This window comes from Bradyrhizobium sp. USDA 4011, from assembly GCF_054063415.1.
Genome location: NZ_JBSSGG010000001.1, coordinates 1,700,558 through 1,757,178, shown reverse-complemented (window position 1 = coordinate 1,757,178; position 56,621 = coordinate 1,700,558). Strand labels below are relative to the sequence as shown.

General features: G+C 65.1%; 51 protein-coding genes (2 of these 51 running past the window's edge). 21 read left to right on the top strand and 30 right to left on the bottom strand.

Going from position 1 to position 56,621, the window contains the following annotated elements; translation table 11 throughout:
• Positions 1-1,310: the 5' portion of a selenium-binding protein SBP56-related protein gene (locus ACVW1C_RS08145; protein WP_456757972.1), read on the bottom strand. It extends 91 nt beyond the left edge of the window; 1,310 of the gene's 1,401 nt are visible here — the first part of the coding sequence; its start codon is at positions 1,308-1,310; the stop codon falls past the left edge of the window.
• A gap of 244 nt (positions 1,311-1,554) precedes the next feature.
• The gene (locus tag ACVW1C_RS08140) at positions 1,555-2,751 is read right to left on the bottom strand and encodes an amidohydrolase family protein (RefSeq protein WP_456757971.1); all 1,197 of its coding nucleotides are present in this window, start codon (positions 2,749-2,751) and stop codon (positions 1,555-1,557) included.
• A gap of 172 nt (positions 2,752-2,923) precedes the next feature.
• Here ACVW1C_RS08140 and ACVW1C_RS08135 point away from each other — a divergent pair, with 172 nt between their 5' ends.
• Positions 2,924-3,697: a ferredoxin--NADP reductase gene (locus tag ACVW1C_RS08135; protein WP_456757970.1), complete on the top strand. Its 774-nt coding sequence runs from the start codon at positions 2,924-2,926 to the stop codon at positions 3,695-3,697.
• A 155-nt stretch (positions 3,698-3,852) separates the two neighbouring features.
• Here ACVW1C_RS08135 and soxA read toward each other — a convergent pair whose 3' ends face one another.
• From soxA to ACVW1C_RS08090, 9 genes are all read right to left on the bottom strand, one after another.
• Positions 3,853-4,626, bottom strand: coding sequence for a sulfur oxidation c-type cytochrome SoxA (gene soxA, locus ACVW1C_RS08130; RefSeq protein ID WP_456757969.1), 774 nt, complete (start codon positions 4,624-4,626; stop codon positions 3,853-3,855).
• The gene (gene soxZ / locus ACVW1C_RS08125) at positions 4,623-4,943 is read right to left on the bottom strand and encodes a thiosulfate oxidation carrier complex protein SoxZ (RefSeq protein WP_456757968.1); all 321 of its coding nucleotides are present in this window, start codon (positions 4,941-4,943) and stop codon (positions 4,623-4,625) included. Before soxZ ends, soxA begins: the two co-directional genes overlap by 4 nt.
• The gene (locus ACVW1C_RS08120) at positions 4,943-5,407 is read right to left on the bottom strand and encodes a SoxY-related AACIE arm protein (RefSeq protein ID WP_456757967.1); all 465 of its coding nucleotides are present in this window, start codon (positions 5,405-5,407) and stop codon (positions 4,943-4,945) included. The genes soxZ and ACVW1C_RS08120 overlap by 1 nt, the downstream gene beginning before the upstream one ends.
• Before the next feature lie 8 nt (positions 5,408-5,415).
• Complete coding sequence (soxX, locus tag ACVW1C_RS08115) at positions 5,416-5,844, bottom strand: sulfur oxidation c-type cytochrome SoxX (protein WP_456763019.1); 429 nt, start codon at positions 5,842-5,844, stop codon at positions 5,416-5,418.
• 13 nt (positions 5,845-5,857) lie between these two features.
• The gene (locus ACVW1C_RS08110; protein WP_456757966.1) at positions 5,858-7,129 is read right to left on the bottom strand and encodes an FCSD flavin-binding domain-containing protein; all 1,272 of its coding nucleotides are present in this window, start codon (positions 7,127-7,129) and stop codon (positions 5,858-5,860) included.
• A gap of 53 nt (positions 7,130-7,182) precedes the next feature.
• Positions 7,183-9,381, bottom strand: coding sequence for a molybdopterin cofactor-binding domain-containing protein (locus ACVW1C_RS08105; protein WP_456757965.1), 2,199 nt, complete (start codon positions 9,379-9,381; stop codon positions 7,183-7,185).
• 10 nt (positions 9,382-9,391) lie between these two features.
• The gene (locus ACVW1C_RS08100; RefSeq protein ID WP_456757964.1) at positions 9,392-9,841 is read right to left on the bottom strand and encodes a (2Fe-2S)-binding protein; all 450 of its coding nucleotides are present in this window, start codon (positions 9,839-9,841) and stop codon (positions 9,392-9,394) included.
• A 149-nt stretch (positions 9,842-9,990) separates the two neighbouring features.
• Complete coding sequence (locus tag ACVW1C_RS08095) at positions 9,991-11,391, bottom strand: MFS transporter (protein ID WP_456757963.1); 1,401 nt, start codon at positions 11,389-11,391, stop codon at positions 9,991-9,993.
• A 98-nt stretch (positions 11,392-11,489) separates the two neighbouring features.
• Positions 11,490-12,113: a TetR/AcrR family transcriptional regulator gene (locus ACVW1C_RS08090; RefSeq protein WP_456757962.1), complete on the bottom strand. Its 624-nt coding sequence runs from the start codon at positions 12,111-12,113 to the stop codon at positions 11,490-11,492.
• A 76-nt stretch (positions 12,114-12,189) separates the two neighbouring features.
• On the opposite strand from ACVW1C_RS08090, the gene ACVW1C_RS08085 reads away from it, so the two are divergent.
• Positions 12,190-12,510: a darcynin family protein gene (locus ACVW1C_RS08085; protein ID WP_456757961.1), complete on the top strand. Its 321-nt coding sequence runs from the start codon at positions 12,190-12,192 to the stop codon at positions 12,508-12,510.
• 3 nt (positions 12,511-12,513) lie between these two features.
• Here the strand turns inward: ACVW1C_RS08085 and ACVW1C_RS08080 are convergent, their stop codons facing one another.
• Entirely contained in the window at positions 12,514-13,494 is a 981-nt protein-coding gene (locus tag ACVW1C_RS08080) for a Bug family tripartite tricarboxylate transporter substrate binding protein (protein WP_456757960.1), read from the bottom strand.
• Between the two features lie 96 nt (positions 13,495-13,590).
• Entirely contained in the window at positions 13,591-14,370 is a 780-nt protein-coding gene (locus tag ACVW1C_RS08075; RefSeq protein WP_456757959.1) for an IclR family transcriptional regulator, read from the bottom strand.
• A gap of 112 nt (positions 14,371-14,482) precedes the next feature.
• On the opposite strand from ACVW1C_RS08075, the gene ACVW1C_RS08070 reads away from it, so the two are divergent.
• Genes ACVW1C_RS08070 through ACVW1C_RS08060 form a run of 3 tightly spaced genes read left to right on the top strand, consistent with a single transcriptional unit; the run spans position 14,483 to position 19,591 of the window.
• Positions 14,483-15,727: an acyl-CoA dehydrogenase family protein gene (locus tag ACVW1C_RS08070; protein ID WP_456757958.1), complete on the top strand. Its 1,245-nt coding sequence runs from the start codon at positions 14,483-14,485 to the stop codon at positions 15,725-15,727.
• Positions 15,728-15,776: 49 nt separating this feature from the next.
• On the top strand, positions 15,777-17,597 hold the full coding sequence (locus tag ACVW1C_RS08065; RefSeq protein WP_456757957.1) for a flavin-containing monooxygenase: 1,821 nt from the start codon (positions 15,777-15,779) through the stop codon (positions 17,595-17,597).
• A 50-nt stretch (positions 17,598-17,647) separates the two neighbouring features.
• On the top strand, positions 17,648-19,591 hold the full coding sequence (locus ACVW1C_RS08060; protein ID WP_456757956.1) for an alkyl/aryl-sulfatase: 1,944 nt from the start codon (positions 17,648-17,650) through the stop codon (positions 19,589-19,591).
• A gap of 120 nt (positions 19,592-19,711) precedes the next feature.
• Here ACVW1C_RS08060 and ACVW1C_RS08055 read toward each other — a convergent pair whose 3' ends face one another.
• The 6 genes from ACVW1C_RS08055 to ACVW1C_RS08030 all read right to left on the bottom strand — a co-directional run bounded on the left by ACVW1C_RS08055 (position 19,712) and on the right by ACVW1C_RS08030 (position 23,526).
• A complete protein-coding gene (locus ACVW1C_RS08055) occupies positions 19,712-20,416 on the bottom strand; it encodes an ABC transporter ATP-binding protein (RefSeq protein WP_456757955.1) in 705 nt (234 codons plus the stop codon).
• A 51-nt stretch (positions 20,417-20,467) separates the two neighbouring features.
• Positions 20,468-21,157: an ABC transporter ATP-binding protein gene (locus ACVW1C_RS08050; RefSeq protein WP_456757954.1), complete on the bottom strand. Its 690-nt coding sequence runs from the start codon at positions 21,155-21,157 to the stop codon at positions 20,468-20,470.
• 7 nt (positions 21,158-21,164) lie between these two features.
• Complete coding sequence (locus ACVW1C_RS08045; RefSeq protein ID WP_456757953.1) at positions 21,165-21,668, bottom strand: branched-chain amino acid ABC transporter permease; 504 nt, start codon at positions 21,666-21,668, stop codon at positions 21,165-21,167.
• Positions 21,668-22,123 carry a branched-chain amino acid ABC transporter permease gene (locus tag ACVW1C_RS08040; protein ID WP_456757952.1) on the bottom strand — a complete coding sequence of 152 codons (456 nt, stop codon included), beginning with the start codon at positions 22,121-22,123 and terminating at the stop codon, positions 21,668-21,670. Before ACVW1C_RS08040 ends, ACVW1C_RS08045 begins: the two co-directional genes overlap by 1 nt.
• On the bottom strand, positions 22,123-22,350 hold the full coding sequence (locus tag ACVW1C_RS08035; RefSeq protein ID WP_456757951.1) for a hypothetical protein: 228 nt from the start codon (positions 22,348-22,350) through the stop codon (positions 22,123-22,125). Before ACVW1C_RS08035 ends, ACVW1C_RS08040 begins: the two co-directional genes overlap by 1 nt.
• Before the next feature lie 108 nt (positions 22,351-22,458).
• Entirely contained in the window at positions 22,459-23,526 is a 1,068-nt protein-coding gene (locus ACVW1C_RS08030; protein ID WP_456757950.1) for a glycosyltransferase family 4 protein, read from the bottom strand.
• A gap of 304 nt (positions 23,527-23,830) precedes the next feature.
• Here ACVW1C_RS08030 and ACVW1C_RS08025 point away from each other — a divergent pair, with 304 nt between their 5' ends.
• From ACVW1C_RS08025 to ACVW1C_RS08005, 5 genes are all read left to right on the top strand, one after another.
• The gene (locus ACVW1C_RS08025; protein ID WP_456757949.1) at positions 23,831-25,594 is read left to right on the top strand and encodes an ABC transporter ATP-binding protein; all 1,764 of its coding nucleotides are present in this window, start codon (positions 23,831-23,833) and stop codon (positions 25,592-25,594) included.
• A gap of 96 nt (positions 25,595-25,690) precedes the next feature.
• Positions 25,691-27,892 carry an amylo-alpha-1,6-glucosidase gene (locus tag ACVW1C_RS08020; protein WP_456757948.1) on the top strand — a complete coding sequence of 734 codons (2,202 nt, stop codon included), beginning with the start codon at positions 25,691-25,693 and terminating at the stop codon, positions 27,890-27,892.
• A gap of 43 nt (positions 27,893-27,935) precedes the next feature.
• Complete coding sequence (locus ACVW1C_RS08015; RefSeq protein ID WP_456757947.1) at positions 27,936-28,460, top strand: PRC-barrel domain-containing protein; 525 nt, start codon at positions 27,936-27,938, stop codon at positions 28,458-28,460.
• 97 nt (positions 28,461-28,557) lie between these two features.
• On the top strand, positions 28,558-29,787 hold the full coding sequence (locus ACVW1C_RS08010; protein ID WP_456757946.1) for an MFS transporter: 1,230 nt from the start codon (positions 28,558-28,560) through the stop codon (positions 29,785-29,787).
• Between the two features lie 245 nt (positions 29,788-30,032).
• Positions 30,033-31,577: a L,D-transpeptidase family protein gene (locus tag ACVW1C_RS08005; protein ID WP_456757945.1), complete on the top strand. Its 1,545-nt coding sequence runs from the start codon at positions 30,033-30,035 to the stop codon at positions 31,575-31,577.
• An 82-nt stretch (positions 31,578-31,659) separates the two neighbouring features.
• Here the strand turns inward: ACVW1C_RS08005 and ACVW1C_RS08000 are convergent, their stop codons facing one another.
• Positions 31,660-32,718 carry a class I SAM-dependent methyltransferase gene (locus tag ACVW1C_RS08000; protein ID WP_456757944.1) on the bottom strand — a complete coding sequence of 353 codons (1,059 nt, stop codon included), beginning with the start codon at positions 32,716-32,718 and terminating at the stop codon, positions 31,660-31,662.
• 190 nt (positions 32,719-32,908) lie between these two features.
• Entirely contained in the window at positions 32,909-34,336 is a 1,428-nt protein-coding gene (gene glgA, locus ACVW1C_RS07995; RefSeq protein ID WP_456757943.1) for a glycogen synthase GlgA, read from the bottom strand.
• Between the two features lie 212 nt (positions 34,337-34,548).
• Here glgA and ACVW1C_RS07990 point away from each other — a divergent pair, with 212 nt between their 5' ends.
• The 8 genes from ACVW1C_RS07990 (at position 34,549) to ACVW1C_RS07955 (ending at position 43,605) form a co-directional block, all read left to right on the top strand.
• Positions 34,549-35,724: a CaiB/BaiF CoA transferase family protein gene (locus tag ACVW1C_RS07990; RefSeq protein ID WP_456757942.1), complete on the top strand. Its 1,176-nt coding sequence runs from the start codon at positions 34,549-34,551 to the stop codon at positions 35,722-35,724.
• 184 nt (positions 35,725-35,908) lie between these two features.
• Positions 35,909-37,450: an ABC transporter substrate-binding protein gene (locus ACVW1C_RS07985; protein ID WP_456757941.1), complete on the top strand. Its 1,542-nt coding sequence runs from the start codon at positions 35,909-35,911 to the stop codon at positions 37,448-37,450.
• Between the two features lie 6 nt (positions 37,451-37,456).
• Positions 37,457-38,407, top strand: a complete 951-nt coding sequence (locus tag ACVW1C_RS07980) for an ABC transporter permease (RefSeq protein ID WP_173641546.1) — start codon at positions 37,457-37,459, stop codon at positions 38,405-38,407.
• A complete protein-coding gene (locus ACVW1C_RS07975; protein ID WP_456757940.1) occupies positions 38,394-39,263 on the top strand; it encodes an ABC transporter permease in 870 nt (289 codons plus the stop codon). The genes ACVW1C_RS07980 and ACVW1C_RS07975 overlap by 14 nt, the downstream gene beginning before the upstream one ends.
• A complete protein-coding gene (locus tag ACVW1C_RS07970; RefSeq protein ID WP_456757939.1) occupies positions 39,260-40,246 on the top strand; it encodes an ABC transporter ATP-binding protein in 987 nt (328 codons plus the stop codon). The genes ACVW1C_RS07975 and ACVW1C_RS07970 overlap by 4 nt, the downstream gene beginning before the upstream one ends.
• A complete protein-coding gene (locus ACVW1C_RS07965) occupies positions 40,243-41,211 on the top strand; it encodes an ABC transporter ATP-binding protein (RefSeq protein ID WP_456757938.1) in 969 nt (322 codons plus the stop codon). Before ACVW1C_RS07970 ends, ACVW1C_RS07965 begins: the two co-directional genes overlap by 4 nt.
• A 122-nt stretch (positions 41,212-41,333) precedes the next feature.
• Entirely contained in the window at positions 41,334-42,404 is a 1,071-nt protein-coding gene (locus tag ACVW1C_RS07960) for an alcohol dehydrogenase (protein WP_456757937.1), read from the top strand.
• A gap of 118 nt (positions 42,405-42,522) precedes the next feature.
• Positions 42,523-43,605, top strand: a complete 1,083-nt coding sequence (locus tag ACVW1C_RS07955; protein WP_456757936.1) for an isocitrate/isopropylmalate dehydrogenase family protein — start codon at positions 42,523-42,525, stop codon at positions 43,603-43,605.
• Positions 43,606-43,657: 52 nt separating this feature from the next.
• On the opposite strand, the gene ACVW1C_RS07950 is transcribed toward ACVW1C_RS07955, so the two are convergent.
• The 4 genes from ACVW1C_RS07950 to ACVW1C_RS07935 are packed head-to-tail and all read right to left on the bottom strand — an operon-like array spanning position 43,658 to position 47,925.
• Complete coding sequence (locus tag ACVW1C_RS07950) at positions 43,658-44,905, bottom strand: hypothetical protein (RefSeq protein WP_456757935.1); 1,248 nt, start codon at positions 44,903-44,905, stop codon at positions 43,658-43,660.
• Positions 44,906-44,915: 10 nt separating this feature from the next.
• Positions 44,916-45,233, bottom strand: a complete 318-nt coding sequence (locus ACVW1C_RS07945; RefSeq protein WP_456757934.1) for a hypothetical protein — start codon at positions 45,231-45,233, stop codon at positions 44,916-44,918.
• Entirely contained in the window at positions 45,230-46,837 is a 1,608-nt protein-coding gene (locus tag ACVW1C_RS07940) for an amino acid adenylation domain-containing protein (protein ID WP_456757933.1), read from the bottom strand. The genes ACVW1C_RS07945 and ACVW1C_RS07940 overlap by 4 nt, the downstream gene beginning before the upstream one ends.
• Before the next feature lie 11 nt (positions 46,838-46,848).
• Entirely contained in the window at positions 46,849-47,925 is a 1,077-nt protein-coding gene (locus tag ACVW1C_RS07935) for an LLM class flavin-dependent oxidoreductase (RefSeq protein ID WP_456757932.1), read from the bottom strand.
• A 244-nt stretch (positions 47,926-48,169) separates the two neighbouring features.
• Here ACVW1C_RS07935 and ACVW1C_RS07930 point away from each other — a divergent pair, with 244 nt between their 5' ends.
• Positions 48,170-49,936 carry a carbamoyltransferase family protein gene (locus tag ACVW1C_RS07930; protein WP_456757931.1) on the top strand — a complete coding sequence of 589 codons (1,767 nt, stop codon included), beginning with the start codon at positions 48,170-48,172 and terminating at the stop codon, positions 49,934-49,936.
• A 49-nt stretch (positions 49,937-49,985) separates the two neighbouring features.
• On the opposite strand, the gene ACVW1C_RS07925 is transcribed toward ACVW1C_RS07930, so the two are convergent.
• Both ACVW1C_RS07925 and ACVW1C_RS07920 read right to left on the bottom strand, forming a co-directional pair.
• Entirely contained in the window at positions 49,986-50,297 is a 312-nt protein-coding gene (locus ACVW1C_RS07925) for a hypothetical protein (protein ID WP_456757930.1), read from the bottom strand.
• 451 nt (positions 50,298-50,748) lie between these two features.
• The gene (locus ACVW1C_RS07920; RefSeq protein ID WP_094194089.1) at positions 50,749-51,144 is read right to left on the bottom strand and encodes a helix-turn-helix domain-containing protein; all 396 of its coding nucleotides are present in this window, start codon (positions 51,142-51,144) and stop codon (positions 50,749-50,751) included.
• A 626-nt stretch (positions 51,145-51,770) separates the two neighbouring features.
• On the opposite strand from ACVW1C_RS07920, the gene ACVW1C_RS07915 reads away from it, so the two are divergent.
• A complete protein-coding gene (locus tag ACVW1C_RS07915; RefSeq protein WP_456757929.1) occupies positions 51,771-52,025 on the top strand; it encodes a hypothetical protein in 255 nt (84 codons plus the stop codon).
• A gap of 51 nt (positions 52,026-52,076) precedes the next feature.
• On the opposite strand, the gene ACVW1C_RS07910 is transcribed toward ACVW1C_RS07915, so the two are convergent.
• From ACVW1C_RS07910 to ACVW1C_RS07900, 3 genes are all read right to left on the bottom strand, one after another.
• Positions 52,077-53,396, bottom strand: coding sequence for a dicarboxylate/amino acid:cation symporter (locus tag ACVW1C_RS07910; protein ID WP_456757928.1), 1,320 nt, complete (start codon positions 53,394-53,396; stop codon positions 52,077-52,079).
• Between the two features lie 101 nt (positions 53,397-53,497).
• Complete coding sequence (locus ACVW1C_RS07905; protein ID WP_456763018.1) at positions 53,498-54,955, bottom strand: sensor histidine kinase; 1,458 nt, start codon at positions 54,953-54,955, stop codon at positions 53,498-53,500.
• 234 nt (positions 54,956-55,189) lie between these two features.
• Positions 55,190-56,464 carry a serine hydrolase domain-containing protein gene (locus ACVW1C_RS07900; protein ID WP_456757927.1) on the bottom strand — a complete coding sequence of 425 codons (1,275 nt, stop codon included), beginning with the start codon at positions 56,462-56,464 and terminating at the stop codon, positions 55,190-55,192.
• Between the two features lie 143 nt (positions 56,465-56,607).
• Here ACVW1C_RS07900 and ACVW1C_RS07895 point away from each other — a divergent pair, with 143 nt between their 5' ends.
• A protein-coding gene (locus ACVW1C_RS07895; RefSeq protein ID WP_456757926.1) for an intradiol ring-cleavage dioxygenase crosses the window boundary here: on the top strand, positions 56,608-56,621 show its beginning. Its footprint extends 901 nt past the window's final position; only the first 14 of its 915 coding nucleotides appear in the window; it begins with the start codon at positions 56,608-56,610; its stop codon lies beyond the right edge, outside the window.

The following is a 56,621-nucleotide window of genomic DNA, read 5'->3' as shown; positions in this document are numbered from 1 at the left end:
CAGTAGTCCTTTGCCAGTTCAAGGCCGCCGCCCGGGCCGGCATTCGCCATCACCTCGGCGCCGGGAATGCCCTGCGGATAGAACTGGTCGTCCCAGGTCGAGTACAGCGAATTGGTCCAGTAGACCCGCTTGCCGTCGCGGCTGATCTCGACCATCTGCGGACCGCCGGCAAATGCCTGTCCGTTGGGATGCGGCGCGCGGCGGACGATGCCGCCGATGCGCACCGACCCGGTGAGCTTTGGCTTGCGCGGATCGCTGACATCGTATTGGCGCATCTCGCCGGTGGCCCAGCAGGAGACGTAAAGGAATTTGTCGTCCATCGACAGGTCGATGTCGGTCACCAGCGGCGGCACGGCGCCGAAACCCTGCAGCAGCGGCGGCAACTGCTCCTTCGGTGCGGGCTCGGGCGGGATCGTCGCCGTCTTCTCGATGTGAAACGTGCCGCCCTCGCGCCACCAGGTCCAGATCGAACCCTCGAGGTTGGTGGTATCGACCACGATGCCGACGAAGCCGTATTCGCGGACCGGATCGTGCGCGGGACGCACCTCCAGCGCCATTTGATGGTTGGCGCCGAGATCGATGGTCTGGACATTGCGGCGCGCGCGCAGATCCCAGAAGTGGATGCGATGGCCGTATTTGTTCGAGAGCAGGTCCTCCGGCACGATCCCGTTCTCGAATTGCGGCGGCAGCGCCCATTCGCTGCTCACCATGTAGTCGCGCGGCAGGTTCCACCAGAAGTCATAGTGCTTGGTCTGGGGACCGCGATCGATCTCCCAGCGTCCAAGCACCTCGAAGGTCTCGCAGTCCATGATGAACACGCCGGGCGGTCCATCGGTGCCATCCTTGCCGCCGCCGCCGAGCGTGGAGACGTAGATGCCGTCCGGGCCGCAGTGGATGGTATGCGGCCGCGAATAGCCGGTCTTCCTGAAGACCTCCTCGGGCTCGATGATCTTATGGATCTTGGCCTGCGTCGGATCCGGCTTGGTATCGATGATGTAGATCCGCGACGACCGCATGCCGGGAACGATGAGATAGCGGCGCTCAATGAAGGCATGTCCTGCAAGCGGGGACAGCGCCGACGAACACGCGTTCCAGCCGAAATGGTGAAACTCGTCGCCCTTGTTGGGCATCGTCACGGTGTGGACGATCTTGCTGTAGGTCGGCGAGCCCGGCTTGACGTCGATCACGGCGAGCGCGTCGGGCTTGGAAAAGTCCGGGCTGAGCAGCACGGTGTAGGCGAAGTTCTCCACCGGAGCTTCCATCGCAAGCTTCGGCGAGGCGTGAAACGTCGGATCTGGCCTCATCGTCATCGTGCTGCCTCCTGTTTGCCTGGTGTGGACCAACACGGCACGGCGGCATGCGGCGGGAACTATTCCGGATCGTCGCGTGGCACTTGCGAGCGCCGCCGGCTAGGTTCGCGTGGCGGCACGATACACCTCAATGATGACGGACGAAAGCAACGTTCCGGCGCGGTAAGATGGCGCGTCTTGTACGGATCGCGTCATTCCGGGCGCGACCTAGTCGCGAACCCGGAATGACTGATGTCGAGCTCGATTACTTCGTCACGATCTCCGGCACCTTGCCCGCGGGCGGCGTGTTGCGGCTGCGCTGGGTGCGGACGATGCCATCGATGATGGTCATGCCGATGCCCGGGAGATCGCCGAGCTGAACGCTCTCCAGGATGTTCTTGCCCGGCGAATGCTGCGCCCTGTCCATCAGCACGAAATCGGCGGAACGGCCGACCTCGATCAGGCCGCAGTCCAGCTCGCGCATCCGCGCGGTGTTGCCGGTCGCAAGGCAGAACGCCAGCTCGGCCGGCAACTCGCCGAGCGAGGACAATAGCGAGACCATCCGCAGGATGCCGAGCGGCTGCACGCCGGAGCCGGCCGGCGCGTCGGTGCCGAGGATGACGCGGTGCAGGTCACCCATCTCGCGCGCGGTGCGCAACGTGAATAGCGCCGAACGCTCATTGCCGTTGTGCACCAGCTCGAGCCCGCGCTTGCAGCCCTCGCAGATGCAGCGGATCTGGTCGTCGGGCAGGGCAGTGTGGCCGCCATTGATGTGGCCGACCACGTCGGTGTCGGCTTCCAGCACCACGTCCTTGTCGATCAGGCCGGAGCCGGGGATCGAGGGGCCGCCGGTGTGGATCGTGCTTTGAATGCCGTATTTGCGCGCCCAGCCGACCATCTTGCGCGCGGTCGGGCCGTCCTTGACGCCGCCGAGCCCGACCTCCCCGAGCAGCTTGACACCGGCCGCGGCCATTTCCTTGAAATCGTCCTCCACCATCTCGCATTCGATGACGGGCGCGCCGGCATGCACCTTCACGCCGCCCGGCCGTAGCGTCCAGAACGCGCGCTGCGCGAAGATCGCCATCGCCTTCAACCCGACCACGTCGCGCGGACGGCCGGGCATATGCACTTCGCCGGCGGAGATCATGGTGGTGACGCCGCCGTGCAGATAGCTGTCGATCCAGTTGGTCTGGTTCTGCCGCGGCGTCCAGTCGCCGGCGACGGGATGGACATGGCTGTCGATCAGGCCGGGCGCGACCGTCGTGCCCATGGCATCGACGATCGTGGTGGCGCCTTCGGTGTCGACGTCCTTGAAGCGGCCGACCGCGGTGATCCTGCCGTTCTCGGCGATGATGGTATCGGCATCCAGGATCGGCCTTTCCAGCGCTCCCGACAGCAGTAGCCCGATATTGCGGATCACCAGCTTGCTGGGGCCGGTGGCCTGGGGCGCGTCGTGAGCCATGGGTGTTTTCCTTCTGTTTTCTTTCCGAAATTGCCCGGGAATTTGAGCCCGGCTTGACTTTCGGATCAAGCTGGATTATTCGTTTGTATACGAATGATCGTATACAAACGATCCGGCCGGTCAACGGGGTTCAAGTCCCTTTCCGCCGCAGCACAAATCAGGGATTGGTGCGATGAGCAATTTCAACCAGGAAAGCGTCCTCAGCGTTCACCACTGGACCGACACGCTGTTCTCCTTCAAAACCACGCGCAATCCGTCGTTCCGCTTCCGCAACGGCGAGTTCACGATGATCGGGCTCAAGGACGGCGAGAGGCCGCTGCTGCGGGCCTACAGCGTCGCCAGCGCGAACTACGAGGACACGCTCGAGTTCTTCTCGATCAAGGTTCCGGACGGCCCGCTGACCTCGCGTCTCCAGCACCTCAAGGAAGGCGACGAGATCATCGTCAGCCGCAAGGCCACCGGCACGCTGGTCATCGACAACCTCGAGGACGGCCGCAACCTCTACCTGATCGGCACCGGCACGGGGCTTGCGCCGTTCCTCAGCGTGATCAAGGATCCCGAGACCTATGACCGCTTCGAGAAGGTCGTGCTGCTGCACGGCTGCCGCCGCGTCAAGGAGCTCGCTTATGGCGAGATGATCACCGAGAAGCTGCCGCAGGACGAACTGATCGGCGATCTGGTGCGCGATCAGCTGATCTATTACCCGACCGTGACGCGCGATCCGTTCCGCAACCGCGGCCGCATCACCGACCTCATCATCTCGGGCAAGCTGTTCGCCGACATCGGCCTGCCGGCGCTCGATGCCGCGCATGACCGCGTCATGATCTGCGGCTCACCGGCGCTGGTCGCCGACACCCGCACGCTGCTGGGCGGCCGCGGCTTCGTCGAAGGCAATCACGGTGAGCCCGCCCAGTTCGTGGTGGAGAAGGCGTTCGCCGAGCGCTGATCTTCGCAGTGATCTCTAGCCCCGTCATTGCGAGGACTTTGGGGCAAGATTGCAAAGCAATTTTGCGCTGAAGCGATGAAGCAATCCATCTTCCGGTACAGCCGGGAGCAATGGATTGCTTCGCGTCGCTTGCAATGACGTGGATCGAGCCGAGGCTAGGGCCTGACCGCCGGCGTCTCGACCGGCATGCCGCGCGCCCTTGACATCAGATAGAGCTCGAGCTCGACCAGCTCGGGCGAGCCATAGTCATAAGGTTGCGCCCGGATGCCCGTGATGCAGGCGCGCAGCCGCCGCTGCAACGATCCGAGCGATTGCCATTCCAGCCGGTACAGCGGATAGCCGGTCGGCTGTCCCTGCGTGATCGCGCTTCCCGCGAGCTTCTTGTCCCAATTTTCGTCGTGGCAGTTGGTGCAGCCGAGATTGAGCTGGCCCTGCCGCTGCATGAACAGCGCGTGGCCCTTCGCGACGAACGGCGCCAGCTCCGGATCGTCGCCGGCTGCGATCGGCATGCCGCGCGATTGTTGCGCGACATAGGCGGTCAGCGCCAGCAGCTCGCGGCTTTCATAGGTGAATGGGGTCGCCTGCTGGTGGTTGGTGCGGCAGAGGTTGATCCGCGCTTCGAGGTCGACCGGTCTTCCCAGCGCCTTCTCGAAGGCAGGGTAGTGCGCCGCGACGCCTTTCATGCTGACGCGCGCATCATTGTGGCAGTCGGCGCAGGCCTTGTCCGCGCTGCCGGCCCTGCGCGTCCACAAGGCCTCGCCGTCGAGCACGAACAGCATGCCGGGATTGGCGGTGTCCTCGTCCTGCATCGCCTTGGTGTCCGGGCTCATGAAGCTGTAGCCGGAGCGGCGCTGGACGAGCGGAATCTCGGTGGCGAGCGCCGCGCCCGCCATAACCGTCAGCAGCGCGATGCAGACCGCAATCTTCATTCGACCGTGATCGAAGCCTGCGCGGTCTCCGAAAACCCCTTGTCGCCGATCCACTCGAACTCGAACTTGCCGCTCTCGGTCACCGTGATGAAGAAGGTGATGAAGGGATTGGCCGCGATCGCAGGAAACAGATCGGCGCGGAACACTTCGGTGCCGTTGAAGCGGCAAATGAAACTCGTGATGATGTCGCGCGGCACCACGTCACCCGAGGCGGTGTGGCGATAGCCGGTCTCCATGATGTGCGACATCAGCGTCTTGATCTCGATGACGCTGCCGCGCTTGGCCTTGGCCGGCACGTTGATCAGGGCCGACGGCATCAGATCGCTTCCTCGGTGCAGGCGGCGAGCGTCACCACGACATCAGCGGTCGTCGACCAGAACGTGTCGTCGGACAGCCGTGCGATGGCCGTGACCTTCTGGCTGTCGGCGAGGCGGATGCGGGTCGATATTTGGGCGCGTCCGGCGCGCGGCCCGAGATAGAAGTTGCCGATGTTCGGCTGCGGATTCTTCTCGTTGAAAACGTGGATGCTCTTCACATACGCGTCCGCCGTCATCGGGCTGGTGACGCTGACCGTCATCGGCACCGTGTTGCCGTTCTCGACCAGCGGCGGGATGTCGAGCCTGACTTTGCCGGTCCGCACATTGGCCTCGCCGACGACATTGCGGATCGCGGCCTGCAGCATCGCCGGCGTGGCGTCGGCAGGGCGCACGATCGCCAGCGCCGCGGCGCCTCCAGTGAGGCTCAGGAATGTCCGGCGAGAGGTTTGGTCGCAATCCGCCATCGTTTGTCCTAGTTCCGCAATGTCACAAGATACGCCACGATATCCTCGATCTGTTCCGCCGACAGGATCGGCTTGCCGCGCCACGAGGCGCCGACACGCGTGAGCCCGTCGACGCGATAGTAGGACGGCATGATCGTCGCCGCATTGAGATGCGATGCATCGACAAGCCGGAGCCGCAACTGTCCTTCCGACCAGCGGCTGCCGCTGCCAGTGAGGTTCGGCGCGAGGTCGCCCTGGAACGCCTGCTCGGGAAATGGGCCGCTGTGGCAGAGGATGCAAGTGGAGGAACGCTCGACGATCAGCGCGCGGCCGCGCGTTGCGTCACCCTTGGTTCCGGTCAGCGAGGCTGGAATTGCATCGCCGACCACGGTGTAGGGCAGCAGTTCCTCGGCGCCGGCGGCCGCGCAGACTGCGAGCAGCCCCGCAGCGAGAAGCACTGTGAGAGCGAGCCTAGCCAAAGGCGTCTCCCGTAATCGTCCTGAACCAGTCGATCGCCTGGTCGGCCTCGCGCTGACGCACCTCGCTCGGCGCGTCGACCGGGCTCGTGGCCACCTCCGCTTCGGCGTATTGATCTTCCTTGGGCTGATAGATGCCCTTCAGCGAGAAAGCGTAGCCGGGCGCGACCGTGTTGTAGCAGGCGCCGTCGAGCCGCGGCGTCTGCGGCGCCTTGCCTGCAAGTGAGCTCACGATCGCGGCCGCGCAGGCCCGGCCTTGCGCCGCCGCGGCGGAGGCCGATTTCGGAATGCCGCCGGCGATCGCGGCATCACCGATGACGTGGATATTGGGCACAAGCTTCGAGGCAAAGCTGACCGGATCGATCGGGCACCAGCCGGTGTGGTCGGCGGCGCCCGCGATCTCAGCGATCCGGCCGGCTCGCTGCGGCGGGATCACATTGGCGACCGCGGCGGTGTAGTTGCCGAAGTCGGTGACGATCTCGTTGGTCGCCGGATCGACCGACGTCACCCGTCCGCCTTGCGACAGTGCGATCCGCTCGATCATGCCGGGATAGAGTTCCGCCCAGGCTTTCTCGAACAGCTTCTGTTGCGAGTAATTGTCCTTGGCGTCGAGCACGAGGATCTTCGACTTCGGCTTCTTCGCCTTCAGGTAATGCGCGATCAGGCTGGCGCGCTCGCAAGGCGCGGGCGGGCAGCGCAACGGCGCGGCCGGCACCGCGATCACGACCAGGCCGCCATCGTCCATGGCTTCAAGCTGCTTGCGCAGCAGCAGGGTCTGCGCGCCGGCCTTCCAGGCATGCGGCATCTTCTCGGCGGCCACCTCGTCATAGCCGGAAAGGGCGTCAAAGCGCATGTCGATGCCGGGGGCCAGCACGAGCCGGTCATAGGGGAGCGCTGTGCCATCGGAGAGCGTGATGCTGCGCGCCTGCGCATCGACCTTCGCGGCCGCCTGTGCGGCGACCGTGATGCCGTCGGCGGCCACCTTGTCGTAGGTAAACTGCTGCGCGGAGAGTTCACGCAGGCCTGCGATCACCTCGTTGCTGAACGGACAGGCCGTAAAGGTCTTGTTCGGCTCGATCAGCGTAACCTGAAGCTTGGCATCGAGCCGCCGTAGCGCCCGCGCGCAGGCGGCGCCGCCGAAGCCGCCGCCGATCACCGCGATGCGCGGCGTGCCCTGTGCCAGTGCCGGACGCGCCAATGCCGCCGCTGCGACGACAGCAGCGCCACGGACCACATCCCTGCGCGTCGGACGACGCGTGACGGCCATGCACGAGAACCCGGAAAAGGAAGCGGCGGGTGGGGCCGCCGCTTCTGGTTTGATCAGGCGAAGGAGATGTTCTGGTTGCGCAGCGGGAAGCTGCGGATGCGCTTTCCCGTCGCGGCGAAATAGGCGTTGAGCACCGCCGGCGCCGCAACGCCGATGGTCGGCTCGCCGACGCCGCCCCAGAACCCGCCGCTCGGCACCATCACCGACTCCACCTTCGGCATTTCGTTGATGCGCATCGAGTTGTAGGTGTCGAAATTGGTCTGCTCGATGCGGCCGTCCTTCACGGTACAGCCGCCGTAGAATAGTGCGCTCAGGCCGTAGACGAAGGAGCCCGCGATCTGCCGCTCCACCTGCGCCGGATTGACGACATAGCCGGGGTCGGTGGAGGCGACGATGCGATGCACCTTGATCTTGCTGCCGTCGGTCACCGAGATCTCGGCGGCGCCGGCAACGTAGCTGCCATAGCCCATCACCTGCGCGATGCCGCGATAGACGCCCTGCGGCGCCGGCGTGCCCCAGCCGATCTTCTCGGCCACGGCGTTGAGCACGGCGAGATGCTTGGGGTGCTTGCCCATCAGCTTGCGGCGGAATTCGAGCGGGTCCTGGCCGACAGCCTGGGCCAGCTCGTCCATGAAGCATTCCAGGTAGATCGCGTTGTGATTGACGTTGACGCCGCGCCAGAAGCCCGGCGGGACGTGCGGGTTGCGCATCGCATGCTCGACCAGCAGGTTCGGCACCGAGTAGCCGATCGCGGCCTCGCCGGATTGCGCGACGCCCTGGAACGCGGCGGGGTCCATGCCGTTCTGCAGTGCTTCCGGGCGCACCGAGAACAGGATCGACTGACCCGACAGCCGGTAGTGCAGCGCGACCAGATTGTTGTCGGCATCGAACGCGCCGGTCAACTTGCACTGCGTGATCGGGTGATACTTGCCGTGCTGCATGTCCTCTTCGCGCGACCACAACAGCTTGATCGGCGTGCCCGGCATCTGCTTGGCGATCGCCACCGCCTGCCGGACATAGTCGGTCATGCCGCGCCGGCCGAAGCCGCCGCCGAGCATCAGCTTGTGCACGTCGACTTTCTCGGCGGGCAGGCCGGAGGCCTCAAGCGCCGCCGCGAATGCCGCCTCGCCATTCTGCGTGCCGCACCACACCTCGCATTTGTCAGGCGTGTAGAGCACGGTGGCGTTCATCGGCTCCATCGTGGCGTGGTTCTGGTAGGGATAGCTGTAGACCGCCTCCACCTTCTTGGCCGCGCTGGCGATGGCCGCCTTTGCATCACCGTTCTGGTTGCCGATGTAGGCCGGCTGCGCATTGTCGAGGCCTTCGGCGAGCCACTTCGCTATCGTCTCGCTGGAGATCTTTGCATTGTCGCCTTCATCCCAGACGATCGGCAGTGCATCCAGCGCGGTCTTGGCGTGCCACCAGGTGTCGGCGACGACGGCAACGGCGCTGTCGCCGACCGGCACCACCTTCTTGACGCCCTTCATGCCGGCGATCTTGGCTTCGTCGAAGCTCTTCACCTTGCCGCCGAACACCGGGCAGTCCTTGATCGCGGCGTTCAGCATGCCAGGCAGCTTGACGTCGATGCCGTAGGTCGTCTTGCCGGTGGTCTTGTCGACGGTGTCGAGCCGCTTCAGGCCCTTGCCGGCGATGGTCCAGTCCTTCGGGTCCTTCAACTTGACGTCGGCCGGCGGCTCGAGCTTGGCGGCGGCTTCCGCCACCTTGCCGTAGGTCGTCGTCTTGCCCGACGGCGTGTGGGTGATGACGCTGTTCGCGGCCTTGCACTCCGAGGCCGGCACCTTCCACTCATTGGCCGCGGCCTGGATCAGCATCACGCGCGCGGTGGCGCCGCCCTTGCGGACATAGTCCTGCGAACTGCGGATGCCGCGGCTGCCGCCGGTGGAGAAATCGCCCCAGGCGCGCTTGCGGGCGACGCTCTGGCCGGGCGTCGGATATTCGGTGGTGACCTTCGACCAGTCGCATTCCAGCTCCTCGGCGACGAGTTGGGCGAGGCCGGTGAGCGTGCCCTGGCCCATCTCGGAGCGCGCAATGCGGATCACCACGGTGTCGTCGGGCCGGATCACGACCCAGGCGTTGACTTCAGGGGCACCGTCCGCGGCCCGCACCACGGAGGGGCCGCCGAACGGAAGATCGAGGCCGAGCGCAAGACCGGCGCCGGCGGTTGCCGTGCCGATCACGAAGGCGCGGCGATTAAGTTTTGGCATGACGTGCTGGTTGAATTGCAGATTCATGGCTGCCTCCTCATGCGTTCGCGGCAGCATGGATCGCCTCGCGCACCTGCTGGAAAGTGCCGCAGCGGCAGATATTGGTGATGGCGTCGTTGATGTCGTCGTCGGTCGGCTTCGGGTTTTCTTTCAACAGCGCCGCGACGGCCATGATCATACCGCTCTGGCAATAGCCGCATTGCGGCACGTCGTTGGCGATCCAGGCGAGCTGCACCTTGTGCATCACGCCACCCGCCGCGAGGCCCTCGATGGTGGTGATGTCCTTGCCCGCCACTTCGCTCACCGTCACGCCGCAGGAGCGCATTGCGACGCCGTCGACATGCACGGTGCAGGCGCCGCATCGTGCAATGCCGCAGCCGTATTTGGTCCCCGTCAGTCCGACATTCTCTCTGATAGCCCACAGCAGTGGCGTGTCGTCTTCGACGTCTACATTGATTGTCTTGCCGTTGATTTTGAGGTTTGCCATCGCTTTCCCCTGAATGGTCCAATCCTCCGATCGGACTTCAGCGCGATGTTGGCCTTGGACCTGGAACGGTTCAAATCAAGAAACCGCGTTTGCAGCGCGAAAGTTGACGGCGCGGTGTTTGGTCGCGCCCCGCGCGCGCAACATGCCTGTCATGCCTTTTGCGGCGAAGCGACGGCTAACCGCAGGAAACTCATGACGCTGCCGAGCGCTGCAAATCCCGCACCCAGCGCCAGGGCGGCGGTGGCGCCCTCGCGATCGGCGAGTGCGAAGCAGAGTGCGGCGAGCGCAGCGCCGGTGGTCTGCCCGGTCAGCCGTGCGGTCGCAACGATGCTGCTGGCGCTGCCGCTGCGATGCGATGGCGCGCTCGACATGATCGCCTTCATGTTGGGGGTCTGGAAGAAGCCGAAACCGATGCCGCAGATCATGGTGCGCCAGACGATGTTGGCGATACCGGGCTCAGTCGGCAGGGTCGCGAGCAGCACCATGCCAAGGCCCAGCAGCAGCATGCCGATGCCGCCGAGGACGCCGGCCGGATAGCGATCCGACAGCCGGCCGCCGATCGGCGCCATGAAGGCGACCACCAGCGGCCAGGGCGTCATGAAGAAGCCGGTCTCGACCTGCGAGCGGTGCAGTACGTCCTCGAAGTAGAACGGCAGCGACACGAAGGCGAGGCCCTGCACGGCAAATGAGCAGACGGCGGTCGCGGCCGACAGCGCGAAGATCGGCCGGCGGAACAGGTCGATCGGCAGCATCGGCGCCGGATGATCGGCATGCCGCCGGGTCAGGATCCAGCCGAACAGGAGGGCGCCGGCAAACTCCGAGATGACGAGCGCAGGCGCGGTCTTGTGGGCGGCGCTGCCGATGCTGATGATGAAGAGCCCAAGACAGGCGCAGGCCAGCGCCGCACCGGCGAAGTCGAAGGCGTGGGTGGCGCGCGGCGTCTTCGGCAGCGTCTTCATGCCGATCAGCAGCGCAACGATGCCGAAGGGAATGTTGACGGCGAACAGCCAGGGCCACGGGCCGAGAGCGAGGATGCCGGAGGCGATGGTCGGCCCGAGCGACATGGCGCTCGCGACCACGAGCGCATTGTGGCCGAAGCCGCGGCCGAGCATCCGGCTCGGATAGACGAAGCGGACCAGCGCGGTGTTGACGCTCATCAGGCCGCTGGCGCCAAGCCCCTGCAAGGTGCGCGCGACCAAGAGGCTCGGCAGCGACCACGCCAGCGCACAGCCGAGTGACGCCAATGTGAACAGCAGGAGGCCGCCGACGTAGATCCGCTGGTGGCCGACGATTTCGCCGAGCGCGCCGAGCGGCAGCAGCGTCGCGACCAGGGCGATCTGGTAGACGTTGACGACCCAGACCACTTCGGCAGGGCTGACATGCAGATCGCTGGCGATCGCGGGCAGCGCGATGTTGGCGATCGCGGTATCGAGCGAGGCCATCGCCAGCGCCGTGAAGATCGCGGCCACCGCCCAGCGCCGCTGCTCCCAAGGCAATCCATCGGTGATCGGCGCCGCAGTCGCGCCTGACGTCGGGGTCTTCTCGAGCATGCCTGAAAACGTCTCCAGGCCGTGGTGTACTATGCCGGCATGCCGTTCCCCAGCCGCGCCGCTGCATGATGCGTATGCGAAGCGGCCTTGCCCGACGGTCAAGTGCCCCGGTGCGGCCCGAACAGATATCCCTCCATGGCGCGCAGCACCCGGCGACCCGCGGCGGCATGCGGCAGGTCCTGCTGGAGCGCATGGTCGATCATCGCGCGGCTGATCACGATCAGGTCCTCGATGACGTCTTCGTCGACCGGCCTCGCGATCTCGCGACGATGCCGCGCCAGCAGGGCCGCGACCAGATCCTTCAGCTCACGTGCGGCCGCGGGGGCGGCTGACGGCGGCCGCAGGCGGTCTTCCTCGGCCTCCAGGATTCGGTTGAGCCCGGCCCGCCCGGCATGCGCCTCGATCTGGGCGCGAACCACAAGGGTGAGGGACGCGGTCAAGTTCCTGCCCTCTGACCTTGCGACCGCATCCCGCACCTTCGCCAGCAGTGCATCCTCGAACTTGGCGATCAAGGCCAGCGTCAGTGCGTCCTTGTTGGGAAAGTACTGGTACACCGAGCCGACGCTGATGCCGCCGCGCTCGGCTACGGCATTGGTGTTGTAACCCTCGAGCCCGCGCTGCTCCAAAACGCGAGCCGCCGCCTCCAGAATGACCGCCACGGTTTCCCGGGAACGCCGTTGCTGCGGCTGTTTTCGGGCCTTCATGCGCCGTTTCGCCGGCATGCGGAGCCACTCCTGAAACGCGAGTCGTAGAATATGAGCAATTACTCACATTATGGTGCGAAAGGAGAACCAATCAATGGCAACACCGCAGCCCACTTCATCTTCCGTGCTTCCGGAACACGAGGACGATCCCCACACGTTTCACATATTCGTCATGGTCAAGACCACGCGGCACTGGCTCGATCTGAAGACCGAGCACCGTCTCGCGTTCCTGCAGGAGGAGGTGATTCCGCTGCTCCGGCGTCGTCCCGAGCTCAAGATACGCTGGTTCGAACCTGAGGCCTTCTCGACCAGGGCGACCGACGTCATGATCTGCGAAACAAGCGATCTCTCGGCCTGGGCGTGGTTTTGTGACCACCTGCGCGCCGGTCCGGACGTTTCCGGGCCGGCGCACTGATGGCTATTGAAGCGCCATTCCCGAGGTCTTGATCACGGTCGTCAGCTTCTGCTGATCGGCCTTCATCAGCGCGGCGAGCTCGTCGAGCGACATCGGCTTGCCCGGAATATTGGCGAGCGACAGCTGGCGCTGCACGTCGGGATTCTGCAATGCTTTGTTGATCGCCGCATTGATCTTCGCAAGCAGCGGCGCCGGCGTCGCGGCCGGCACGTAGATGCCGTACCAGGGAACGTAGGCGGCCTCGGCAAAGCCGGCCTCGGCGATCGTCGGGACGTCGGGCAGGTCGGGGACGCGCTTGTCGGTGAAGACCGCGAGCGGCTTGACGCTGCCGGCCTTGATGTGCGGCAGTGCAAGTTCGAGCGAGACGATCTCGAAATGCATCAGGTTGGTGATCAGGTCGATCAACGCCTGCGGCTGGCCCTTGTAGCCGACATTGGTCAGCTTGATGCCGGCGGCCTGAAACAGTTTTTGGGCGCTGAGGTCGATCGACGATCCGGTGCCGGGATTGCCGAAATTGAACTGTCCGGGCTGCTTGCGGGCGAGCTCGACGAATTCGCCGATGCTCTTCACCGGCATCGACGGATGCACCAGCGCCACGCTTTGATTCCAGACCGCGAGGCCGACGCACCTGAAGTCCCTTGCCGCGTTCCAGCCGGCGTCCTTGTAGAGATCCGGGTTGACCAGCAGCGCGGGTCCGGTGACGATCCAGGTGTAGCCGTCCGGCTCGCTGCGCGCGACGGCCGCGGTGCCGATATTGCTGTTGCCGCCGGGCCGCGCCTCCACCACGACGGTCTGCTTCCAGTCGCGGCCTACCTGCTCGGTCACCGCGCGCGCGACGATATCGACGATGCCGCCGGCAGGGTAGGGCACGATGATGTGGATCGGCCGGCTCGGATAATTGTCCTGCGCGTTGGCGCCGGCGCTAACCAGCAGGACGGATGCGATGGTCGCGAGCAGTCGAACGGCGGTTGCGATGCCGCGCATGTCTCCCTCCCCATATCTGCCGCATCGTCTGCGCGATGCGTACCTCTAATGCATGATCTCTCCGGAAAACCGCTTCACACTTTTCCGGACCATGCCCTAGTCGTTTGCCACCAGCGAGCGGATGCTGCGGGCGAGCCCGAGCATGCGCGGCCCGCATTCGCGCTCGATCTGCTCGGCGCTGAAGCGGAACGAGGGGATGCCGCAATTGACCGACAGGCACTCGCCGGTGGGTGTGCGATAGAGCGGGGCGGCGACGCCGAAGATCTCGCGCCGCCATTCGCCGAGCGAGACCGCAAAGCCGCGCTCGTTGCAGAGCTCGATGTCCGGCAGCGTGCGCCGTTCGACGTAGTCGAGTTCCTCAGGACGCTCGGCCTTCACGCGTGCGACATAGGCGTCGCGTTCGTCCTTCGTGAGCAGCGACAGCAGCGCGCGCCCGACCGCAGTCGGCGCCAGCGAAGAGACAAAGCCGACGTCAGGCACGTGCGGCACCGCGTCCGTAGTGCGCAGCGTTTCAACATAGATGAAGTCGAGCCCGAACGGCATCGCGATCGACACTGTGCCGCCGGTGTAGGCCGCGAAGTCGCGCATCAGCGGACGCGCGAGCTGACGGACCTTCAGCGACGACAGCACCGGATAGGCTGCGGCAAGCACGCCGAGCCCGAGCACGAAGCGGCCCTTGGCGTCGCGCCTGAGATAGCCGAGCTGCTCCAGCGTGTAGCTCAGGCGCGAGACGGTCGGCCGCGACAGGCCGGTGTGCTCGGCAAGCTCCGCATTGGAGAGCGGGCCAGTGTGGTTGCGGAAGGCGGCCAACAGATCGAGCCCGTGCGCCAGTGTGGTCGCAAAGGAGGGATCCGCCTGGGATTCGAGAGAGGACAATGCCACCATACGAAATAATGGGCTCAAATAGACAGATTTGTCAATATATCGAAATGAATTTGCAAATCGTTTCGAGATGGGTTTATCTCTCCTCCAAGAGACGGGAGGTGGCATGGATTTCGATCTGTCCGAACGGTCGGAGCGGTGGCGGAAAGATCTGTTGGCCTTCTTCGAGAAGGCGGTGCTGCCGCGCCATCGTGCGTGGCTCGACCATGTCCGCGTGCACAGCGACACGCCGCCCTTCATGGCCGAGCTGCAGCAACAGGCGCGCGCGGCGGGGCTGTGGAATCTCGGTCTGCCCGAACTGGCGGACGATGAACCGGGCACGCGCCTCTCCAATCTCGACTACGCGCCGCTGGCAGAGATCATGGGCCGGCTGTTCTGGGCGCCGGAGGTGTTCAACTGCCAGGCGCCCGACGTGCCGAACATGATCGCGTTGCAGGCCTGCGCGACCGCTGAGCAGAAGAAACGCTGGCTGGCGCCGCTGCTTAACGCCGAGACGCGCTCCGCCTTCGGCATGACCGAGCCCGATGTCGCCTCGTCCGATGCCACCAACATCGCAACGCGGATTGTGCGCGACGGCGACCACTACGTCATCAACGGCCGCAAATGGTTTATCACCGGTGCTGCGCATCCGCGCTGCAGCTTCCTGATCGTGATGGGCGTGACCGATGCCGGCGCCGAGCGCACCAGCCGGCATTCCTGCATCATCGTGCCGATGGATACGCCCGGCGTGCGGCTGGTGCGGCGGCTGCGCTGGATGGGTTGCGAAGATCATACAGCGCCGATCGGCGAGCTGGTGTTCGAGAATGTGTGCGTGCCGGTCGAAAATCTGCTCGGCGCCGAGGGCGAGGGTTTCAAGGTCGCGCAGATTCGGCTCGGCCCGGCGCGCATCCACCATTGCATGCGCTCGATCGGGCTCTGCGAGCTGATGATCGAGTTGATGATGGCGCGCGCCGCGGAGCGCAGCGCATTCGGGCGCACCGTGATCCAGTACGATACCGTCCAGCGCTGGATCGCCGAAGCCCGCGTCGAACTGGAGCAGGCGCGGCTGCTCGCCTGGCGCTGCGCCTGGCGGCTCGACCAGGCAGGCCATCACGGCGCCTGGCGCGACGTCTCGCTGATCAAGGTCGCGGTGCCCGCGATGCTGCAAAAGATCGCCGACCGCGCGATGCAGGTGTTCGGCGCGATGGGCGGCTCCGACGATACGCCGATCCACCAGGCGCTGGCGTGGGGGCGGCTACTGCGGATCGGCGACGGGCCCGACGAGGTGCATCTGAGGCAGATCTTCCGGATGGAGCCGATGCCGGACTGGTCGATCGCCAATTCGCCCTATCTTGCTGCACATCCCGCCTGAGCGGCGCTACAGTATCCACCGAATGATCCTGAAACGAGGCGCCCTTCCGATGACGATGACCGAGCAAGCCCGAGACGCAAAGCCCGCCGCGATCGACAAGGAGCGTCTGCGCCGGAAATATCAGGAGGAGCGCAACAAGCGGCTGCGTCCCGACGGCAATGACCAGTATCTCCAGATCAAGGGCCAGCTCGCGCATTATCTCGACGATCCCTACACGCCGGTGGTGGAGCGCGCGCCGAAGACCGACCACGTCACCTTCGCCTTCATCGGCGGTGGCTTTGCCGGGCTCGCCACTGCGGCGCGGCTGACCGAGGTCGGGGTGAAGGATGTCCGCATTGTCGAGAAGGGCGGCGATTTCGGCGGCACCTGGTACTGGAACCGGTATCCCGGCGCGCAGTGCGACACCGCGTCGATGGTCTACATGCCGCTGCTCGAAGAGACCGGCCACATGCCGACGGAGAAATACGCGCATGCGCCGGAAATCCTGGCGCACTGCCAGCGGATCGGCCGGCAGTTCAATCTCTACGACAATGCGCTGTTTCACACCGAGGTGACGAGCCTCGACTGGGACGCCGCGCAATCGCGCTGGATCATCCGCACCACCAGGGGTGATGCCTTCACCGCGCAATATGTCGGCATCGGCACCGGCCCGCTGCATGTGCCGAAATTGCCCGGCATTCCCGGCATCGAGCGCTTCAAGGGTCACTCGTTCCACACCAGCCGCTGGGATTACGACTACACCGGCGGCGATCCCCGGGGCGCGCTGATGGAGAAGCTTGCCGACAAGCGCGTCGGCATCATCGGCACCGGCGCAACGTCGGTGCAATGCATTCCGCACCTCGCGCGCGCCTGCAAGGAGCTCTATGTGTTCCAGCGCACGCCATCGTCGGTCGACGTACGCGGCAACGGCCCGATCGATCCGGACTGGTTCGCCGATATCGCGACACCAGGCTGGCAGCAGCGCTGGCTGGAGAATTTCACCGCCAACCAGGCCGGTGGATCGGCCGAGGAAGATCTGGTGCAGGACGGCTGGACCGATCTGTCGAAGCGAATCCGCGCCAAAGTCATGCTGCTGCCGCGCGAGCAGCGGACGGTGGAAAACATGCGGGCGGTGTTCGAGGATTCCGACTTCGAGAAGATGGAGGAGATCCGCAACCGCGTCGACAGCATCGTCAGCGATGCCGAGACGGCCAGAAACCTGAAGGCCTGGTACGGCCAGCTCTGCAAGCGGCCATGCTTCCACGACGCCTATCTTCAGGCGTTCAACACGCCGGGCACCCATCTGATCGATACCGACGGCAAGGGTGTCGAGGAGATTACCGAGAACGGGATCGTCGTCGCGGGCAAGGAATACAAGCTCGACTGCGTCATCTATGCATCCGGCTTCGAGGTGGGGACCGAATATCGCAGGCGCGCGGGCTTCGATCTGACCGGCCGCGACGGCATCAAGCTGTCGGAGCATTGGGCCGCCGGCATGCGCACCAAGCATGGCATCCACGTGCACGGCTTCCCCAACGTTTTCTTCGTGCAGCCGACCCAGGGCGCCAACCTCATTTCCAACGTGCCGCACAACCTGACGGAAGCGGCGCGGACCATCGCCCTGATGGTCGCTCATGCGCAGGACAATGGCTTCAAGGAAATCGAAGTCAGCAAGGAAGCCGAGGATCGCTGGGTCGAGCTGCTGCTGACCGCGGTCGGCCGGATGATCGGCGGTCCCGATTGCACGCCCGGCTACTACAACAATGAGGGACGCGAGCCCGGGCCTGCCGCCAAGCTCAATGTCGGCTATCCGGCGGGCGCGTTGGCTTACTTCAAATACATCGATGGCTGGCGCCGCAGCGGCCAGTTCGAAGGCGTGCAATTCCGCTGAGTAATGCGCGACCGGGACTGATCTTTGCCAAACGAGGGAGTGCTTGAGTAATGACCCAGACAACCGCAGGTGCGACGTCGCATGAACTTCCGAAGGCGGCGTCCGCGCCGGTCATCGCGCAGCACGAAGCCACGCTGAAAGCGCTGCCGTTCGCCGACACCAGGGATTTCGACGACGCCGCGCGCGGCTTCCTCGGCACCATCGAGAACGCGCGCGTCACCTCGGCCCAGGGCAGGGTGGTTTGGAGCCTTGAGCCTTACAGCTTCCTCTCCGACGAGAAGGCGCCCGCGACCGTCGATCCGAGCCTGTGGCGGCAGTCGCGGCTCAACATGCATCACGGCCTGTTCGAGGTGGTGCCGGGCGTCTACCAGGTGCGCGGGCTCGACATTGCCAACATGACACTGATCGAGGGCGACAAGGGCGTCATCGTGGTCGACACACTGACCTCGATCGAGGGTGCGCGCGCCGCGATGGAACTGTACTTCCAGCATCGCGGCAAGCGGCCGGTCGCCGCCGTGATCTTCACCCATACCCACACCGACCATTGGGGCGGCGCGCGCGGCGTGCTCGACGACGCCATGCTGGCGGCGGGCGTGCCGATCATCGCGCCGAACTTCTTCATGGAGCACGCCGTCTCCGAGAATATCATCGCAGGTCCCGCGATGCTGCGCCGCGCGCAATACCAGTTCGGGCCGTTCCTCGCCAAGGGCGTGCGCGGCCAGGTCGATTGCGGTCTTGGCAAGACCATGGCGGCGGGCGGTGTGGCGCTGCTACGGCCGACCGATCTGATCATCGCGACCGGCGACAAGCGCGTGATCGATGGCGTCGAGTTCGAATTCCAGATGGCGCCGAACAGCGAAGCGCCGGCGGAGATGCATTTCTTCATTCCGCGCTACAAGCTCTTGAACCTCGCCGAGAACTGCACGCACAATTTCCACAATCTGCTGCCGTTCCGCGGCGCCGATGTGCGCGATGCGCTGGCCTGGTCGAAATATCTCGGCGAGGCGCTGCAGATGTGGGGCGGCAAGGCCGAGGCGATGTGCGGCCAGCATCATTGGCCGGTGTGGGGGCGGGAGCGGATCGACACCATGATCCGCCAGCAGCGCGACCTGTATAAATACGCGCATGACCAGACCATCCGGCTGATGAACCACGGCCTCAATGCGGCGGAGATTGCCGAGACGATCCGCCTGCCCTCAAGCCTCGAAGGCGCCTGGCACGGCCGCGGCTATTACGGTCACATCAGGCACAATGTGAAGGCGATCTACCAGAAGTACCTCGGCTGGTACGACGCCAATCCGGTCAATCTCGATTCCCTGCCGCCGGTCGAGGCCGGCAGGAAGTACGTCGAATATATGGGTGGCGCCGACGCAATCCTGAAGCGCGCCGCCGCCGATTTCGCCAAGGGTGAATTCCGCTTCGTCGCGCAGGCCGTCAGCCACCTCGTGTTCGCCGAGCCCGACAACCAGGCGGCCCGCGCATTGCTGGCCGACACGCTCGAGCAGCTCGGCTATGCCGCCGAGAGCTCGACGTGGCGCAACGCTTATCTGTTCGGTGCCCAGGAGCTGCGGCAGGGCATGCCGAAGACGCCGCCGCGCTCGCCGATGCCGCGCGAGACGCTCGCTGCGCTGCGCACCGAGCAGCTCTGGGACGTGCTCGGCGTCCGCCTCAACGGCCCCAAGGCCGAGGGCAAGCGGATCGTGCTGAACTGGAATTTTACCGATACGGGCGAGAGCTTCATCCTCAATCTCGAGAATTCTGCGCTCACCTACGTCAAGGGTGCGCAGGCGTCCGATGCGCACGCCAGCTTCACGCTGGCGCGCAGCGTGCTGGACGAGGTCATCGCCAAGCTGACCACGTTCCCGGAAGTGGTCGGTGCCGGCAAGATCAAGGCGTCCGGCGAGCCGCTGCGGCTCGGTGAGTTGATGATGCTGATGGATGAATTCCCGCGGATGTTCGAGATCGTCGAGCCGAAGCGGACGGTGGTGAGTTAGGAGAATCCTCGCCGTCATTGCGAGCGCAGCGAAGCAATCCATATCGCCGGTTGCTGAGATGTGGATTGCTTCGTCGCTTCGCTCCTCGCAATGACGGGAGAGATTTCGTCGATCCTCGTCTCAAATCCCGAGATACGCCGCCTGCACCTGCTTGTTGTTGGCGAGTTCGGCGCTCGAGCCGTGCATGATCGCGTTGCCGCTTTCCAGCACATAGGCGCGCTGCACCAGCGACAGCGCACGGCTGACATTCTGCTCGACCAAGAGGATCGCGGTGCCCATCTTGTGGATCTCGGCGATCTTCTCGAAGGTGACGTCGGTCATGACAGGCGCAAGGCCCAGCGACGGCTCGTCGAGCATCAACAGCCGCGGCTTCAGCATCAATCCGCGGCCGACCGCGACCATCTGCTGCTCGCCGCTGCTCATGGTGCCGGCGAGCTGCTTCCTGCGGTCGGCGAGCCGCGGAAAGATGCTGTAGACGAGCTCCATCGTGCGTACGCGATCCGCCTTGGCCTTCGGCGTGTAGGCGCCGATCTCGAGATTCTCCTGCACGGTCATTTCCGGAAACACCTGACGGCCTTCCGGGACGTGCGCGATGCCGAGCTCGGGAATCCGGTAGGGCGGCAGCGTCGCGAGGTCGACGCCGCCGAACGTGACCTTGCCTGCGAACAGTTTGACGAGGCCGGAGACGGCGCGCAGTGTCGTGCTCTTGCCGGCGCCGTTGGCCCCGAGCAGGCCGACGGCTTCGCCTTCGCCGACGGAGATGCTGACGTCGGTGATGGCGGGGACCGAGCCGTAGCTGGCGCTGACGCGGGAGAGCTCAAGCATGGGCGTCGCCCTGCGCCGGCGGATGCACGTAGGAGCCGAGATAGGCGCGGATCACTCCCGAATTCTCCACGATCTCCTTTGGCGTACCTCGGCGATCTTCTGGCCGTGGTCGAGCACCACGATGTGACGGGCCACCGCCATGATCGCGCGCATCACGTGCTCGACGATCACGATGGTCAGGCCGCGCGCCGAGAGTTTCTTAACCAGCGCAACCGCCTGGTCGATTTCGGCCGGGTTGAGCCCGGCCATCACCTCGTCGAGCAGCAGGATTCTCGGTTGCGTCGCCAGCGCGCGGGCCATCTCGAGCCGGCGCTGGTCGATGGTGGTGAGGTCCTTGGCCGGCGTCTGCTCCCTGGCGCCGAGGCCGACGAATTCGATCGCCTCGCGCGCGTTGTTGCGCGCGGCTGCGACATGGCGGTCGCGCAGGAACGCGCCGGTCATCACATTGGCGAGCACCGTCATCGCGCCAAACGGTTTCGCCACCTGGAAGGTGCGGGCAAGGCCGAGCGCGCAGACGTCATGCGGCCTGAGGCCCACGACCTCGTGACCGAAGGCGAGCACCGAGCCGGAGTCCGGGCGATGAAATCCCGTGATCAAATGAAAGCTCGTGGTCTTGCCGGCGCCGTTCGGCCCGATCAGCGCGACCGTCTCATTCTCCCGCACGGTGAAGCTGACGTCCTGCACCGCGCGCAGGCCGCCGAAGCGCTTGCTTAGACCCTTGACGACCAATGCTTCTGCCATCGCAACCTCAGGCGCCTGCCGGCTTGCGCCGGATGGTGCGGTGATAGATGTCGGTCGCAAACCCGATCAGCCCGGTCGGCCGCCACAGGATCACCGCCATCAGGATCAGGCTGTAGACCGTGAGCTGGATGCCGCCGACCGAACTGCCGAGCCAGCTTTGCAGCAGCGCGGAAGTGGTCTCCAGCAGCACGGTGCCGATCACGGGCCCCCACAATGTGCCGATGCCGCCGACGATCGAGACCAGCGCGGCCTCGATCGAGACGCTGAAGCTGAACGCGGTCGCGGGATCGATGAAGTTGATGTACTGGGTGTAGAAGGTGCCGGCGAGCGCGGTCAGGAACGCGCTGATCATGTAGATGTTGCGCTTGACTTTCGGCGCATTGACGCCGATCGCCTCAGCCGCGTCCTCATCCTCGCCGACCGCGAGGAGGTAGTAGCCGATCCACAGGCCGACCACGAGCAAGCCCAGCACGACGTAGTAGTACGACGACTTCTCCTCGAACTGCATCATCAGCGGCGCGCTGCCGAGATTCGGGATCGTGGTGCCTTCGGCGCCCAGGCGAAATCGCGGAATTTGAGGAAGATCAGCATCAGCACCTGGGCGGTCGCGATGGTGGCGATGGTGAAATAGGGGCCGCGCAGGCGGAAGCACAGCCAGCCGATCGGCAGGCTCGCCAGCATCGCGACCACGCCGCCCGCGATCATCCCGATCCAGGGTGAGATGCCGTAGTTCACCTGCATGATGGTCAATGTGTAGGCGCCGAGCCCGAAATAGGCGGCGTGCCCGAGCGAAAGCTGCTTGGCATAACCGCCCATCAGGTTCCAGGCGACGCCGATGAAGGAGAACAGCAGGATGCGGATGAAGATGTCGATCGCGAACGACGAGGTGACGAGCTGGGGCAGGACGAGCATGACGACGACCCCGAGCGCCAGCCATAGCCATTTCATGTTGCCGGAGGTCTGCATCAGCGGCCCCTCCTGGCGCCGAGGCCGCTCGGCCTGAAGGCAAGGGTCAACAGCAGCAGCGCGAACACCATGATCAGGCCAGAGTCCGCGCCGACGAACTGGATGCCGAGCGATTCCGCCACGCCCATCATCAGGCTAGCGACCAGCGCGCCCATCACATTGCCGAGCGTTGCGACCGGTGCGTCGCAGCAATGGCGCGACGCGCGCATGTGAGCCGTTCGCTGCATGGGAGTTGCCGTCGGATGCGGCGGTAATATTGACAATCGAATGACCCGACGGACCGGCACAGGGGTGCCGGCCGGCCCGCCGGATCATTCGATCGGCCGCTGCAACGGCTATTCGGCGCTCGCCACCAGCTTGAAGCGCGGCTTGGCTTCCATCAGGCTGCGATAGGCGGCGAGATAGTCGAGCGCCATGCGGCGCGCGGTGAAGCGGGTCTCGAACTGCTTGCGGATCGCTTCGCGGTTGAGCGTCGAAAGCCGGCCGACCGAGGAGATCGCGCTGATCTCGTCCTCGACGATGAAGCCGGTCAGGCCATCCTCGATGATCTCGGGCACCGAGCCGCGGTTATAGGCGATGACGGGCGTCCCGCAGGCCATCGCTTCGATCATCACGAGGCCGAACGGCTCCGGCCAGTCGATTGGAACCAGCAGCCCGATCGCGCCGCTGAGAAAATCCGGCTTCTCGCGGTCGCTGATCTCGCCGATGAACTCGATCAGCGGATTGTTGGTGATCAGCGGCTTGATCAACTCGTCGTAATATTCCTGGTCGGCGCGATCGACCTTGGCTGCGATCTTCAGCGGAATGCCGCAGCGGGTCGCGATCTTGATCGCGCGATCGACGCCTTTCTCCGGCGCGATGCGCCCGAGCACGGCGAGATAGGATTGCTTGGCCGGTTGCGGCGTCAGCAAATTCTCCGGCAGGCCGTGATGGATGGTGCGCACCCAGTGCGCCTGCGGCACCGGCCGCCGCTGGGCATTGGAGATCGAGATCACCGGGACCTTGGAGAAAGTGTTGAAGACGGGCTGGTGCTCCGGCAGGTCGAGCCGTCCGTGTAGCGTGGTCACGAACGGCGTCGGCTGCCGCGAGAATGCCGACCACGGATAGTAGTCGAGATGGAAATGCAGGAAGTCGAATTCGTCATCGTCGGCTTTCTGCCGCACACGCTCCAGCATCACCATGTGCAGCGCATTGGGGTCGCGGACGGAGCCGTCGAGCCGCAGTGCCTTCGGCCAGGTCGCATCGAGCTTCGCGGAGGTTTGTGAGTCGCCACTGGCGAACAACGTCACGTCATGTCCAAGTGTTACAAGTTCTTCGGTCAGCCAGTGCACGACCCGTTCGGTGCCGCCGTAGAGCTTGGGGGGAACAGCCTCCGTCAGCGGGGCAACCTGCGCGATGCGCATTTCTCCGTCTCCTCTTTGTAACGTGGGTGGATCCTCAGCCCTCTGATGGCAGCGACATGCCAAAGACGGGAACGTTCTCGCACGTGCGAGGTTCCTTAGGTGTGGGAGATCTGCCGCTTCTTTCTTCCATCACACTGTGGTCTTGCTGATGCCATCTCGTTCCAACACGTTTTTGCCGACGTTGCAAAATTGTCGCGCAGTGATGGCTGCATCATGGAATCCCACCGCCGCCCTTCACGTCATCGTGCGCGAGAGCTTCGACTAAAACTTTCTCGTTCACCTTCAACAGGTTTCGCAGGACGTCATGGACCATCTGTCAGGCTATGCGCACCGTCCCTTTCCTTTCGTGCTGCGCTATCTGCGTCGACGGCTTCCGTCGCATGTCGTGATCTTGTCGGCCGTCGTCGCGGCGGTTGCTTGCTCGGTAGGCACGCAATACGGCGTGAAGAATCTGGTCGACGCATTGTCGGCAGGACCGTCGTCCGCGAATGGCGTATGGCTGGCATTCGCCCTGCTCATGTCGCTGATCGCAGCCGACAACTTCCTGTGGCGGATCGCGAGTTGGACCGCGAGCTACACCTTCGTCAGCGTCAGCGGCGACCTTCGGCGCGATATGTTCCGCCATCTCACCGGCCACGCGCCGAGCTATTTCACGGACCGGCTACCGGGCATGCTGACCAGCCGGATCACGGCGACGTCGAACGCGGTCTACACCGTCGAGAACATGTTCGTATGGAATGTGTTGCCGCCTTGCATCGCCACCTTCGCGGCGATCACCCTGGTTGGAACCGTCAGCGTGACAATGTCAGCCGTGCTGATCCTGATCGCGGGAACCATGGTGGTGGCCATGTTCCGCATGGCGGCCGCCGGCAGACCGCTGCATGACGATTTCGCCAACAGGGCGGCGGCCGTGGACGGCGAAATGGTCGACGTCATCAACAACCTGCCGCTGGTGCGCGCGTTCTGCGGCCTCGGCTATGAGCACGACCGCTTCGATGCGACCGTCAACCGGGAACTCGTCGCGCGCGGCCGTTCCCTGCGCTATCTCGAAAAGCTTCGCCTCGTTCACGCTGCCGTGACCGTCATTCTGACGATCGCGATGTTGGCCTGGGCTCTCAATCTCTGGCAGCAGGGCCAAGCCACCACCGGCGACGTCGTGCTGGTCTGCACGCTCGGCATCTCGATCCTCAGCGCCACCCGCGATCTCGCCGTTGCGCTGGTCGACGTCACCCAGCATGTCGCCCGCCTGACCGAGGCGCTGGCGACGCTGTTGCAGCCGCATGAGCTGAAGGATCATCCGGAGGCCGAGACGCTGGTGAAGAGCGGCGCGGCAATTGCCTTCAACAATGTCTCGTTCCGCTATCCCGGCGGCCTGCAGGTGTTCGAGCGCTTCAGCCTGCGCATCCAGCCCGGCCAGCGGGTCGGCTTGGTCGGCCAGTCCGGCGGCGGCAAGTCAACACTGTTTACCCTTCTGCAGCGCTTCTACGACGTCGAGCAGGGCAACATCACAATCGACGGCCAGGACATCTCGCGCGTCACCCAGCAGAGCCTGCGCGCCGCGATCTCGGTGGTGCCGCAGGATATCTCGCTGTTCCACCGGTCGATCCTGGAGAACATCCGTTACGGCCGGCCGGACGCCACCGACGACGAGGTGCAGCGGGCGGCGATCGCGGCGCGCTGCGACTTCATCGAAGGCCTGCCCGAGGGCATGAACACCATCGTCGGCGACCGCGGCGTCAAAGTCTCCGGCGGCCAGCGCCAGCGAATCGCGATCGCGCGCGCCTTTCTGAAGGACGCGCCGATCCTGCTGCTCGACGAGGCCACCGCGGCGCTCGATGCAGACTCTGAGGAGGCGATCCGCGAGGCGTTGTCGCGACTGATGCGCGGGCGTACGGTGGTGGCGATCGCGCACCGTCTCGCGACGCTGCGCAGCTTCGACCGCGTGCTCGTGCTGCAGGGCGGCCGGATCGTCGAGGACGGTCCGCCCGATATCCTCGTGAAGGGAAGGGGTCCCTACCGCGACCTGGTCGCGCGCGAGATGGGCCGCCTCTCCACCAGCGCGGCCTGACCCCGCGTCATCAAGCGCGTTGTTGCGTTCCGGTGCGTTCGTTCGAGCCGAGATACGGGCCAAGAGTCGGGCCAAGCAAAGTCGCCAGAGGTTCAGATGGCAGCTGACGTCGTTACGCAGATCATCACTGCTCGCATCACTGAGCACGTCGCCGAATCGCCGTTCTATATTCCGATGACCGGGCCCGCGGCGCGGCCGCGGCGCTCGCTCAAGCATGACGACACCTTCATCGTGCTCGACAGCCATGGCGATATCGGCGCCTCGGCCGGCGGGCCGGACGGCTTGTTCAACGCCGATACGCGCTACCTCGCGCGGCTGGAAATGGTGCTGGAGGACGTGCAGCCGCTCCTGCTCGGTTCAAACATGCGCGACGACAATTCGGCGCTGACGGTCGATCTCACCAATTCCGACGTCTATCGCGACGGCCATCTGACCTTGCCGAAGGACACGCTGCACATCGTGCGCTCGATCTTCCTGTGGCGCGGTACCGCCTATCAGCGCATCGGTCTGCAGAACCACGGCGAACACATCGCGAGCTTCGATCTGACGCTGCTATTCGACAATGATTTTGCCGACCTGTTCGAGGTGCGCGGCGAGCGGCGGCCGCGGCGTGGCATCGGCTCGAGCAAGCTGCTCGGCCCGACCGACGTCGTGCTGGAATATTGCGGCCTCGACGAGCAGACGCGGACCACCGCGCTGCATTTCGACCCGCGGCCGACGCGGCTGTCGGTCAACGCCGCCACCTATCATTTCGACCTCGAGCCCGGCCGGGTCACGTCGCTGTTCGTGGCGGTGTCCTGCAACAAGCCGATCATGCAGAAGCCGGTGCCGTTCTTCCACGGGCTCCTGGCGCACCGCCGGGAGATGCGAAATTCGGCGGCCGGCGCGGCCAGCATCGAGACCTCGAACAACATCTTCAACGAGGTGCTGTGCCAGGCGATGGCCGATCTCAATATGCTGATGACGGAGACGCCGCAGGGCCGTTACCCCTATGCCGGCATTCCCTGGTATTCGACGACATTCGGCCGCGACGGGCTGATCACCGCGCTGCAAATGCTGTGGGTCGATCCGCGGATCGCCAAGGGCGTGTTGAAGCGGCTTGCGCTGTTCCAGGCCAAGGCGGTCGATCCGCTGTCCGATGCCGCGCCGGGCAAGATCCTGCACGAGATGCGCGGCGGCGAGATGGCCGCGCTGCGCGAGGTGCCGTTCGCGCATTACTACGGCAGCGTCGATTCGACCCCGCTGTTCGTGCTGCTCGCCGGGCTCTATCTGGAGCGCACCGGCGACGTGGAGACGTTGCGTGAGTTGTGGCCGGCGGTGGAGGCGGGGTTGCAATGGATCGACGGCCCGGGCGATCCCGATCGCGACGGCTTCATCGAGTATCAGCGCGCCACCGAGGAGGGGCTGCGGAACCAGGGCTGGAAGGACTCCTTTGACGCCATCTTCCACGCCGACGGCACGCTTGCCGAGGGCAATATCGCGCTGGCGGAAGTGCAGGGCTATGTGTTCGCCGGCAAGCAGCTTGCCGCCCGTGCGGCGCGCAAGCTTGGCTTCGCGGATAAGGCTTTGAGGCTCGATGCCGAGGCCGAGCGGCTGCGCGAGCGGTTCGAGGCGGCGTTCTGGTGCGAGGAGCTCGGCACCTATGCGCTCGCGCTCGACGGCGCCAAGCAGCCGTGCAAGGTGCGCACCTCGAATGCCGGACAGACATTGTTTTCCGGCATGGTGCGGGAGGACCGTGCGCGGCGGGTCGCCGCCGACCTGATGAGCCAGAAATTCTTCTCGGGCTGGGGCATCCGCACCGTCGCCGTAGGCGAAGCGCGATACAACCCGATGTCCTATCACGACGGCTCGATCTGGCCGCATGACAATGCGCTTATCGCACTCGGATTTGCCCGCTACGGCCTGAAGCATTCGGTCGCGCATCTGTTCAAGGGCCTGTTCGATGCCGCGAGCTATATGGAGCTGCGGCGGCTGCCCGAACTTTTCTGCGGCTTCCGCCGCGAGCGCCGGCGCGGCCCGGTGCTTTATCCGGTGGCCTGCGCTCCGCAGGCCTGGGCGAGCGCGACGCCGTTCACGCTGCTGGAGGCCGCGCTCGGGTTGGAGTTCGACATCGAGCGCGGCGAGATCCGCTTGCGCGATCCGCGGCTGCCGGAATTCCTCAACGACGTGGTGCTGCGCGACCTCAGGCTCGGCGCGTCCAGCGTCGATTTGAGGCTGCGTCGCCATGGCGACGAGGTGTCGCTCGAAGTGTTGCGCACGCGCGGCCAGATCCAGGTGTCGATCGTGCTGACGCATTGAGCGTCGTCGCGCGGTATGCGCGCGAAATCGCGGGGAGAGGAATATGCGTCCGAGGATCATGGTGATGCTGGTTGGAGCGGTGCTGCTGACATGCGCGGGTGTTCGCGCCGCCGACGACGAAGCCCAGTCAATTCAGGCGCCGCCGGCAAATCCTGCGCCGCCAGCAGCCGCTGCACCGAAGGAGCAGGCCAAAGAACCGTCCAAGGAGCCGTCGCCGCCGCCTTCAGTGACCGTGATCGGCGCGCGCGATGCGCACGGCATTCTCGGGCGCGACGTGCGCAGTTCCGCCAATGAGGACATGGGCCGTATCGTCGACGTCATCGTCGACCGCGACGGCAAGGTCCGCGCCGCCGTGATCGATTTCGGCGGCTTCCTCGGCGTCGGCAGCCGCAAGATCGTGGTCGACTGGAACGCACTGCGTTTCGCCGGCGTTTCCAGCAAGAGCGACAGCATCACGCTCGACCTGAACAAGCAGCAGGTCAGCGCTGCGCCGGAATACAAGGAAGATACGCCGCTGATCGTGCTGGGCGCGGCCGGCAGTCTCCATCCATGGGATTACGAGCATTAGGGGGCTCAAGCTGGTCGCGCGTCCGAACTCTTCTTTCGAGACGGTTGGCGACGGTCGTGGCGAGCGATCACCCGGCGGCACCAAAATTGTGCCGCTCGTGCCCGATCGGCCCGGTCCGGAGGAACCACGAGCGCCGTCGCGCGAAAGCCAGCGCGGGCTCGACTGGTTCATCTTCTTCCTGGCCGACGTGCAAACCGGCTTCGGCCCGTTCATCGCGGTCTACCTGACGACACAGAAATGGACTCAGGTCGAGATCGGCTTCGTGCTCTCGATCGGCGGCATCATCGGCCTCTTGGGCCAGGTGCCCGGCGGCGCGATCGTCGATGCGGCGCGCTCGGAGCGGGTGGTCGCGGGCTGGGCGGTGGCCGCCATCGGCGGCGCCGCGCTGGCCTACGCGCTCTGGCCGATCTTTCCGGTGGTAACGCTCGCCGCGACACTGCACGCGCTCGCAAGCTGCGTGCTGGGTCCGGCGATCGCCGCGATCAGCCTCGGCCTGGTCGGGCCGCTGGCGATCGGCGAGCGGCTCGGCCGCAATGCGCGCTTCGCTTCGCTCGGCAGCGGCTCGGCCGCGGCGCTGATGGGCGCCTGCGGCTATTTCCTGTCGAGCCGTTCGGTGTTTCTCGTGACCTTCATGCTCGCGATCCCGACATTGCTGTCGCTGGCGCGGATCCGCGAGCGCGAGATCGACATCGCGCAGGCCCATGGCGAGGTGAAGCGCGAGGTTCCCGACAAACGAGCGACCAGTATCGTCGGTCTGGTGCGACAGCGGTCGCTCTTGATCTTTGCCGGCGCGATGATGCTGTTCCAGCTCGCCAATGCCGCGATGCTGCCGCTGATGGCGGGCGTCGTGACGACACGGTCGAGCCAATGGGCGCCGGTCCTGATCGCGGCCTGCATCATCGTGCCGCAGGCGATCGTCGCATTGTGCTCGCCGTCGGTCGGCCGCAAGGCCCAGGCTTGGGGCCGGCGGCCGCTGCTCCTGATCGCCTTCGCCGCGCTCGTGATCCGCGGCCTGTTGTTCGCAACCGTCCGGGATCCCTATCTGCTGGTCATGGTGCAGATCTTCGACGGCATCACCGCGGCGATCTTCAGTGTCATGGTGCCGCTGATCGTGGCCGACGTGGCGTTCGGCAGCGGCCATTTCAACCTGGCGCAGGGCATTGTCGGAACCGCGGTCGGCATCGGCGCGTCGCTCAGCACGGTGCTGGCCGGCTATGTCAGCGACAAGCTCGGCAGCAGCACCGCCTTCATGGGCCTGGCCGGCATCGCCGCGCTAGGGCTGTTCATGATCTGGCTGGTGATGCCGGAGACGCGGCGGACGGCATGATGCAGGCAGGTTTGGCCCCGCGGCACCCTTCCTCATGCATGCGCCGTCATATATGAGTGATTTGCTGGCGGAACGAGCCGATAGTCCCGTGGATTAATCAATCCAAAATCGTGATCTGGTAGGGATCGACGCGGCGCGGGCAGGCATTTCGACCGAGGAATGGCATGGTAAATCGAGCGACGACGGCGCAAATCACCCGAGCAATGCGGCGTTGGGGGCCTCCCGCCTTTGTGACTTTCGCGGCGATGGTCACACTTGCGTCATTGACCGGCGGCGTCGCGGCAAAGCAGCAGCGCCCTGCGGAAACGGTCGAGGCGACCGCGCCGCGCGCCGCGGGCGAGCCGATCATGGCGATCGTGTCGATCAAGGCCCAGAAGGTGACCTTCTACGACGCCGACGGCTGGATCTACCGCGCGCCGGTGTCGAGCGGCGTCAAAGGACGCGAGACCCCGGCCGGCGTCTTTGCGCTAATCGAGAAGGACAAGGACCACCACTCGACGCTTTATGACGACGCCTGGATGCCGAACATGCAGCGCATCACCTGGAACGGCATCGCGCTACATGGCGGCCCGCTGCCCGGCTATGCGGCCTCGCACGGCTGCGTGCGGATGCCCTACGACTTCGCCGAGAAGCTGTTCGACAGGACCCGAATCGGAATGCGGGTAATCATCGCGCCGAACGACCCGGCGCCGGTCGATTTCACCCACCCCGCGCTGTTCGTGCCGAACGCCCAGGCCATCGCCGCTGCTCCGGCGCGTGCCGAGACGTTGTCCCGCGAAGCTGCGGACGCCGCCAAGGTGGCCGACGAGGCAAAGAAGGCGTCTGTGGCCGCGACCAAGGAAGCTGCACTGTTCACGCCGGCAGCATTGCGCAAGCTGGAAAGGGCCAAGACCCGTGCCGACGCCGAGCTTGCGTTCGCCGACAAGACGCTTGCCAATGCCAAGACCGACCAGGCCAAGGCGCGCGCCGAGGATTTGAAGCAGAAGGCCGCCGCCAAGGCCGCCGAAGCGACGACCCAGTTCGAGGCGGCTCAGGGCGACGCCAAGCCGAAGCTCGACGCCGCGGCTGCGGCGAAGGACGCCGCCAAGGCGGCCGAGACCAAGAAGGCCGACACTCAGAAGGCGGCGACCGAAGCGAAGCTCGCGCTCGAGCCGGTCTCCGTCTACATCAGCCGCGCGACGCAGAAACTTTACGTCCGGCGCAACACCCATAAGCCATGGGCTGATGGCGGCGAGGTATTCGATTCAAGCATCGAGGTTCCCGTCACGATTCGCGATCCGGACCAGCCGATCGGCACGCATATCTTCACGGCGATGGCGAAGAGCGACAGCGGCCTGCGCTGGACCGAGGTGACGATCGACGACGGTGACAACGCCAAGAACGCGCTCGACCGCGTCACCATCCCGCAGGATGTGCTGGATCGCATCGCGCCGACCGCCGTGCCGCGCTCATCGATCATCATCTCGGACGAGCCGCTGAGCGCCGAGACCAACTACCGCACCGAGTTCGTTGCCGTGCTGAGCAACCAGCCCCAGGGTGGTTTCATCACGCGCAAGCCGACCAGGCCGATGGAAACCGACGACATGGTTGCGAGCGGGGACGGGGACGGTTTCGGCTTCTTCTCTCAGCGCAGCTGGAATCCCCAGTCTGGCACCCAATACGGCTATCCCCAATACGGCAATCCTCAGGCGCCGACCCAGTACGGCTCCCCGTATTATGGCAATCCTCAGTCCGCCAATCCGCGCCGGCGCGGCGGCCAGTACTACTGGCAATCGCAACAGGACTGGTAGCAGGCCGCGGCCGAAGGATCAGACAGCACTCTGAGCGTCGGACGGCGGCGTGACGCCCCGCCGTCCGATCGCGTGAGCGCTGTTACGGGCGAGCTTCCAGGATCAGGTTGAACGGTGTTTCCGCCGCGCGGCGGAAGCGTGAGAAGCCACCCTGGCGCGCCACCTCGCGCAGCCGGGTCTCGCCGGCCTGCGCACCGAGTGCAAGCCCGACCTCCTGGTCCAGCGATGCCGGCGTGCAGATCATCGTCGACGCGGCGTAGTAGACGCGCCCGATCGGATTGAGGTTGTCCTCCAGCCGGTCGTTGGCGAACGGCTCGATCAGTATGCAGGTGCCGTCGTCGGCGAGGGTGGAGCGGGTGTGCTTGAGCGCGCCGACCGGGTCGCCCATGTCGTGCAGGCAATCGAAGAAGCACACCAGGTCATATTTGTTGGCCGGGAAGTCCTTGGCCGAGTGCGTCTGGAAATGGACGCGGTCCGACAATCCCGCCTCCTTCGCAGCCATCCGCGCCGCCTGGATCGAGCCGTCATGATAGTCGAAGCCATAGAAGGTTGATTTCGGAAACGCTTCCGCCATCAATCGCGTCGAGACGCCGTGGCCGCAGCCGACGTCAGCGACAACGGCACCCTCCTTCAGCTTGTCGACGACGCCCTCGAGTGCCGGTAGCCATTCCTGCACCAGATAGTGCTTGTAGCTGGTGCGGAAGAACCGGGCCGTGCCGCAGAACAGGCACTCGCTGCGCTTGTTCCAGCCGACGCCCTTGCCGGTCTTGAACGCGTCGGTAATTTTCGGCTCGTCGAGAAACGTCGCACCGACAAGACTTCCGACGGCGCCGAGGAAGACCGGGCTGTCCTCGTCGGCAAGCGCGAGCGCCTGCTCGGGCAGCATCGAGAACTTTCCGGTGGCGCCGTCATACTCGACGTAACCGGAGGCCGCCTGCGCGGAGAGCCATTCCTGAACGTAACGTCCGGCCGTTCCTGTCGCCTTGGCCAGCGCCGCCGCATTCATCGGTCCTTGCTGCGCGAGAGCCTTGTAGAGACCGAGCTTGTCGCCCAGCAGCATCAGCGAGGCGTTCATCGCCGCGCCGACATCGCCAATCATCTTTCCCATGAATGAATTAAGACGCTCCTCGTTGACGTCCATGATGCTGCTCCATCGCAATTGGGTTTTGCAAAAAGTCCATCATTGCCAATTTCATTTGTGCGCTATCGTCCAGGCAGAAGGCCATGGGCGCGGACATGATCGCACGAATGGGATGGGCGGCGCAGGCTGAATGTCACAAAGCAGCTGGGATACCAGCGCGGCGACATCACAAGCCCGAGAGGCGCGCGGCTTACGCCAATGCCCGCGGCATGATGAGTCGCCTGTACAGCGCGCCGTAGCAGGCGGCCGACAGATCCCAGCTGTAGGACTTGGCCATCGCGCTGGCGCGCATGGCGTTGAGGCGATCCTTGGCGCGATAGGCGTCGAACGCGCGCCTGACACCGCCGAGGAAGGATTCCGCCGATGGTTGCGCGAACAGGAAGCCGGTCTCGCCGTCGGCGATGGTCTCCGCAAGCCCGCCGGTCTGGTGGCCGATCGGCAACGAGCCGAAGCGCTGCGCATACATCTGGCTGAGGCCGCAGGGCTCGAAGCGCGACGGCATCAGGGTGAAATCGCTGCCGGCGAAGATCCGGCGCGCCTGTGCGTCGTTGAAGCCGATGATGACGCCGATCGCGTCGGGCCGGCGCCGATGCGCGGCCACCAGCGCGTCCTCGATCGCGGGCTCGCCGCTGCCGGTGACGACGATCTGTCCGCCGTCCCTGATGATCTCGTCGGCGGCCGACAGCACGAGGTCGACGCCCTTCTGATGCACCAGCCGCGCAACCAGGCCGAAGATCGGCCCGCGCGAGACCGCAAGGCCGAACTGCCGGCGGACATAGTCGGCGTTGGCCTGCTTGCCCTTCCAGTCGCCGGCGCCGAACGGCTGCGCGAGCTGTGCGCAGTGGCGCGGGTCCCAGCTCTCGTCGATGCCGTTCAGGATGCCGGTCAGCTGGTCGGCGTCGGAGCGCACGCGCAGCAGGCCCTCCAGCCCGCAGCCGAGCTCGGCGGTGGTGATCTCCCTCGCATAGGTCGCGCTGACCGTGGTCAGATGCGAGGCGTAGACGAGGCCGCCTTTGAGGAAGGACAGCTTGTCGTAGAACTCCAGCCCGTCGATGTGGAATGAGCTTTCCGGTGCGCCGATCCGCCGCAGCGAGTCCCGCGGAAACAGACCCTGATAGGCGAGATTGTGGATGGTCAGGATCGATGGAATCCGCGCCTCGCGCCATGCGAGGTAGGCGGGTGTGAGCGCGGCCTGCCAGTCGTTGGCGTGAACGAGGTCCGCTGCCCAATTCTTGTCCAGCGTTCCGGCTGCAAGTTCGGCAGCAGCGGAGGCAAAGCGGCCGAAGCGGATGTCGTTGTCGGGCCAGTCGCGGCCGGACTCATCGCCATAGGGATTGCCCGGCCGGTCGTAGAGCTGCGGACACAACAGCACGTAGACCGGCAGCCCGTCTTTGGTCGATGCGCGCCCGAGCGTGCAGGCCGGCATCTCGGCGAGGGCCTCGCATTGTCCAACGATTTCAATGTGAGTGAACTGTTCGACCACGTCCCGATAGCCGGGAAGCATGATCCTGACGTCGCTCCAGGAGCGGAGCGCCCGGGGAAGTGCAGCGGAAACGGCGCCGAGTCCGCCCACGCGGACGAAATCGTCCATCTCCGTCGTGACGAATAAGACCTTCAACAAGCGCCCTCGTTCCCGCCCGTGACAAGGCTATGCAAGATCGGGTCCAATCTGCCTTTGAGTAAAATGCAAGACGGCCCGCGGTCCCGGTCTGGACGAGACGCTTTCCTGTCAGGGTGGCTCACTTTAGGGTCTCGCGACGCCGAACAACGGAAACGACGAAGCTGGAGGAAGCCTTGGCAACGACAATAGCCGCTGACGATGAGGGGAATTTGACACGCAGCTTCGACGGCCTTCGCGTGCTCGATTTTTCGACCACGATCGCCGGACCTCATTGCACGCGGATGCTCGCCGACATGGGCGCGGAGGTGATCAAGATCGAGCCCGCCGAGGGCGAGACGATGCGGACGCGGCCGCCGGTGCGCAACCATTGCTCGACGGCGTTCGGCCAGCTCAATATCGGCAAGAACAGCCTCGTGCTCGATCTGAAGTCGCCGGCCGGCGTCGAAGCCGTGCGCCGGCTGATCGCGACCGCGGACGTGCTGGTGGAGAATTTCCGCCCCGGCGTGATGCGCCGGCTCAAGCTCGACTATGCCTCGATCCGCGACATCAATCCGAAGCTGATCTTCTGTTCGATCTCCGGCTACGGCCAGACCGGCCCATCGGCGGAATTACCGGCCTATGCGCCGGTGATCCATGCCGCTTCAGGCTACGAGATGGCGCATCTCGCCTACCAGCCGGGCCGCAGCCGGCCGGATTATTGCGGCATCTATCACGCCGACGTGTTGACCGGGGTCTACGCTTTCGGCGCGATCTCGGCGGCGCTCTATCAGCGCGGTGCCAGCGGCAAGGGCCAGCATATCGACGTCTCGATGCTGGAATCGATGCTGAGCCTGACCCTGAACGAGTTGCAGTGGTCGCAATTCGAGGTGAAGCAAACCCAGCGGCCGATGTTCGGCCCGATCGAAACCACCGATGGCTACGTGATGGTGGCGATCGCAAGTGAGAAGACGTTCCAGAACCTGATGCAGGTGATCGGCCGGCCCGAATGGGTGTCCGATCCACGCTTCGCCAAATATTCCGATCGGCGGGAGAATTGGGCTGATCTGATGGAGGGCGTCGAGGCGTGGTCGCGCTCGGTCAGCACGCAGGCCTGTCTTGCCGCGCTCAATGAATATGGCGTGCCGTCGTCGGCCTATCGCACCGTGCGCGAGGCGCTCGCCGATCCGCAAATCGCCCATCGCGGTGCACTGGCCGAGGTCGAGGACGGCGGTGGCAGCTTCAAGGTGCTCAATCTGCCGTTCCGGATGTCCGGTGCTGCGGTCGGTGCGGCAAGGCGGATGTCGACTCTCGGCGAGCACACATTATCCTATCTGAAGGAGATCGGCCTGTCCGACGACCAGATCGCGGGCTTCGCAGCGCAACCGGCAAAGACCGCGCGCAGCTAGGGCACGGTCTGTGCTCGAACGGGTCGATGAGATTGTGATGCGAGCTTACGAGATCGCATCGTGATCGCCCTGCGGCTTTTCATCCGTTTTACGGTCTTGTCGCGCGCGGCGATTCCGGACAAGCTGCCTTCCGACACACGATGATCCGGAACACCGGACGTCGCCCAATCGGGAGGGAGCATCGATGAAGCTGGCCGGGCGCGCGCGCGCAGTTGCGCGCATATTTCTTGTGGCGGGATTAGGTGCAGCGGCGTTCGCTGCACCGGCTCATGCGCAGAAGCAGGGCGGGACGCTCACCGTCGGCCAGGAACTGGACATACCGGGCTTCGACCCGCTCAAGGTCGGCGTCTATGATACATCGGCCAACACCGCGGCAGCCGCGATCTTCGACACGCTGATGACGCTCGACGAGAAGGGCCAGCCGAAGCCGAAGCTCGCGCTGTCGTGGGAGCATTCCGAGGACTTCAAGACCTGGACCATCAAGCTGCGGCCCGGCGTCAAATTCCACGACGGCACGCCGTTCAATGCGCAGGCGGTGAAGGAGAATTTCGACCGCCAGAAGGATCCGGCCAACAAGTGCCGCTGCGCGTTCTACATTACCAGCATCAAGAGCGTGGACGTCGTCGATGACCTGACGGTGCGCTACAATTTCAGCGACCCGGCGGTGAACTTCCCGGCGACGCAATCGATCCAGAGCTCCAACAACGTGATGCAGTCGCCGACCGCGTGGAAGACCAAGGGCGACGATTACAATCGCAACCCGGTCGGCACCGGTCCCTACATCCTGAAATCCTGGAACGCCGGCGACCGCATGGTGCTGGAGAAGAACCCGGACTATTGGGACAAGGGCAAGCCGTATCTCGACCGCATCATCCTCAAGCCGCTGCCGGACGCGCAGTCGCGCTTCGCCTCGCTGCAATCGGGTGAAGCCGACGTCATCTGGGACGATGAATACGACGCCGACAACATCGTCAAGGCGCAGAAGGACCAGAGCCTGACCGTGCATTCCTATGCGGGCTCCGGCGCGCAGGTCTATGCGTTCAATACCAAGGCCGCGCCGTTCGACGATGTCCGCGTGCGCCAGGCGCTGGTGATGGCACTCGACCGCAAGAAGATATCGCAGGCGATCACCAACGGTCTGGCGCGGCCGGCCACCAATCCCTATGGCGACGGCTCCTGGGTCAAGTGCAAGGACGACGGCGCGCTGCCGGAGGACGTCAACAAGGCCAAGGCCCTGCTCAAGGACTACGGCAAGCCGGTCGATTTCAAGATGATCGTATCGGCAACGCCGCGCGGCCGCACCATCGGCCAGGTGCTGCAGCAGCTCTGGAAGCGGGTCGGCGCCAACATGGAGATCGAGCAGATCGACCAGGCCACGATCGTGCCGCGCGCCTTCATGCGCCAGTTCCAGCTCACGCCGTGGCGCATCGTCGATCTCGCCGATCCCGATCCGCAGATGTACGCCAACTTCCACACCGGCAGCCCGGTGGCACTGGCGAACTTCTCCGATCCGGAGCTCGACCGGCTGCTCGAGCATGCGCGAACCACGGCCGATGTTGCCAAGCGCACCGAGGATTATTGCGCGATCAGCCGTCTCATCAACAAGGAGGCGATCTGGTTTTGGACCTTCCAGAACACCTACTACGCGATCTCGAGCGCGAAGGTGAAGGGCGTGCCGAAGATGTTCAACGGGGTGCTCGACGTCTCCTACGCCTGGAAGGAATAGCGTTTCATGCTGTTCTTCGTCGCGCGCAGGCTCCTCTATCTGGTGCCGGTGCTGATCGCCGTCTCGGTCCTCACCTTCGTGATCGCGTCGCTGCTGCCGGGCGATCTCGCCTACGTGATCCTCGGTGACCAGGCGACGCCCGAAAACGTCGCGGCGCTGCGTCACGACATGGGGCTCGATCAGCCGATCTGGCTGCGCTATCTCGGCTGGCTGTGGCACATCCTGCAGGGCGATTTCGGACGGTCGTTCCGCACCGGGCAGACCGTGTGGCAGGCGGTCAGCGAGCGCGTGCCGGTCTCGTTCGAGCTGATGATCTTCGCCGAGCTGATCGGGCTTGCGATCGGCGTGCCGCTGGCGATCGCCTGCGCCGCCAAGGCGGGCTCCGCGTTCGACCGCTTCATGACCGGCTCGGCCTTCGGACTGCTGTCGGTGCCGACCTTCCTGTCCGCGATCCTGCTGATCTATTTGTTCGCAGTCGAGCTGCGCTGGCTGCCGGCGACCGGCTACGTGCCGTTCACCGAGGACCCGGTCGCCAATCTGCGCTTCATGGTGCTGCCGGCGTTGACGCTCGGGCTTGCGGAATGGCCGGGCATCATGCGCGTGCTGCGCTCCGACATGATCGCGGCGCTTCAGGAGGACTATATCGCGCTCGCCAAGGCCAAGGGCCTGAAGCCGTCGCGTATCCTGTTCGTGCATGCGCTGAAGCCGTCGTCGCTGACGCTCGTCACCATCACCGGCATCAATATCGGCCGCCTGATCGGCGGCGCCGTGATCGTCGAGACGATCTTCGCCTTGCCCGGGATCGGCCGTCTCCTGGTCGGCGCGATCTATACCCGCGACCTCATCATCCTGCAGGGCGTGGTGCTGCTGGTCGCGGCGGGCTTCGTGATCATGAACTTCATCGTCGACTTGCTTTACGCCGTGCTCGACCCGAGGATCCGCCATGGCCACGCTTGAGCTCAGCCTCGACGAGAGCAGCGCGCCGCCGATACGGCGCAGGCGCCGGCTCGGCATGCTGTTCTGGATCGCGATCGGCTGGACCGTCGTGGTATTTGCGGTCGCGATCCTTGCCGATCTGTTGCCGCTGCCGAGCCCGACCGACATGGACATGCTGGAGCGGCGGGCGCCGGTTTCGGCCGAGCACTGGCTCGGCACCGACGGCCTCGGCCGGGATGAATTGTCGCGGCTGATCTATGGCGCCCGCATCTCGCTGATCGTCGGCCTCTGCGCACCTATGATCGGTGTCACCATCGGCGGCGCGCTCGGCATCCTCGCCGGCTATTTCCGTGGCCGTTTCGAATCCTTCGTGGTCGGCGGCATGGACGTGCTGCTGGCATTCCCGCCGCTGATCCTGGCGCTTGCGGTCACCGCCTTTCTCGGCCAGTCGATCTTCAACCTGACCTGCATCCTCGGTGTGCTTGGCATTCCGGCCTTCATGCGGGTGGCGCGGGCGTCGACGCTGACGCTGGCACGGCGCGAATTCGTCATCGCGGCGCAGGCGCTCGGCGCCACGCATGCACGGATCCTGCTGCGCGAGCTGCTGCCCAATGTAATGCTGCCGTTGCTCGCCTTCTTCCTGCTCGGCGTCGCCGTCACCATCGTGGTCGAGGGCTCGCTGTCCTTCCTCGGCCTCGGCGTGCCGCCGCCGATCTCGAGCTGGGGCAGCATGATCGGGGAGGGGCGCGAAAGTCTCGATGTGGCGCCGCAGCTCGCCTTCATTCCGGCGATTGCGATGTTCCTGACCGTGCTCTCCTTCAACCTGATCGGCGACACCATCCGCGCGCTGACCGACCCGAGGCAAGGTGCGCTATGAGCGGTGCGCTGCTTTCGGTCGAGAACGCGGTGGTCGATCTGCCGACGCCGCGCGGCAATCTGCGGGCGGTCGATCATGTCGATCTCGCCGTCGGCGCCGGCAAGACGCTCGGCATTGTCGGAGAATCCGGCTGCGGCAAGACCATGCTGTCGCGGGCCGTCCTGCAACTGCTACCCAAGAAGGCCAAGCTGTCCGGCCGCGTGATGTTCGAAGGGCAGGATCTGACAAAGCTGCCGGCGGAGAAATTGCGCAAGCTACGCGGCCGCTCGCTCGCCGTCGTGTTCCAGGATCCCATGACCTCGCTCAATCCGGTGCTGACCATCGGCACCCAGCTGATCGAGACCATCCAGGAGCATCTCGAGCTCGATCTGGCCCAGGCCAGGCAGCGCAGTATCGAACTGCTGACGGGGGTCGGCATTCCCGCGCCCGAGCAGCGGCTGACGCAATATCCGCACCAGCTCTCCGGGGGCATGCGCCAGCGCGTTGCGATCGCTATCGCATTGTCCTGCGAACCGAAGCTCCTGATCGCGGACGAGCCGACCACCGCGCTCGATGTCACGATCCAGGCCCAGATACTCGATCTCCTGGCGCGTGAGCAGCAGCGCCGTCATATGGCGATGATCATCATCACGCATGACCTCGGCGTGGTCGCCGGCCGCACCGACGAGGTCGCGGTGATGTATGCGGGGCGCGTCGTCGAGCGCGCGCCGACGCCTGCCCTGTTCAAGCAGATGCGGATGCCCTACACCGAGGCGCTGCTCGCCGCGCTGCCGAAGCTCGACGTGCCGCCGCATACGCCGCTGCCGGCGATTTCGGGACGGCCGCCCGATCCAACCCGGCCGCTGAAGGGCTGCTCGTTCTCGCCGCGCTGCCGCTATTCGGCCGGGCGCTGCAGCACGGAGAAGCCGCAGCTCAGTCCGGCGGAGACATTAGAGCATCTCTATGCCTGCTTCCATCCGATCGCGGCGGGACGTGGCGCATGATGTTGCAGGCCGCATCCAATCCGCTGATGAAAGTGGAAAACCTCGTCGTCGAATATTCGGTGGGGGGCAAGACCATCCATGCCGTCTCCGATGTCAGCCTCGAGATCGCGCGCGGCGAGACGCTGGGGCTGGTCGGCGAATCCGGGTGCGGCAAGTCCACGCTCGGCCGCGCCGTGCTGCAATTGCGCCAGGCGGTCTCCGGCAAGGTGCTGTTCGACGGCCACGACCTCACCACCCTGAAGGGCGAGGCACTGCGCAAGATGCGCCGGCGCGTGCAGCTGATCTTTCAGGACCCGATCGCCTCGCTCAATCCGCGGCGGCGGATCGGCGACATCGTCGCCGAGCCGCTGGTGATCGCAGGCGTCAAGGATCACGAGGAACGCCGGCGGCGCGTCAGCGAGGCGCTGTCGGCGGTCGGGCTCGACCCCGCGCTGGTGAGCGGGCGCCTGCCGCACGAATTCTCCGGCGGACAATGCCAGCGCATCTGCATCGCCCGCTCGCTGGTGCTCAATCCGGAATTCGTGATCTGCGACGAACCGGTGTCCGCACTCGACGTCTCGATCCGTGCGCAGATCCTCAATCTGCTGGAGGAGATGAAGGCACGTTACGGTCTGACCCTGCTGTTCATCGCCCACGACCTCGCCGTGGTGAAGGCGGTTTCGGATCGCGTCGCGGTGATGTATCTCGGCCGGCTCTGCGAGGTTGCTCCATCGGAGCAGCTGTTTGCACAGCCGGCGCATCCTTATACCGCGCTGCTCATCGAAGCGATTCCGGTGCCCGATCCGGATGTCCGGCCGACCCAGAGCGTGCCGGTCGGCGAGCCGCCGTCGCCGATCGCGCCGCCGTCGGGCTGCCGCTTTCGCACCCGCTGTCCGCGGGCCGATGCGCGCTGTGCCGGCGAGATGCCGGAACTGCGTCTGGTTGCGCCCGGCCAGTTCGCGGCTTGCCATCATCCGCTGATCTGAATAGGCCTTCCCTTTGGAGCGGGCTGCATGGCGGCTTGCTCGAAAATGGGGTCGTGAGCGTTTGTCCCGGGCGGGCAGGCGTGGCAAGGTCCGGCTCAAGAACAAGCTTCGGGAGAACAGCGATGAAGAGTTTCCAGGTCGTCGATTTCAACGCCCCCTTGAAAGAGGTCGATCAGCCGACACCGCAACCGTCGGGTACGCAGGTGCTGATCAAGGTGAAGGCCGCCGGCGTCTGCCATAGCGATCTGCACATCTGGGAGGGCGGCTATGATCTCGGCCATGGCCGCAAGCCGCTGTCACTGAAGGACCGCGGCGTCTCGCTGCCGCGCACGATGGGCCATGAGACGGTCGGCGAGATCATCGCCTTCGGGCCGGATGTGAAGGACGCCGACAAAGGCGGCCTCAAGGTCGGCGATGTCGCGCTGGCCTATCCGTGGCTCGGCTGCGGCAAATGCCCGACCTGCCTCGGCGGCGACGAGAACATGTGCGCGATCAAGCCGAATGCGCTCGGCGTCTATTGCGACGGCGGCTATGCCGATCACATGACGGTGCCGCATCCGAAATACCTGCTCAACCTCAACGGGCTCGATCCAGTCACGGCCGCGCCTTACGCCTGCTCTGGAGTCACGACCTACAGTGCGCTGAAGAAGGTCGAGAAGGATCTCGACACGCCGATCGTGATCTTCGGCGCCGGCGGCCTCGGCCTGATGGCGCTCTCGCTGTTGAAAGCGATGGGCGGCAAGGGCGCGATCGTGGTCGATATCGACGCCAGGAAGCGCGAGGCGGCCGAGGCCGCCGGTGCACTCGCGACTGTCGACGGCAAGGCGCCCGACGCGCTGGAGCAGCTTATCAAGAAGGCGGGGCAGCCGATCCGCGCCGCGATCGACCTGGTCGGCAACGCCCAGACCGCGCAGCTCGGCTTCGACTGCCTGACCAAGGGCGGCAAGCTCGTGATGGTCGGCCTGTTCGGCGGTGGCGCACCCTGGGCGCTGCCGCTGATCCCGATCAAGGCGGTCACCATCCAGGGCAGCTATGTCGGCAATCTGCGCGAGACGCAGGAGCTGCTCGACCTGGTGCGGACCAAGAAGATTCCGGCGATCCCGGTCACGCCGATGCCGCTGGCGAAGGCGAACGAGGCGCTGACCAATCTGCAGAAGGGCCAGCTGGTCGGCCGCGCCGTGCTGACGCCGTAATCGTCATTGCGAGCGAAGCGAAGCAATCCACCCCTCCGCTTGCTGAGACATGGATTGCTTCGTCGCTTCGCTCCTCGCAATGAAGGTGGCTCTCTTTCCAGATGTCTTGAGGAATCCCATGTCCGCCAACGACGCACTCCACATCGCGGTTCTCGGTGGCGACGGCATCGGTCCCGAGGTGATGGCGCCGGCGCTCGAAGTGCTGCGCAAGATCGAGGCGTCGGCCGGCCTCAAATTCCGCTTCACCGCGGCGCCGGCCGGCGCGGGCCATTACAGGGAGACCGGCAAGTCGATGCCGGAGAGCACGATCCGGCTGTGCGAGGAGGCCGACGCGATCCTGCTCGGCGCCTGCGGCCTGCCGTCGGTGCGTTACCCCGACAACACCGAGATCGCGCCGCAGATCGAGTTGCGGATAATCTTCGATCTCTATGCCGGCGTGCGGCCCGCGCGATTGATCCCGGGCGTGCCGAGCACGATCGTCGGTGCCGATCAGAAGGGCATCGACCTCGTCGTGATCCGGGAATCGACCGAGGGCCTGTTCGCCTCGATGGGCAAGGGCGTCGTCACCGACGGCGAGGCGCGCGAGACCATGGTGATCACGCGCCGGACTTCCGAGCGGCTGTTCGAATTCTCGTTCCGGCTTGCCGAACGCCGCAAGGCGCGCCGCCGCGTCGGCGGCGGGCTGACCTGCGTCGACAAGGCGAACGTGTTCAAGGCGTTCGCTTTCTTCCGGAGCATCTTCGACGAGACCGCGAAGCGTCATCCTGGCGTCAGGGCTGACCATCTCTACATCGACGCGACGGCGGCTGCGCTGGTGAAGCGCCCCTGGGACTTCGACGTCATGGTGACCGAGAACATGTTCGGCGACATCCTGTCCGATCTCACCGCCGGCCTGATCGGCGGCATGGGCATGGCGCCGTCGGCCGATATCGGTGACCGCTACGCGGTGTTTCAGCCGTGTCATGGCACGGCGCCCGACATCATGGGGCAGGGCAAGGCCAACCCCACCGCGATGATCCTGTCGGCTGCGATGATGCTGGACTGGCTCGCCGACAAGCACGGTCTGCAGAGCGCCGCCGAAGCCGCCGAAAGCATCGAGCGCGCCGTCGACAGGGCCTACGCCGGCGGCATCAAGCCGTTCGAGTTCGGCGGCAGCAGCGGCACCGCCGATGTCGCGAAGGCCGTGCTGGCGGCGCTTTAGTGCCGACGACACCGAGCCCGCCTCGTTCCGCCGCGCCGGCTGACCGCAGCCGTTACGGCAGCAGCGTTGCGTCGCCGTCGAACGGGCCGGCGTACCAGGCGCTCCCGTCTTCGAGGACGCGAGCCAGGCCCTCGTCCGTCGTCTTGTAGACGAGCGGATCGGTCGGATAAGTCCTGACGTAGGGATTCCATCTCATCAGGATCTGCCGGATATGTCCGGGCACGCCGACCAACTCAAAGAGATGATCGCCCGAAGCGATCGCGTTCGCATAGGCCGCTTCGAGCAGCGCCTCGCTCACGTCTGCGTCATCCTGCTCCACCAGGATGTCGGCGAGCATCGACCGTCGCAAACCTGTTTCGCGGTCGACGGCATGCAGCATGACGGCATACCCCGCCAAGCGCTGGAATCGATGGCAGCAAAGCACGGCAACCGTCGAAGAGCTCCCAGGGAGCGTGAAGTGCCACCTGAGAGAGGCGGGACTTCGGTCGGCCAGCAACCGAGGGGCCTCGCGCAATTTGCGTCGCCACAGCGCTTCGAATTCGTCCCCGATGTCCTTCACATCGATTTCCGTTACTTTGCCGGTCAGACGGCCCCGTGGTCCGCGGCGGAGCGAATCCAAACGCATGGCCGACGCGGCAAGGAAAGCTCCGACAGACTCCACTCCGCTCCCGACGTCGAACTTCGCTGCGAGCACCCGCGCGAACTGATGGACATCCAGGATCCAGAACAAAATCTTGTCGTAGTCGGGGTCAGGTAACGACTTCGCATGAAGGGCTTTTGATTGATTGACCACGGATGCGGTCGAGTGGGTGATGACAAGGAGATCGACATCGCGCTGCCGAAAGAACGACGCCAGCAGGCCGATGCAGCGGGTGCGGTACGCCGGGTCGATCACCAAGCCAGCGGCTGTCGCGGCGAATATCGCTCGGCCTTCGAGCTGGTAGAGCACGGGAATGTTTCCCTGATACCCGACAATTCCCTGCGCGGTCTCAAGCACCCACCCCATGCTGGTCCGTGATTTGGCGGCGGCCATCGCGGGATTTTGCCGCCAGAGTCGATCCCAGTTCTCCGGGCTGTCTTTCGCAAGTCCACCGCGTTCCTTCAGCCTCGCGACGCTTTCGAAATCCGCGAACCGGACCTCCCGCTGCTTCGCCGGCGCCAACGCGCTTCCGAAGAGCGGCGCCACTTCGGCTTGAGTGGACGCGGCACGCCGCCGGCTTTTCAGGAGTCGGAGCAGGATGTCGGCGGTATAATTCTTGGAGCGCGTCTGAACTTGCGCCGGCGCACGGATCCCCGCCATGAAACCCTCCCTAGCCGAATGGCGGCGACGACCCGCTCGCCCCGTTTCGCCACCGAGGCTGCGTCAATTGCTCCGACACGAACCGGCACAGAGGCCCGATCAGCGTCATCTGTTCTGGATCGAGGTTCTCGAAATCGATCTCCCTGTCGAAGTGCTCGCCCGCGGCCATCATCATCTCGACGAAGGCCAGCGAATCGAGCGCCCCGGACAGCAGCAGGTCGTAGTCGTCGGGGAGATCGCGCAGCGGACGTTGTCCGCGGTCCTGGAGCTTCTGGTTGAGGAAGGCTCCGAAGAACGCGCGGACGTCGTCGGTGGTCGGACCGCTCATTGACTGTCTCTCAAAACCGCCGGCATGGCCTTGCGGTCGTATTTTCCGTTGGCGTTGCGTGGCAGTCGGCTGCGGACGTGCCATCGTCTCGGGACCATGTAGTCCGGCAGCCGGGCGGCGACCGCAGCGCGAAGCCGGTCGAGATCAACCGGGCCGCCTTCGATGAGCACTTCGATGCCGCCAAAGCCGCTCGATGTGATGGGCCAGCCGATCGCCACGACGCCGTCGACGCCCGAGGCCTCGCGCACCACGGCCTCGACCTCGCCGAGCTCCACCCTGTGGCCGAGAATCTTCACCTGCGAGTCCATGCGGCCGAGATGGGTCAGGGGACCATCGCCGGCGGGCCGGCGCACGCGGTCGCCGGTGCGGTAGAACACTTCCCGCCGTCCGGGCGGGACGACGAAGGCCGCGGCGGTCTTCTCGGGATCTTTCCAGTAGCCGAGCGACATCTGCGGACCGCTCATCAGCAGTTCGCCGTCCGCGCCCGGGCCGACCTCGTTCAGGTGCTCGTCGACCACGAGCACGTCCATTCCCGGGAATGGCGCGCCGATCGGCACGATGCCCATCTCCGCTACGGCCGGCGTCCGCTTCGGATCCCAACGGTAGCCGGTGCACGCGATGGTCAGCTCGGTCGGTCCGTAGAGGTTTTCGACAACGCTGTTCGGCGCGGCCATCGCCCAGGCCGCGACGCAGCTGACGGGCAGCGGTTCGCCACAGAACAGGCTCAGCCTGAGCGAGGGAAACCCTCCTGGTTTCAGCAGGCCGCCCTCCTTCATCAGCGCGACCATCGAGGGCACCGAGAACCAGACCGTCAGTCTCTGGTCGCGGATGAACCGCCCCGGGTTGATCAGCGTCTTCTGCGAGGGACAGCACACGCAGGCGCCGCGTTCCCATGCCACGAACATGTCGGATGCCGACAGGTCGAACGTCATGTCGAACGTCTGCGAGACGGTGTCCAGCTCCGTGATGGCGAAGCGCTCCGCGGCATGGTCGACGTAGGCTGCGACGTTGCGGTGCGCGACCATCACCCCCTTCGGAACCCCGGTGCTGCCGGAGGTGAACAGCAGATAGGCGATCGCGTCCTCGCGCGCGTCCGGCTCGCGCCAGTCGCCGTATCCTTCGAGATCGGCAGCTCCGACGATGATGTGCAAGGGCCATCGTTTGCGATAGGGGCGCGGGTCCTCGAGACAGGGCGCGATCAGGAGCAGCGGTTCGTTCACGTCCGCCACGAGCGCGTCCATTTGCGGCAAGGATTCCGCGTCGACGATGATCGATCGGCACTCCGAGCGGACGAGCATCGACCTGGTGCGCTCGACCGGGAAGCTGCGGTTCAGCGGCACGTAGCCGTTTCCGGCCAGAAGCGATCCGAGCACGCCGGCGAATGCCGTCGCGCTGCGATGCGCGAACACGGCGGTCAGCGGCATCGACGACCCTTCACGATGCGCCTGGATGCAGGCCGCGATGCGGACGGCGACCTCGCGAAGCTGTCGATACGACAGCGACGTGCCCTGCGCCACGACGGCGGGACGGTCGGGAAACAGTTTCGCCGAACACAGGAAGCCCGTCCACAATCCCCGCCGTGATCCGTCCGCGCGCAACTCCATCGAACGATCGCCTAGACTAGCCTGCGAGGCCCTGACGCGCCGGATCGCGAAGCGCTGATGAGTTCAGACGCCGGGCCTTCGTCAGCGCCTGCCCGAAGACCTCGCCCGTATGGACCAGTTCCTCGCGGGTGGGGTGGAATGTCCAGGATGAACGTCCCGTAGCCGGCCGCGGCGTAGCGCGCGAGTTCGTCGGAGACGACCCCGTAGTCACCAACCAGATACGGGCAGAAGGTCTTATAGTTTTCGAACGGCACCAGCCAATATGGCGTGTCCTGGGTGACGGCCGTCTCGGCCGCGAGATCGGACATCTGCTTGTGCCACGCCGAATCCGAGACCTTCATGGCCAACTTGTGCGCCAGTTGCCCCTTCTTGTCGGTCGGGAAGCGTTCGTGCGCGACCCGCCAGGCCTCTTCGGCGTTCGCGCGGGCGATGATGCCGACGCGCACGCCCGAGCCTGTGCAGTCGGCGTCCGCCTGCCTGTACTCTGCGGCCGGCTTGGGATATTTCACCGGCGTGGCGCCCAGCGCCTTGGCGGCCGCGAGCCCGGCTTCCGAGGAGCCGGACACGAATATGCCGGGCAGCAATTCCCGCGGCAGCGGTGGGGTCATCCGCAGATTGCGGACGGCATGGAATTGCCCTTCGAGCGTCACCGGTTCGGCGTTCTCCAGTAGCAGCTTGATGATGCCGGTGTATTCGACGAGCCTCGCGTAGCGCTTGTCGTGCGCCGTCGCATCACCGAGCGCCGCAAGCTCGGTCGTGTAGCCGCCTGCGACCATGTTCAGATAGAGCCGGCGTCCGTACATATGCGCGAGCGAACTCACCATCTTGGCGACGCTGTACGGATGCATGTAGACCGGCTGCACCGCCACCAGCGGACAGAGTTCCCTCGTGCTCTGCAAGATGATCTGCGAGACGAGCCAGGGGTCGACCAGGGAATTCTCCGTGTAGACCAGGATTCCTTTGCACCCCGCCTCTTCGCTCCAGCGGGCGACGGCCTGCACCCGTTCGACATAGTCCGCAGCCGGCACCGCGCCGGATTGCGGGCACGTGCTGAAGACGTCGAACCGAATGTCGGAAAACGTATCCATCATCCACCTCCATCCAAAAGCGTCGAAACGCCGTGGCTGGTGGAGAACCCGATCATGGTAACAGATGCGTTCGTAAGCTCCCCCGACGCAAAGGTGGTACTCCGTCAAGTGATGGGAACGAATGCCCGGCCGACTATTCGGAGGCGGCGCACTGCACCTTTGCGGATCTTGATTTCCGCGGCCTCTCTGCAACGATGCTGCGGCACGATTTTCCCTTGAGCGCGATCCGTCCAGGGGGTGTTGAATGGCGAAAGTAATCGGCATCAGTGGATTCGAGAGCTCGATCCCCTTCAAGAAGAAGCACTGGCCGGGCCTGGAGGAGCGAGAATATCGGATCTCGCAGGGCCACGATTCCGCTGCGGTGCTGGTGGTCGACGGCAGGATCGTCGCCGGTGCCGCCGAAGAGCGCTTCAACCGCAAGAAACACACCGGTGATTTCCCGATCGGCGCTATCAGCTACTGCCTGCAGGCCGCCGGCTTGAAGCTATCCGACATCGACGTGATCTCTCACGGCTTCGACTACGCGCCTTACAAGGCCGCGTTCATGCTGGATCCGACCTCCGCCCAGCAATACAGGGAGGTCTTCTCACGCGAAAAACTGCTCTCGCAAGTGGATGCGCACCTGCCCGGATTTCCGTCCGGCAAGGTCCACCACGTCAACCATCATCTGTCCCACGCCGCCAGCGCCTACTATACCTCCGGTTGGGACGAATGCCTGGTGGTGGTCCTCGACGGCATGGGCGAGGTCCACGCCGTCACCGTCTATCACGCGCACGACAACGCGATCGACAAGCTCGCGGAAATCACCGCCCTGGATTCGATCGGCATCCTCTATTCCACGCTGACGCTGCATCTCGGCTTCGATTTCAACTCCGACGAATACAAGATCATGGGCCTTGCTCCCTACGGCGATCCTTCCCGCCATCGTGCTTTTTTCGAGCGGACCGTCGAACTGCGCGACGACGGGCTGATCAGGATTCCTCTGCTCCGCCTCAATACCGAGCGCCGCGATCGCGAAACCTACGGCGCGACGCGACGCCATCTCAGCGAGTATCTGATCCCGGCACGCGCGCCCGAAGGCGACGTCACCGACGATCATCGCGACGTCGCCGCGGCGCTGCAGGAATGCCTCGACAGCGTCATGCTCCACATCTGCGGTCATTTCGGCCGCAGCACCGGCCTGCGCAGGCTCGCGATGGCGGGCGGCGTCGCGCTCAACTGCACCGCCAACGGCCGCCTGCTGCAGTCCGGCCTGTTCGACGAGATCTACGTCCAGCCGGCCGCCGGCGACGATGGGTCCGCGCTCGGCGCCGCGCTCTGGTCGGCATCGCGCGACGGTGGTGTGAAGAACGTCCGGATGCCGGTGCCCTTCCTCGGCCCCGCACATGCGCAGACCGAGATCGACAAGGCCCTGGCCGACACCGCCGGCCGCATCGAGATCACGCGCTTTCCGGATCTCGACGAGACCTGCGCGGCGGCGGCGAGGCTCATCGCGGCCGGACGCGTGCTCGGCTGGTACCGCGGGCGCATGGAGTTCGGCCCCCGCGCCCTCGGACACCGCAGCATCCTGGCCGATCCCGGTCATCCGGAGATGCGTGACCGCATCAACGCGATGGTCAAGATGCGCGAAGCCTTCCGCCCGTTCGCGCCGGCGGTGAGCCTCGAACAGGTGCATGACTGGTTCGAGGTGCCGAAGGGGTTCGAGCTTCCCTACATGATCATGACCGCCGACGTGCGTCCCGAGCACCGCGCCGCGCTGCCGGCGATCACGCATGTCAACGGCTCGGCCCGCGTGCAGACGGTCGGCGTCAGGGACAATCCCGAATTCCACGCGTTGCTGCGGGCGGTCGGCCGGGCGACCGGCCGAGAAATGGTGCTGAACACGAGCTTCAACGTGAAGGGGCAGCCGATCGTCAACACCCCGCGCGAAGCCATCGACACCTTCCTCGGCACCGGCATCGAGTATCTCTTCCTCGAGAACGTGCTGGTCCGCCGCGCCGGAAAGATGTAGCCGGCCTTTGGCCGGAAAGGTGAGGGGGCCGAAGCCCCCTCGCTGATGACTAGCGCCGGTGTCCGCCGTGATGGCCGCCGCCGTGATGTCCGCCGTGATGACGGTGCCCGTGATGATGATGGCGGGGGTGGAAGTGCGGACGATGATGCCATCCGTGATGGCGCGGTCCGTAGCCGTAGCCCGGTTGCCAATAGCAGCGGCCCCAGCGATCGCAGACCTGGCGCACCTTGTCGACATTGGACGTTTCGCCTGCGATGTGGCTGGCCTGCGGAAGCCCGTTCGGCATCGCCGATGCCGCACCGGACATCAACGCTGCGCTTCCGAGCGCGGCCAGTCCAATAACGGCAAGCTTGATATTCATTGAGATCTCCTTGGTTGAAGCCTGAAAACGTCCGTGTGGCCGCTTCGTTGCTGCGACAAAAAAGCCAGGCGCGTGCACTTGGTTCTGGCGACGCCGGTTCAACGCAGCAAATGCGGGAGTTGTGAGGTCGCTTCGTGCGCGGGCGACAATTGGCCGCGCGACAGAATGGCGACGGATCGCGCTCGCATGCGCTGCATGAGATGCGCAGCCGGAGCGCGAACTGGAACGGCCGGCGCACATGCGCAGCCGGGCGCCTGGATCACGAAGCCTTGAGAGCCTGCCGCCATCAAAGAAAAAGCGCTGCCATCGCCGATGGCAGCGCTTCGATATCTTCGCCTCGATATCTTCCTGGCCCCGACCGGCGCGTGGCGATCCCAATGACCGGTCGCGGCCGATCCGCTCGCCCTGGTCGATCGCGTTCGCGGTCTCGCGATCGTACCTGTGCTGCCGTTCAGTCTTCGTTGGCGGCGATCGATTCCATCAGCGACACCAGTTGGCGCTGCACGGTCTGATCCTTGATCTTGCTGTAGGCGCGCAGCAACCGAAGGCTGAACGCGCTGTCGAGGAACAGCAGGCTCTCGACTTCGCGGGCCTTGTTGTCGCCGTCGTAGAAGAAGGTCACCGGCACGTCCAGCGCGCTCGCGATCTGCTGAAGGCGGGCGGCGCCGACACGGTTGACGCCCTTCTCGTACTTCTGAACCTGCTGGAAGCTGACGCCCAGCTTGTCGCCGAGTTCCGCCTGCGAGATCTTCTGCTCGACACGGCGCAGACGAATCCGCTTGCCCAACTCAATGTCCGGCTTGCCGGCGCTGCGCTGCTTCATCTTCTTTGCTGCTGATCTGTTCATTCTTGTGACCCGTCCTTCAAATCGAGAATCCCTGGCCCGGTCGGGTCAGGGACACGTTCATGATGTACCGCGTTAAGCCCGAGTGGATCGTCAGTTCGTCCGAACGACGAAATCCAAGAAGATCGCGGGATGGTATCCAAACGCACATGCGGATTGGAAGCACCCAAGTACCGAATCGGTCGACTACCTGTAGTCGACCGCACCAAGGTGTCTGTCGACACCCCGCCCTCTACATTTGGCAAAATATTGACCAAACCACAACTAGCGCGAGTTTGATCGACACAGATTTTGCGCTCATGCTTACTGGGCGGCATTGCACTGCTCCCGTAGTTCTACGGGCAGCCAATATTGTACGAGCGTCTTAGAATTGATGCAACCCCAGCTAGTGCATCCTGAGGTCGCGGCGAGGGTCTGTGGTTGCTTGACTGAATCGCTGCGAGAACGAAAAGTTTGACGTAAGTCCAAGTCAGGCTTTCGGAATGTTGCTGGACAATTGCCTAAAAGTTCTGAATCATCGGGAACAATTGTGCGCCTACGGAAAGCCGGCGAACTCTGGCAGGAGAGGCCAAATGAAGCGGAAGAGGGGTACACCTCGACTCTACCTCGCGGCTTCGGGAGTGGAAGATATGCCGGTCGCAAATACGGAAGAACGGTTGCTGGCGCTGCTGGCAACCCTGGAAGAATGTCAGGCATTTCTGACTGACCGGGCGAACACGGAGACGGCCCGGCTGTTGTCCCTTGCCATCCTCGAGCTTCGGATGGAGCTGCACAAGGTGACGGATTCCGAGTTGAAGGCGCTGTGCGACATGATCGCGTCGGACGAGCCGGTGCAGGAACCGGTGACCAGGCAGTTGCCGCCGTATCTGCGGCTGATCAAGTAGGCCGGCGCCCCGCGCCATACGCGGGACGCCGGCGGCCCTGTGCCGCCTGGCTCAGCCCGCGGTGACGTCGACCGCATCGGTGCCTTCGAGCACACGACGGGCCTTGTCCCGGTCGAGGTCACCTTCCCACGCCGCGACCACGACGGTGGCGACGCAGTTGCCGATCAGATTGCCGACGGCGCGCGCCATGCCGATGAACCAGTCAACCGAGAGCACCAGCACGAGGCCGATCGCCGGGATGCTCGGCACCGCATTGAGCGTCGCCGCCAGGATCACGATCGCCGAGCCCGGCACGCCGTGCGCGCCCTTCGACGTGATCAGCGACACGCCGAGCACGAGCAGCAGGTCGCCGAACGACAGCGGCGTGTTGGTCGCCTGCGCGATGAAGACGACCGCCAACGTCAGATAGATCGAGAACGCATCGAGATTGAACGAATAGCCGGTCGGGATTACGAGGCCGACCACCGAATCCTTGACGCCGAAATGCTCCAGCTTGCGCATCACCTGCGGCAGCACCGCGTCGGAGGATGCGGTGGCGACCACGATCATCAGCTCCTCGCGCAGGTAGCCGAGGAACTTGAGGATGTTGATGCCGGCCAGCGCCATCACCCCGCCGAGGACGCCGAGCACGAAGATCGCGACCGAGACGTAGAACAGCGCCACCAGCGACAGCAGCTGCTTCAGCGAGCCGACGCCGTATTTGCCGACCGTGTAGGCGACGGCGCCGAGCACGCCGATCGGCGCGAAGCGCACGATCAGGCCCATGGCGCGGAACAACACGGTCGAGACCGCGTCGATGAACGATGTGATTTTCTCGCCCTTCTCGCCGCCGACCAGCGCCAGGCTGACACCGAAGATGATGGCGAAGAACAGGACCTGCAGCACGTCGTTGCGCGACAGCGCGTCGAACGAGGTGGTCGGGATGATGTTGAGCAGGAAGCTGCCGATGCCTTCGCCCTTCAGCTTCTGTGCATTGCTGGCATAGTTGCCGAGCGCCTTGGCGTCCAGCGTCGAGGTATCGATGTTCATGCCGTGACCGGGGCCGAACAGGTAGGCCAGGATCAAACCTACCACGAGCGCGACCGTCGTCATCGCCTCGAAATACACCAGCGCCTTGACGCCGACGCGTCCGACCTTCTTGAGGTCGCCGGCGCCCGCGATGCCGTGTACCACCACGCAGAACACGATCGGCGCCACGATCATCGAGATCAGCTTCAGGAAGGCATCGCTGAAGATCTTCAACCCGATCGCGAAATCGGGCGCGGCCATGCCGATGATGATGCCGAGCAGCAGCGCAACGAGCACCTGCACGAACAGCGATGTGTAGAGCGGCTTGCGTGCAACTGCGGGTTCCGCTGCGATGGTCGACATGAACTCCCCCTGTTTTTGGCCGGTGTTCTTGCCGGCCGATCCCACCCCATCTTAGCAACTTGCGTGCCAAGATGTCGCAGGATTGGGCGCCATTTGCCCGGTCATTCGCCGGTTTCGAGGGTGCTGGTCACCGTGTAGACGACGCCGTGGGGCAGGAAATCCACCGTGGCCTCGCCGCCGAGCTGGTCGCGGGCGCTGCGCTCGATCAGCCGGGAGCCGAAGCCGCGCTGCACCGGCGCCGTCACCGGTGGGCCGCCGGCCTCCGTCCAGATCATCCGGAGCTTCGGTCCGGCGCTCTCCTCGAGGATTTCCCAGTCCAGCGTCACCGTGCCGGTGTCGTTGGACAGCGCGCCATATTTGGCCGCGTTGGTCGCCATCTCGTGCAGGAGCATCGACAGCACCAAAGCAAGCCGGGGCGACAGCGGCACGCGCGGTCCGAACATCCTGACCCGTCCGGAGGCGTTCAGCAGATAGGGCTGCAGCACGCGGCTGACCACGTCCTGCAGGTCGGAGCCCTGCCATTTGTCGGTCGAGAGCAGGTTGTGCGCCTCGGCGAGCGCGCCGAGCCGTCCCTCGAACTTGTCGCGCTCGGCGCGGCTCGCGCTGCGGAACGTCTGCGTGGCGATCGATTGCAGGATCGCCAGCGTGTTCTTGACGCGGTGGTTGAGTTCCTCGATCAGGAGGTCGTGCAGCATCTCGCCGCGCGCGATCGTGGTCGCCATCCGCACCGCAAAGCCGAGGCCGACCAAGAGCAGGACGCCGCCGATCGCGCTGGTGATCGCGAGCGAGCGCCACAGCGGCGCCACCAGCGAGTTCTCGGCGATCCCGGCGGCGACGGTCCAGCCGGTGATGCGCGATCGGGTGAAGCCCGTGATCAGCGCCACGCCTTCGAGCGAGACGGTCGGGAGTGTCGCCTCGCTGCGGCGGAACATCTCGGCAAACAATGTTGGCGAGGCGCGCTGCCCGATGGTCGCCTGCGGATTCGGCACGCGGGCGAGGTTGACGCCGTCGCCGTCGAAGATCGAGATGGTCCAGTCCTGGTTCAGGCGCTGCCGCTCGATCATGGCCTGGAAGACCTCGATCGGCGGGCTGAAGGAGATGTCGTAGAGCACTTCGCCGTCGCGTATCACCGGCACCTCGACGGTGATGATCAGTTGCTGCTTCACCTCGCCGAAGAACAGGTTGGAGTATTGCGGCTGCCGCGTCGCAAACACCTTCTCGACGATCTCGAGATTGTTGCGCGGCGGCAGGCTCGCGGTGTCCGGCGTCAGCGAGGAGAACACCTGGCGTCCCCTGCGGTCGGCCACCAGCACCACACCGTCCTTGCCATACTGGTCGAGAAAGCCGGCTGCGACGCGGCGGAAGTTGTCGAAGTCGCTGTTGCGCAGCGAGTTGGTCAGTGCCAGCACCTGCAGCCCGCCGGTCATGCGCTGCATTTCCGCATCGAGCAGCAGGCGGATGCTGCGCGCCGTCTCCAGCACGCGCTGCGTGGCCGCCTGGCGATCCCGCTGGTAATTGTGGAACACGATCCCGACCGCGAAAACGATCAGCGGCAACATCGTCCCCGCGACCAGAAGCGCGAGACGCACTGGCAATGTCAGTTTCGGCACGATGTCCCCGGGTCGGCGCCCGTTTGCAGTGAGCTTAGGAGAGGCGGGAAAAGTCCGCCAAAGGAAATGACAGACAATTTGAAAGAATTCGCGGCGCACAGAGCATGATCCGGAAAAGTGTGAAGCGGTTTTCCGGAAGGATCATGCTCAAACGAGGATTGTACGCCGCGGAAGGGCCCTTGGTCAGAGGTTGCTCTCGGTGATCGCGGCGTAGACCATGGTGCGCAGCTCGCGACGCAGCGGATAGGCGCTCGACGGCAGCACCTGGGTCATGAAGATCGTGATCAGCTCCTCGGCCGGATCGATGAAGAACGATGTCGTCGCCGCGCCGCCCCAGTTGAATTCGCCCGGACTGCCGGCGATCAGGGTCTGCGCCGGGTGCATGGTGACGGCGAAGCCGAGGCCGAAGCCGATGCCGCTATAGGCGGCTTCGGCGAACATCGAGCGCGACATCGCCGGCAGGTCGCCGCCGCCGGGTAAATGGTTGGTGGCCATCAGCTTCAGCGTCTTCGGGCCGAGCAGCCGAACGCCGCCGAGCTCACCGCCGTTGAGCAGCGCGCGGCAGAAGGTCAGGTAGTCGGCCGCGGTCGAGCACAGCCCGCCGCCGCCGGAGACCAGCGAGGGCGGCGACAGGAATGAGCTGGTGGCCGGATCGTCCTGCAGCGTCAGCGTGCCCTTGCGCTCGGCGGCGAGCGGGTTGAAGCCGCCCTGCGGGTCGGCGGAATAGCAGGCGGCAAGGCGGTGCGCCTTGTCGGCCGGCACGAAGAAGTCTGTGTCGTTCATGCCGAGCGGCTTGAAGATCCGCTCCTTCAGGAACTGCTCGAACGGCATCCCCGAGATCTTGCCGACGAGATAGCCGAGCACGTCGGTGGAGACCGAGTAATTCCAGGCTTCTCCCGGCGAGAATTCCAGCGGGATCTTCGCCAGGTCCTCGATCATGCTGTCGAGCGTGCCGGCCTTGACGACCTCGCCGATCTTCTTTTCGCGATAGGCCGCGTCGACATTGGAGCGCTGCTGGAAGCCGTAGGTGAGACCCGAGGTGTGGCGCAGCAGGTCGACGATGAGCATTGGCCTGCTCGGCGGCCGGGTCAGGAAGGCAGGCGCGGTGCCGGCGACGAACACGCCGAGGTTCTTCCATTCCGGAATGTATTTGGCGACCGGCTCGTCGAGCGCGACCTTGCCTTCCTCGACCAGCATCATGAAGGCGACCGAAGTGATCGGCTTGGTCATCGAATAGATGCGGAAGATGGTGTCGTCCTTCACCGGCACCTTGCGCTCGAGATCGGCATAGCCCTGAACGGTGGAATGCACGACCTTGCCGCGGCGGTAGATCAGGACCTGGGTGCCGGGAAAGCGGCCGGAATCGATGTAGCGGCTCTTCAGATGCGCTTCGAGGCGGTTGAGGGCGGCGGTCGACATTCCCGCGGATTCGGGCGAGGCAGGCGTGGGAGCTAACATCGGGCATTTTCTCCGGCTGGCGAGGCAGCCTTGATAGCCGAAAAGTGTCCGCCGCAGCAATCGGCCGCCGCTTACCGGCACCGGGCCGGTAGTGTACGCTCGCCCCTGCAATCGCGCCCTCAAGGGATACGGGAAACGCCGAGATGACCCAGTTCAA

Bases quoted from the DNA above. Each gene is read 5' to 3' on its own strand.
- ACVW1C_RS08140 (WP_456757971.1), bottom strand. From the start codon at position 2,751: ATGGCTCACGACGCGCCCCAGGCCACCGGCCCCAGCAAGCTGGTGATC.
- ACVW1C_RS08135 (WP_456757970.1), top strand. From the start codon at position 2,924: ATGAGCAATTTCAACCAGGAAAGCGTCCTCAGCGTTCACCACTGGACC.
- soxA (WP_456757969.1), bottom strand. From the start codon at position 4,626: ATGAAGATTGCGGTCTGCATCGCGCTGCTGACGGTTATGGCGGGCGCG.
- soxZ (WP_456757968.1), bottom strand. From the start codon at position 4,943: ATGCCGTCGGCCCTGATCAACGTGCCGGCCAAGGCCAAGCGCGGCAGC.
- ACVW1C_RS08120 (WP_456757967.1), bottom strand. From the start codon at position 5,407: ATGGCGGATTGCGACCAAACCTCTCGCCGGACATTCCTGAGCCTCACT.
- ACVW1C_RS08110 (WP_456757966.1), bottom strand. From the start codon at position 7,129: ATGGCCGTCACGCGTCGTCCGACGCGCAGGGATGTGGTCCGTGGCGCT.
- ACVW1C_RS08105 (WP_456757965.1), bottom strand. From the start codon at position 9,381: ATGAATCTGCAATTCAACCAGCACGTCATGCCAAAACTTAATCGCCGC.
- ACVW1C_RS08100 (WP_456757964.1), bottom strand. From the start codon at position 9,841: ATGGCAAACCTCAAAATCAACGGCAAGACAATCAATGTAGACGTCGAA.
- ACVW1C_RS08095 (WP_456757963.1), bottom strand. From the start codon at position 11,391: ATGCTCGAGAAGACCCCGACGTCAGGCGCGACTGCGGCGCCGATCACC.
- ACVW1C_RS08090 (WP_456757962.1), bottom strand. From the start codon at position 12,113: ATGCCGGCGAAACGGCGCATGAAGGCCCGAAAACAGCCGCAGCAACGG.
- ACVW1C_RS08085 (WP_456757961.1), top strand. From the start codon at position 12,190: ATGGCAACACCGCAGCCCACTTCATCTTCCGTGCTTCCGGAACACGAG.
- ACVW1C_RS08080 (WP_456757960.1), bottom strand. From the start codon at position 13,494: ATGCGCGGCATCGCAACCGCCGTTCGACTGCTCGCGACCATCGCATCC.
- ACVW1C_RS08070 (WP_456757958.1), top strand. From the start codon at position 14,483: ATGGATTTCGATCTGTCCGAACGGTCGGAGCGGTGGCGGAAAGATCTG.
- ACVW1C_RS08065 (WP_456757957.1), top strand. From the start codon at position 15,777: ATGACGATGACCGAGCAAGCCCGAGACGCAAAGCCCGCCGCGATCGAC.
- ACVW1C_RS08060 (WP_456757956.1), top strand. From the start codon at position 17,648: ATGACCCAGACAACCGCAGGTGCGACGTCGCATGAACTTCCGAAGGCG.
- ACVW1C_RS08055 (WP_456757955.1), bottom strand. From the start codon at position 20,416: ATGCTTGAGCTCTCCCGCGTCAGCGCCAGCTACGGCTCGGTCCCCGCC.
- ACVW1C_RS08050 (WP_456757954.1), bottom strand. From the start codon at position 21,157: ATGGCAGAAGCATTGGTCGTCAAGGGTCTAAGCAAGCGCTTCGGCGGC.
- ACVW1C_RS08045 (WP_456757953.1), bottom strand. From the start codon at position 21,668: ATGATGCAGTTCGAGGAGAAGTCGTCGTACTACTACGTCGTGCTGGGC.
- ACVW1C_RS08040 (WP_456757952.1), bottom strand. From the start codon at position 22,123: ATGCAGACCTCCGGCAACATGAAATGGCTATGGCTGGCGCTCGGGGTC.
- ACVW1C_RS08035 (WP_456757951.1), bottom strand. From the start codon at position 22,350: ATGCAGCGAACGGCTCACATGCGCGCGTCGCGCCATTGCTGCGACGCA.
- ACVW1C_RS08030 (WP_456757950.1), bottom strand. From the start codon at position 23,526: ATGCGCATCGCGCAGGTTGCCCCGCTGACGGAGGCTGTTCCCCCCAAG.
- ACVW1C_RS08025 (WP_456757949.1), top strand. From the start codon at position 23,831: ATGGACCATCTGTCAGGCTATGCGCACCGTCCCTTTCCTTTCGTGCTG.
- ACVW1C_RS08020 (WP_456757948.1), top strand. From the start codon at position 25,691: ATGGCAGCTGACGTCGTTACGCAGATCATCACTGCTCGCATCACTGAG.
- ACVW1C_RS08015 (WP_456757947.1), top strand. From the start codon at position 27,936: ATGCGTCCGAGGATCATGGTGATGCTGGTTGGAGCGGTGCTGCTGACA.
- ACVW1C_RS08005 (WP_456757945.1), top strand. From the start codon at position 30,033: ATGGTCACACTTGCGTCATTGACCGGCGGCGTCGCGGCAAAGCAGCAG.
- ACVW1C_RS08000 (WP_456757944.1), bottom strand. From the start codon at position 32,718: ATGGACGTCAACGAGGAGCGTCTTAATTCATTCATGGGAAAGATGATT.
- ACVW1C_RS07985 (WP_456757941.1), top strand. From the start codon at position 35,909: ATGAAGCTGGCCGGGCGCGCGCGCGCAGTTGCGCGCATATTTCTTGTG.
- ACVW1C_RS07980 (WP_173641546.1), top strand. From the start codon at position 37,457: ATGCTGTTCTTCGTCGCGCGCAGGCTCCTCTATCTGGTGCCGGTGCTG.
- ACVW1C_RS07975 (WP_456757940.1), top strand. From the start codon at position 38,394: ATGGCCACGCTTGAGCTCAGCCTCGACGAGAGCAGCGCGCCGCCGATA.
- ACVW1C_RS07970 (WP_456757939.1), top strand. From the start codon at position 39,260: ATGAGCGGTGCGCTGCTTTCGGTCGAGAACGCGGTGGTCGATCTGCCG.
- ACVW1C_RS07965 (WP_456757938.1), top strand. From the start codon at position 40,243: ATGATGTTGCAGGCCGCATCCAATCCGCTGATGAAAGTGGAAAACCTC.
- ACVW1C_RS07960 (WP_456757937.1), top strand. From the start codon at position 41,334: ATGAAGAGTTTCCAGGTCGTCGATTTCAACGCCCCCTTGAAAGAGGTC.
- ACVW1C_RS07955 (WP_456757936.1), top strand. From the start codon at position 42,523: ATGTCCGCCAACGACGCACTCCACATCGCGGTTCTCGGTGGCGACGGC.
- ACVW1C_RS07950 (WP_456757935.1), bottom strand. From the start codon at position 44,905: ATGGCGGGGATCCGTGCGCCGGCGCAAGTTCAGACGCGCTCCAAGAAT.
- ACVW1C_RS07945 (WP_456757934.1), bottom strand. From the start codon at position 45,233: ATGAGCGGTCCGACCACCGACGACGTCCGCGCGTTCTTCGGAGCCTTC.
- ACVW1C_RS07940 (WP_456757933.1), bottom strand. From the start codon at position 46,837: ATGGAGTTGCGCGCGGACGGATCACGGCGGGGATTGTGGACGGGCTTC.
- ACVW1C_RS07935 (WP_456757932.1), bottom strand. From the start codon at position 47,925: ATGGATACGTTTTCCGACATTCGGTTCGACGTCTTCAGCACGTGCCCG.
- ACVW1C_RS07930 (WP_456757931.1), top strand. From the start codon at position 48,170: ATGGCGAAAGTAATCGGCATCAGTGGATTCGAGAGCTCGATCCCCTTC.
- ACVW1C_RS07925 (WP_456757930.1), bottom strand. From the start codon at position 50,297: ATGAATATCAAGCTTGCCGTTATTGGACTGGCCGCGCTCGGAAGCGCA.
- ACVW1C_RS07920 (WP_094194089.1), bottom strand. From the start codon at position 51,144: ATGAACAGATCAGCAGCAAAGAAGATGAAGCAGCGCAGCGCCGGCAAG.
- ACVW1C_RS07915 (WP_456757929.1), top strand. From the start codon at position 51,771: ATGCCGGTCGCAAATACGGAAGAACGGTTGCTGGCGCTGCTGGCAACC.
- ACVW1C_RS07910 (WP_456757928.1), bottom strand. From the start codon at position 53,396: ATGTCGACCATCGCAGCGGAACCCGCAGTTGCACGCAAGCCGCTCTAC.
- ACVW1C_RS07905 (WP_456763018.1), bottom strand. From the start codon at position 54,955: ATGTTGCCGCTGATCGTTTTCGCGGTCGGGATCGTGTTCCACAATTAC.
- ACVW1C_RS07900 (WP_456757927.1), bottom strand. From the start codon at position 56,464: ATGTTAGCTCCCACGCCTGCCTCGCCCGAATCCGCGGGAATGTCGACC.